56 protein-coding genes are annotated in these 56896 nt (G+C 69.0%); 22 read left to right on the top strand and 34 right to left on the bottom strand.

Translation table 11 applies throughout. The features are described from left to right. Positions 1 to 51: 51 nt before the first annotated feature. The 6 genes from JHC79_RS04420 to JHC79_RS04395 all read left to right on the top strand — a co-directional run bounded on the left by JHC79_RS04420 (position 52) and on the right by JHC79_RS04395 (position 6425). Positions 52 to 1788 (top strand): nitrite/sulfite reductase, encoded by a 1737-nt coding sequence (locus JHC79_RS04420; protein ID WP_296388734.1) that lies wholly within the window; start codon positions 52 to 54, stop codon positions 1786 to 1788. Then, positions 1785 to 2516 carry a phosphoadenylyl-sulfate reductase gene (locus JHC79_RS04415; protein WP_296388732.1) on the top strand — a complete coding sequence of 244 codons (732 nt, stop codon included), beginning with the start codon at positions 1785 to 1787 and terminating at the stop codon, positions 2514 to 2516. Before JHC79_RS04420 ends, JHC79_RS04415 begins: the two co-directional genes overlap by 4 nt. Next, positions 2513 to 3466, top strand: a complete 954-nt coding sequence (gene cysD / locus JHC79_RS04410; protein WP_296388730.1) for a sulfate adenylyltransferase subunit CysD — start codon at positions 2513 to 2515, stop codon at positions 3464 to 3466. Before JHC79_RS04415 ends, cysD begins: the two co-directional genes overlap by 4 nt. Positions 3467 to 3518: 52 nt before the next feature. Further along, positions 3519 to 4814 (top strand): GTP-binding protein, encoded by a 1296-nt coding sequence (locus JHC79_RS04405; protein WP_296388727.1) that lies wholly within the window; start codon positions 3519 to 3521, stop codon positions 4812 to 4814. Beyond that, entirely contained in the window at positions 4811 to 5545 is a 735-nt protein-coding gene (locus JHC79_RS04400) for a sirohydrochlorin chelatase (RefSeq protein WP_296388725.1), read from the top strand. Before JHC79_RS04405 ends, JHC79_RS04400 begins: the two co-directional genes overlap by 4 nt. 82 nt (positions 5546 to 5627) lie before the next feature. Then, complete coding sequence (locus JHC79_RS04395; protein ID WP_296388723.1) at positions 5628 to 6425, top strand: GDSL-type esterase/lipase family protein; 798 nt, start codon at positions 5628 to 5630, stop codon at positions 6423 to 6425. 21 nt (positions 6426 to 6446) lie between these two features. Here the strand turns inward: JHC79_RS04395 and JHC79_RS04390 are convergent, their stop codons facing one another. The 5 genes from JHC79_RS04390 to JHC79_RS04370 form a co-directional block, all read right to left on the bottom strand. After that, complete coding sequence (locus tag JHC79_RS04390; protein ID WP_296388721.1) at positions 6447 to 7442, bottom strand: sulfate/molybdate ABC transporter ATP-binding protein; 996 nt, start codon at positions 7440 to 7442, stop codon at positions 6447 to 6449. Beyond that, positions 7439 to 8347, bottom strand: a complete 909-nt coding sequence (gene cysW / locus JHC79_RS04385) for a sulfate ABC transporter permease subunit CysW (RefSeq protein WP_296388719.1) — start codon at positions 8345 to 8347, stop codon at positions 7439 to 7441. The genes JHC79_RS04390 and cysW overlap by 4 nt, the downstream gene beginning before the upstream one ends. Continuing rightward, entirely contained in the window at positions 8344 to 9201 is an 858-nt protein-coding gene (gene cysT, locus JHC79_RS04380; RefSeq protein ID WP_296388718.1) for a sulfate ABC transporter permease subunit CysT, read from the bottom strand. The genes cysW and cysT overlap by 4 nt, the downstream gene beginning before the upstream one ends. Continuing rightward, positions 9198 to 10265, bottom strand: a complete 1068-nt coding sequence (locus JHC79_RS04375; protein WP_296388789.1) for a sulfate ABC transporter substrate-binding protein — start codon at positions 10263 to 10265, stop codon at positions 9198 to 9200. The genes cysT and JHC79_RS04375 overlap by 4 nt, the downstream gene beginning before the upstream one ends. A 410-nt stretch (positions 10266 to 10675) precedes the next feature. Next, complete coding sequence (locus JHC79_RS04370) at positions 10676 to 10876, bottom strand: hypothetical protein (RefSeq protein WP_296388716.1); 201 nt, start codon at positions 10874 to 10876, stop codon at positions 10676 to 10678. 151 nt (positions 10877 to 11027) lie between these two features. On the opposite strand from JHC79_RS04370, the gene JHC79_RS04365 reads away from it, so the two are divergent. Next, positions 11028 to 13028, top strand: a complete 2001-nt coding sequence (locus JHC79_RS04365) for a glycoside hydrolase family 15 protein (protein WP_296388714.1) — start codon at positions 11028 to 11030, stop codon at positions 13026 to 13028. Positions 13029 to 13064: 36 nt separating this feature from the next. Here JHC79_RS04365 and JHC79_RS04360 read toward each other — a convergent pair whose 3' ends face one another. From JHC79_RS04360 to lepA, 3 genes are read right to left on the bottom strand one after another with little or no spacing between them, the layout of a single operon-like run. Continuing rightward, entirely contained in the window at positions 13065 to 13979 is a 915-nt protein-coding gene (locus JHC79_RS04360) for a cation diffusion facilitator family transporter (protein ID WP_296388713.1), read from the bottom strand. A 48-nt stretch (positions 13980 to 14027) separates the two neighbouring features. Then, the gene (locus JHC79_RS04355; RefSeq protein WP_296388712.1) at positions 14028 to 16064 is read right to left on the bottom strand and encodes a M3 family metallopeptidase; all 2037 of its coding nucleotides are present in this window, start codon (positions 16062 to 16064) and stop codon (positions 14028 to 14030) included. 24 nt (positions 16065 to 16088) lie between these two features. Next, positions 16089 to 17996 (bottom strand): translation elongation factor 4, encoded by a 1908-nt coding sequence (gene lepA / locus JHC79_RS04350; protein WP_296388711.1) that lies wholly within the window; start codon positions 17994 to 17996, stop codon positions 16089 to 16091. 141 nt (positions 17997 to 18137) lie between these two features. Between lepA and JHC79_RS04345 the strand changes: the two genes are divergently transcribed. From JHC79_RS04345 to JHC79_RS04330, 4 genes are all read left to right on the top strand, one after another. Beyond that, the gene (locus tag JHC79_RS04345) at positions 18138 to 18746 is read left to right on the top strand and encodes an alpha/beta fold hydrolase (protein ID WP_296388787.1); all 609 of its coding nucleotides are present in this window, start codon (positions 18138 to 18140) and stop codon (positions 18744 to 18746) included. Positions 18747 to 18756: 10 nt separating this feature from the next. Continuing rightward, a complete protein-coding gene (locus JHC79_RS04340; protein WP_296388710.1) occupies positions 18757 to 19326 on the top strand; it encodes a type II toxin-antitoxin system PemK/MazF family toxin in 570 nt (189 codons plus the stop codon). Positions 19327 to 19393: 67 nt separating this feature from the next. Continuing rightward, a complete protein-coding gene (locus JHC79_RS04335; protein WP_296388709.1) occupies positions 19394 to 19849 on the top strand; it encodes a MerR family transcriptional regulator in 456 nt (151 codons plus the stop codon). A gap of 1 nt (position 19850) precedes the next feature. Then, a complete protein-coding gene (locus tag JHC79_RS04330; RefSeq protein WP_296388708.1) occupies positions 19851 to 20843 on the top strand; it encodes an aldo/keto reductase in 993 nt (330 codons plus the stop codon). Positions 20844 to 20867: 24 nt separating this feature from the next. Here JHC79_RS04330 and JHC79_RS04325 read toward each other — a convergent pair whose 3' ends face one another. From JHC79_RS04325 to JHC79_RS04310, 4 genes are all read right to left on the bottom strand, one after another. Beyond that, a complete protein-coding gene (locus JHC79_RS04325) occupies positions 20868 to 21716 on the bottom strand; it encodes a transglutaminase family protein (RefSeq protein ID WP_296388706.1) in 849 nt (282 codons plus the stop codon). Next, the gene (locus JHC79_RS04320) at positions 21713 to 22699 is read right to left on the bottom strand and encodes an alpha-E domain-containing protein (protein WP_296388704.1); all 987 of its coding nucleotides are present in this window, start codon (positions 22697 to 22699) and stop codon (positions 21713 to 21715) included. Before JHC79_RS04320 ends, JHC79_RS04325 begins: the two co-directional genes overlap by 4 nt. Then, a complete protein-coding gene (locus JHC79_RS04315) occupies positions 22696 to 24576 on the bottom strand; it encodes a circularly permuted type 2 ATP-grasp protein (protein ID WP_296388702.1) in 1881 nt (626 codons plus the stop codon). The genes JHC79_RS04320 and JHC79_RS04315 overlap by 4 nt, the downstream gene beginning before the upstream one ends. 86 nt (positions 24577 to 24662) lie before the next feature. After that, entirely contained in the window at positions 24663 to 25799 is a 1137-nt protein-coding gene (locus JHC79_RS04310) for a sulfotransferase family protein (protein ID WP_296388701.1), read from the bottom strand. Between the two features lie 296 nt (positions 25800 to 26095). Between JHC79_RS04310 and rpsT the strand changes: the two genes are divergently transcribed. Further along, positions 26096 to 26356 carry a 30S ribosomal protein S20 gene (gene rpsT / locus JHC79_RS04305; RefSeq protein ID WP_296388699.1) on the top strand — a complete coding sequence of 87 codons (261 nt, stop codon included), beginning with the start codon at positions 26096 to 26098 and terminating at the stop codon, positions 26354 to 26356. Between the two features lie 111 nt (positions 26357 to 26467). Here the strand turns inward: rpsT and holA are convergent, their stop codons facing one another. From holA to JHC79_RS04235, 14 genes are all read right to left on the bottom strand, one after another. Then, positions 26468 to 27388, bottom strand: coding sequence for a DNA polymerase III subunit delta (gene holA, locus JHC79_RS04300; protein WP_296388785.1), 921 nt, complete (start codon positions 27386 to 27388; stop codon positions 26468 to 26470). After that, positions 27300 to 28949: a ComEC/Rec2 family competence protein gene (locus JHC79_RS04295; protein ID WP_296388697.1), complete on the bottom strand. Its 1650-nt coding sequence runs from the start codon at positions 28947 to 28949 to the stop codon at positions 27300 to 27302. The genes holA and JHC79_RS04295 overlap by 89 nt, the downstream gene beginning before the upstream one ends. Before the next feature lies 1 nt (position 28950). Beyond that, the gene (locus JHC79_RS04290) at positions 28951 to 29988 is read right to left on the bottom strand and encodes a helix-hairpin-helix domain-containing protein (RefSeq protein WP_296388695.1); all 1038 of its coding nucleotides are present in this window, start codon (positions 29986 to 29988) and stop codon (positions 28951 to 28953) included. Positions 29989 to 30091: 103 nt separating this feature from the next. Beyond that, positions 30092 to 30958 carry a DegV family protein gene (locus JHC79_RS04285; protein WP_296388693.1) on the bottom strand — a complete coding sequence of 289 codons (867 nt, stop codon included), beginning with the start codon at positions 30956 to 30958 and terminating at the stop codon, positions 30092 to 30094. Between the two features lie 4 nt (positions 30959 to 30962). Next, positions 30963 to 31772 (bottom strand): diglucosylglycerate octanoyltransferase, encoded by an 810-nt coding sequence (octT, locus tag JHC79_RS04280; protein WP_296388690.1) that lies wholly within the window; start codon positions 31770 to 31772, stop codon positions 30963 to 30965. Next, positions 31769 to 32473 carry a histidine phosphatase family protein gene (locus JHC79_RS04275; protein WP_296388783.1) on the bottom strand — a complete coding sequence of 235 codons (705 nt, stop codon included), beginning with the start codon at positions 32471 to 32473 and terminating at the stop codon, positions 31769 to 31771. Before JHC79_RS04275 ends, octT begins: the two co-directional genes overlap by 4 nt. Beyond that, entirely contained in the window at positions 32470 to 32829 is a 360-nt protein-coding gene (gene rsfS / locus JHC79_RS04270; RefSeq protein ID WP_188489979.1) for a ribosome silencing factor, read from the bottom strand. The genes JHC79_RS04275 and rsfS overlap by 4 nt, the downstream gene beginning before the upstream one ends. Beyond that, positions 32826 to 33584: a nicotinate-nucleotide adenylyltransferase gene (gene nadD / locus JHC79_RS04265; protein ID WP_296388687.1), complete on the bottom strand. Its 759-nt coding sequence runs from the start codon at positions 33582 to 33584 to the stop codon at positions 32826 to 32828. Before nadD ends, rsfS begins: the two co-directional genes overlap by 4 nt. A gap of 57 nt (positions 33585 to 33641) precedes the next feature. After that, the gene (locus tag JHC79_RS04260; protein ID WP_296388685.1) at positions 33642 to 35066 is read right to left on the bottom strand and encodes a VWA domain-containing protein; all 1425 of its coding nucleotides are present in this window, start codon (positions 35064 to 35066) and stop codon (positions 33642 to 33644) included. Further along, positions 35063 to 35992 carry a MoxR family ATPase gene (locus JHC79_RS04255; protein WP_296388683.1) on the bottom strand — a complete coding sequence of 310 codons (930 nt, stop codon included), beginning with the start codon at positions 35990 to 35992 and terminating at the stop codon, positions 35063 to 35065. The genes JHC79_RS04260 and JHC79_RS04255 overlap by 4 nt, the downstream gene beginning before the upstream one ends. Continuing rightward, positions 35989 to 37293 carry a glutamate-5-semialdehyde dehydrogenase gene (locus JHC79_RS04250; protein ID WP_296388680.1) on the bottom strand — a complete coding sequence of 435 codons (1305 nt, stop codon included), beginning with the start codon at positions 37291 to 37293 and terminating at the stop codon, positions 35989 to 35991. Before JHC79_RS04250 ends, JHC79_RS04255 begins: the two co-directional genes overlap by 4 nt. Positions 37294 to 37367: 74 nt before the next feature. After that, the gene (locus tag JHC79_RS04245) at positions 37368 to 38066 is read right to left on the bottom strand and encodes an HNH endonuclease family protein (protein WP_296388678.1); all 699 of its coding nucleotides are present in this window, start codon (positions 38064 to 38066) and stop codon (positions 37368 to 37370) included. A gap of 18 nt (positions 38067 to 38084) precedes the next feature. Next, on the bottom strand, positions 38085 to 40358 hold the full coding sequence (recG, locus tag JHC79_RS04240; protein WP_296388676.1) for an ATP-dependent DNA helicase RecG: 2274 nt from the start codon (positions 40356 to 40358) through the stop codon (positions 38085 to 38087). A gap of 13 nt (positions 40359 to 40371) precedes the next feature. After that, positions 40372 to 42066, bottom strand: coding sequence for a DAK2 domain-containing protein (locus tag JHC79_RS04235; RefSeq protein WP_296388674.1), 1695 nt, complete (start codon positions 42064 to 42066; stop codon positions 40372 to 40374). A gap of 99 nt (positions 42067 to 42165) precedes the next feature. Here JHC79_RS04235 and rpmB point away from each other — a divergent pair, with 99 nt between their 5' ends. Further along, a complete protein-coding gene (gene rpmB, locus JHC79_RS04230) occupies positions 42166 to 42357 on the top strand; it encodes a 50S ribosomal protein L28 (RefSeq protein ID WP_188489972.1) in 192 nt (63 codons plus the stop codon). Between the two features lie 27 nt (positions 42358 to 42384). Continuing rightward, the gene (locus JHC79_RS04225; protein WP_296388671.1) at positions 42385 to 43191 is read left to right on the top strand and encodes an enoyl-CoA hydratase-related protein; all 807 of its coding nucleotides are present in this window, start codon (positions 42385 to 42387) and stop codon (positions 43189 to 43191) included. A gap of 16 nt (positions 43192 to 43207) precedes the next feature. Here the strand turns inward: JHC79_RS04225 and JHC79_RS04220 are convergent, their stop codons facing one another. The 3 genes from JHC79_RS04220 to JHC79_RS04210 are packed head-to-tail and all read right to left on the bottom strand — an operon-like array spanning position 43208 to position 45465. After that, positions 43208 to 43894: a uracil-DNA glycosylase gene (locus JHC79_RS04220; RefSeq protein ID WP_296388669.1), complete on the bottom strand. Its 687-nt coding sequence runs from the start codon at positions 43892 to 43894 to the stop codon at positions 43208 to 43210. Beyond that, on the bottom strand, positions 43894 to 44415 hold the full coding sequence (locus JHC79_RS04215) for a gamma carbonic anhydrase family protein (protein ID WP_296388668.1): 522 nt from the start codon (positions 44413 to 44415) through the stop codon (positions 43894 to 43896). Before JHC79_RS04215 ends, JHC79_RS04220 begins: the two co-directional genes overlap by 1 nt. Positions 44416 to 44442: 27 nt before the next feature. Continuing rightward, complete coding sequence (locus JHC79_RS04210) at positions 44443 to 45465, bottom strand: thiamine-phosphate kinase (protein ID WP_296388666.1); 1023 nt, start codon at positions 45463 to 45465, stop codon at positions 44443 to 44445. Positions 45466 to 45576: 111 nt separating this feature from the next. Between JHC79_RS04210 and JHC79_RS04205 the strand changes: the two genes are divergently transcribed. Together JHC79_RS04205 and JHC79_RS04200 are read left to right on the top strand one after the other, a co-directional pair. Beyond that, positions 45577 to 45822: an Lrp/AsnC ligand binding domain-containing protein gene (locus tag JHC79_RS04205; protein WP_296388665.1), complete on the top strand. Its 246-nt coding sequence runs from the start codon at positions 45577 to 45579 to the stop codon at positions 45820 to 45822. A gap of 3 nt (positions 45823 to 45825) precedes the next feature. Then, on the top strand, positions 45826 to 46443 hold the full coding sequence (locus JHC79_RS04200; RefSeq protein WP_296388663.1) for a DUF3515 domain-containing protein: 618 nt from the start codon (positions 45826 to 45828) through the stop codon (positions 46441 to 46443). Positions 46444 to 46458: 15 nt separating this feature from the next. Here JHC79_RS04200 and JHC79_RS04195 read toward each other — a convergent pair whose 3' ends face one another. After that, positions 46459 to 47433 (bottom strand): NAD(P)H-dependent glycerol-3-phosphate dehydrogenase, encoded by a 975-nt coding sequence (locus JHC79_RS04195; protein ID WP_296388781.1) that lies wholly within the window; start codon positions 47431 to 47433, stop codon positions 46459 to 46461. 156 nt (positions 47434 to 47589) lie between these two features. On the opposite strand from JHC79_RS04195, the gene cofC reads away from it, so the two are divergent. The 3 genes from cofC (at position 47590) to JHC79_RS04180 (ending at position 51508) form a co-directional block, all read left to right on the top strand. Next, positions 47590 to 48333, top strand: a complete 744-nt coding sequence (gene cofC, locus JHC79_RS04190; protein WP_296388660.1) for a 2-phospho-L-lactate guanylyltransferase — start codon at positions 47590 to 47592, stop codon at positions 48331 to 48333. 79 nt (positions 48334 to 48412) lie between these two features. After that, the gene (locus JHC79_RS04185) at positions 48413 to 50575 is read left to right on the top strand and encodes an RNA degradosome polyphosphate kinase (RefSeq protein WP_296388779.1); all 2163 of its coding nucleotides are present in this window, start codon (positions 48413 to 48415) and stop codon (positions 50573 to 50575) included. Positions 50576 to 50590: 15 nt separating this feature from the next. Further along, complete coding sequence (locus tag JHC79_RS04180; RefSeq protein WP_296388658.1) at positions 50591 to 51508, top strand: NUDIX hydrolase; 918 nt, start codon at positions 50591 to 50593, stop codon at positions 51506 to 51508. A gap of 98 nt (positions 51509 to 51606) precedes the next feature. Here JHC79_RS04180 and JHC79_RS04175 read toward each other — a convergent pair whose 3' ends face one another. The 3 genes from JHC79_RS04175 to leuC form a co-directional block, all read right to left on the bottom strand. Then, a complete protein-coding gene (locus tag JHC79_RS04175; protein WP_296388657.1) occupies positions 51607 to 52266 on the bottom strand; it encodes an HU family DNA-binding protein in 660 nt (219 codons plus the stop codon). A gap of 168 nt (positions 52267 to 52434) precedes the next feature. Continuing rightward, positions 52435 to 53022 (bottom strand): 3-isopropylmalate dehydratase small subunit, encoded by a 588-nt coding sequence (leuD, locus tag JHC79_RS04170; RefSeq protein ID WP_296388655.1) that lies wholly within the window; start codon positions 53020 to 53022, stop codon positions 52435 to 52437. Between the two features lie 30 nt (positions 53023 to 53052). After that, positions 53053 to 54480 (bottom strand): 3-isopropylmalate dehydratase large subunit, encoded by a 1428-nt coding sequence (leuC, locus tag JHC79_RS04165; RefSeq protein WP_296388653.1) that lies wholly within the window; start codon positions 54478 to 54480, stop codon positions 53053 to 53055. A gap of 103 nt (positions 54481 to 54583) precedes the next feature. On the opposite strand from leuC, the gene JHC79_RS04160 reads away from it, so the two are divergent. Next, positions 54584 to 55291, top strand: coding sequence for an IclR family transcriptional regulator (locus tag JHC79_RS04160; RefSeq protein ID WP_296388651.1), 708 nt, complete (start codon positions 54584 to 54586; stop codon positions 55289 to 55291). A 38-nt stretch (positions 55292 to 55329) separates the two neighbouring features. Next, positions 55330 to 55827: a PPOX class F420-dependent oxidoreductase gene (locus JHC79_RS04155; RefSeq protein ID WP_296388649.1), complete on the top strand. Its 498-nt coding sequence runs from the start codon at positions 55330 to 55332 to the stop codon at positions 55825 to 55827. Positions 55828 to 55852: 25 nt separating this feature from the next. Here JHC79_RS04155 and JHC79_RS04150 read toward each other — a convergent pair whose 3' ends face one another. Next, positions 55853 to 56230, bottom strand: coding sequence for a hypothetical protein (locus tag JHC79_RS04150; RefSeq protein ID WP_296388647.1), 378 nt, complete (start codon positions 56228 to 56230; stop codon positions 55853 to 55855). A 68-nt stretch (positions 56231 to 56298) separates the two neighbouring features. On the opposite strand from JHC79_RS04150, the gene JHC79_RS04145 reads away from it, so the two are divergent. Then, positions 56299 to 56796, top strand: coding sequence for an NADAR family protein (locus tag JHC79_RS04145; protein ID WP_296388646.1), 498 nt, complete (start codon positions 56299 to 56301; stop codon positions 56794 to 56796). Positions 56797 to 56896 lie beyond the last annotated feature (100 nt).

The following is a 56896-nucleotide window of genomic DNA, read 5'->3' as shown; positions in this document are numbered from 1 at the left end:
CCGACCGGATCGCACCAAGCGAACCGGCACCAGCCCGTAGGAGCACCACCCATGACCTCGACGCCCGACACGGAGGCACTCGACACGGGGGCACCGCCCGCGGAGGCGACGACCCGCCCCGCTCGCCGCCCACGGCCCGCCAAGCGCCGCGCGGAGGGGCAGTGGAAGCTCGGTTACCGCGAGCCGCTGAACCCCAACGAGCAGGCGAAGAAGGACGACAACCCGCTCAACGTCCGCGCGCGGATCGAGAACATCTACTCCAAGCGCGGTTTCGACTCGATCGACAAGCAGGATCTGCGTGGCCGGATGCGGTGGTGGGGGCTCTACACCCAGCGCGCACAGGGCTACGACGGCACGTGGACCGGCGACGAGAACCTCGACCTGCTCGAGGACAGCCACTTCATGATGCGTGTCCGCTGCGACAAGGGCGCGTTGACCGCGCAGCAGCTGCGCACGATCGGCGAGATCTCCACCGAGTTCGCCCGCGACACCGCCGATCTGTCCGACCGCGAGAACGTGCAGTACCACTGGATCCGCATCGAGGACGTTCCCACCATCTGGGAGCGGCTCGAAGGGGTCGGACTCAAGACCACCGAGGCCTGCGGTGACTGCCCCCGCGTCGTGCTGGGCTCCCCGCTGGCCGGCGAGGCGATCGACGAGGTCCTCGACCCGACGCCCGCGATCGACGAGATCGTGCGCCGGTACGTCGGCGACCCGTCGCTGTCCAACCTGCCCCGCAAGTTCAAGACGGCGATCTCCGGACTCCAGGACGTCGCCCACGAGGTCAATGACATCGCGTTCATCGGCGTCGAACACCCCGAGCACGGCCCCGGACTGGACCTGTGGGTCGGCGGTGGCCTGTCGACGAACCCGATGCTGGCCCAACGCGTCGGCGCGTGGATCCCGCTCGACGAGGTCCCCGACGTCTGGGAGGCCGTCTGCACGCTGTTCCGCGATTACGGCTACCGGCGTCTGCGCGCCAAGGCGCGGCTGAAGTTCCTGCTCAAGGACTGGGGCATGGAGAAGTTCCGTCAGGTCCTCGAGGACGAGTACCTGGGCCGGAAGTTCATCGACGGTCCCGCGCCCACCCCGCTCACCGAACCGCGTGATCACGTGGGCGTGCAGCGGTTGAAGAACGGACTCAACTCGGTCGGCTTCGCCGCCATCGCCGGCCGCGTCTCCGGGACCGCTCTGACCGCGGTTGCCGCCGCGGCGGAGCGTGCCGGGTCCGATCGCATCCGGTTCACCCCGTACCAGAAGCTGGTCATCCTCGACGTCGCCGACGACAAGATCGACACCTTGATCGCCGAGCTGGCGCCGCACGGTCTCGACGGTCGCCCGTCGCGGTGGCGGCGCAACCTGATCGCCTGCTCGGGCATCGAGTTCTGCAAGCTCTCGTTCACCGAGACCCGCAAGCGCTCACAGCGTTTGGTGCCCGAGCTCGAGGAGCGTCTGGCCGACATCAACGCTCAGCTCGACGTGCCCATCACCATCAACATCAACGGCTGCCCCAACTCGTGCGCTCGCGCACAGATCGCCGACATCGGCTTCAAGGGACAGCTGATCGAGGACGAGAACGGCAACCACGTCGAGGGATTCCAGGTGCATCTCGGCGGAACCCTGGGTCAGGATGCCGCATTCGGTCGTAAGCTCCGTCAACACAAGGTCGGTACCGAGGAACTCGGCGACTACATCGATCGGGTCGTCCGTAATTTCGTCAAGCATCGGGACGAGGGCGAGCGATTCGCACAGTGGACGCTTCGCGCACAGGAGGAGGATCTTCGGTGAGTACGGCAGTGCGCGTGGAAGCGCAGCTACGGGAACTGGTCGACGCGGGCAACCGTGATCTCGGCCCGGACGCGACGCCACAGCAGCTGCTCGCGTGGACCGCGGAGAACTTCGGCACCGACTTCGTCGTCGCGTCGAACATGCAGGACGCGGCCCTCGTCGACCTCGCCGTCGACACGATCGACCCGGCGCTGATCGACAACGAGAAACTGAAGGTCCTGTTCCTCGACACCGGCTACCACTTCGCCGAGACCCTCGGGACACGCGACGCGGTCGAGCAGGTCTACGGCGTCGAGATCGTCAACGTGACGCCCGAGCAGACCGTCGGTGAACAGGATCAGCTGTTGGGGCGCAACCTGTTCGCGTCGAACCCCGCCGAGTGCTGCCGCCTGCGCAAGGTGGTCCCGCTGCAGCGCGAGCTGAGCCGCTTCTCGGCCTGGGTCACCGGCATCCGCCGCGTCGAGTCCCCCACCCGCGCGAACGCGCCGCTGATCTCGTTCGACGAGGGCTTCGGTCTGGTGAAGATCAACCCGATCGCCGCCTGGACCGACGAGCAGATGCAGGACTACATCGACCGTCGTGGCGTCCTGGTCAACCCCCTCGTCGACGAGGGATATCCGTCCATCGGGTGCGAACCCTGCACCGTGAAGCCGGCACCGGGTGCCGATCCGCGCAGTGGCCGTTGGGCCGGACGCTCCAAGACAGAATGCGGGTTGCACGCCTCATGACCATCGAACAGTCGAACGCCGTCGGGACCACGCCCCCCGCGGGGGTGAGCGACAAGTCGGAGTACAGCACTCTCGACGCCCTGGAGTCCGAGGCCATCCACATCTTCCGTGAGGTGGCAGGCGAGTTCGAGCGTCCGGTCATCCTGTTCTCCGGCGGCAAGGACTCCACGGTCCTGCTGCACGTGGCGATCAAGGCGTTCTGGCCCGCACCGATCCCGTTCTCGCTCCTGCACGTCGACACCGGGCACAACCTGCCCGAGGTGTTGGCGTTCCGCGACGAGGTGGTCGCGCGGCACAACCTGCGCCTGCACGTCGCGAGTGTCGAGGACTATCTCGCCGATGGTCGGCTGACGGAGCGACCCGACGGTGTCCGCAACCCGTTGCAGACCGTTCCCCTGCTCGACGCGATCACCGCGAACCGCTTCGACGCGGTCTTCGGCGGCGGACGTCGCGACGAGGAGCGCTCCCGCGCCAAGGAGCGGATCTTCTCGCTGCGCAACGCCTTCGGGCAGTGGGACCCCAAGCGTCAGCGTCCCGAGCTGTGGAACCTGTACAACGGTCGCCACGCCCCGGGCGAGCACGTCCGCGTGTTCCCGCTCTCGAACTGGACCGAGCTCGACGTGTGGCGGTACATCGCCCGCGAGCAGGTCCTGCTGCCCGCGATCTACTACGCGCATCAGCGTGACGTCTACGAGCGCGACGGCATGTGGATGACGCCCGGACCGTGGGGCGGGCCCCGCGACGGCGAGCAGGTGCAACGACTCTCGGTGCGGTACCGCACCGTCGGCGACGGTTCGACGACCGGCGCGGTCCTGTCCGACGCCGCCGACAACGACGCGGTCCTCGCCGAGGTCGCCGCGTCGCGTCTGACCGAGCGCGGCGCCACCCGCGGCGACGACCGGGTGTCGGAGGCGGCGATGGAGGACCGCAAGCGCGAGGGGTACTTCTGATGAGCGCCCGCACCCCGATGAACGCCACTGGTGAGATGAACGGACGCAACCGATGACCGCAGGACCCGACCTTCTCCGCATCGCCACCGCGGGCAGCGTCGACGACGGCAAGTCGACCCTGGTCGGACGACTGTTGTTCGACACCAAATCCGTTCTCGCCGACCAGATCGACGCGGTCACCCGCGCCTCGGTGGACAAGGGACTCGACACCCCTGATCTGTCGCTGCTCGTCGACGGCCTGCGCGCCGAGCGCGAGCAGGGGATCACCATCGACGTCGCCTACCGGTACTTCGCGACCCCGCGCCGGTCGTTCGTCCTCGCCGACACCCCCGGCCACGTCCAGTACACCCGCAACACGGTCTCCGGCGCGTCGACGGCGTCGCTGGTCATCCTGCTCGTCGACGCACGCACCGGCGTGGTCGCCCAGACCCGTCGGCACGCCGCGGTGATGGCCCTGCTGGGTGTGCCGCAACTGGTGTTGGCGGTCAACAAGATCGACCTCGTCGACGACGCCGAGACGGTGTTCGCCGACATCAGCGCCACCTTCGCCGACCTGACCCGGACGCTGGGCTGGTCCGACGAGCAGGTGCAGGCCATCCCCGTCTCGGCGCTGCGCGGTGACAACGTGGCGACCCGCTCGGAGCTCACCGGGTTCTACGACGGTCCCACGCTCATCGAGCACCTGGAGACGGCCCCCAACGTCGCTGATCGCGCGCCCGTCGGGTTCCGCTTCCCGGTGCAGTACGTGATCCGTCCGCGCACCGCCGAGTACCCGGACTACCGCGGCTACGCGGGGCAGGTCGCCGCCGGTCGTGTCGAGGTCGGTGACGACGTCGTGGTGCTCCCGTCCGGGATCCGCACGACGGTCGCGGGCATCGACACCGCCGACGGCTCGCTCGAGTCCGCACACACCGGCCGTAGCGTGACCGTGCTGCTCGCCGACGACATCGACATCTCGCGGGGCGACGTCATCGCCGCGGCCCACGATGCGCCGGAGCCGATCTCGAGCTTCACCGCGACCGTGTGCTGGCTCGGCGACAAGCCACTGCTGCCCGGCGCGCGACTCCTGCTCAAGCACGGCGCGTTCACCACGCCCGCCATCGTCGGTGGCGTCGACACGCTGTTCGACGAGCAGGAACTCTCTCTGCGAGACGCACCGGATCGGTTGGAGCTCAACCAGATCGGTCGGATCTCGGTCCAGACCGCGCAGCCGATCAGCGCGGACGACTACCTGGTCAGCCGCGAGTCCGGCAGCTTCCTGCTCATCGACCCTCAGGGCGGCAACACCCTCGGCGCCGGTCTCGTCGGCGACGCGCTCGCACCGCTGCACCTGTCCGAACTGGTGTGACCCCCACGCTGGTCCTCGCGGCGCACGGCAGCCGTGATCCCCGCTTCGCGGTCACCGCGGAGCGGGTGCGTGATGCCGTCGACACGGCGTTGCCCGGCGTTCCGGTTCAACTCGCCTACCTCGACCTCAACGAGCCCACCGTGGGCGACGCGTTGTCGGATGCGGTCGGCTCGCACGTCGTGGTGGTCCCGTTGCTGTTCTCCACCGCGTTCCACGCGACGGTCGACCTCCCGGCGATCATCGACGCGTTTCGCGCCGATCGCCCGGACACGGCGGTCACCCAGACGGCGACGCTCGGGGGCGACGGTCGACTGATCGATGCTCTGGCAGATCGTCTCGCGCACATCGGAACCCGCGACGACGACGGGGTGATCGTCTGCGCGGTCGGCAGTCGCGACCCGGCGTCCGACGGCGAGCTGGATGCCGTCGCGCGACGTCTCTCGCACAGGCTCGGCGGCACCGCTGTGCGCCCGCTGTTCGCGACGCGCCTGGGCACCGACGGGGTGCACCTGCGTTCCGCGATCGACGCGTTGACCGCCGACGGTGCGCGACGCATCGTGCTCAGCCCGTACTTCCTGTCCGCGGGCACGCTCACCGATCGGGTGGAGAGCGCGCTGGACGTGATGGCGCCCCACGCCGCGGTGGCCGGGCCGATCGGGCCGCATCCCGGACTCGTCGCGATCATCTGTGAGCGCTATCGCGTGGCTGCCGGGAGCGGCGTACGCGTCTGACATCGTTCCCCGATGTCCGCCGAACCACGCACCCGTCGCGCTCGGGTGTCGCCACCGACCATCACCGGCACACGGGAGAGTCATGAACAGGAATTCGGGCGTGGCACGGTACGTCGCACTCGGGAGCTCTTTCGCAGCCGGACCCGGAATCGAGCCGATCATCGATCGCCGCGCGGCCCGCTCCGGCAACAACTACGCGCATCTGGTGGCGGCCCATCTGGGGGCCACCGTGACGGATGCGACGGTCTCGGGTGCCACGACGACGACGATTCTGACCGAGTCGCAGCGAGCCGTCGGCCGTCGGTTCCCACCACAGATCGAGGCCGTCGACTCCGCGACGGACCTGGTGACGATCACGGCAGGCGGTAATGATCTGGGGTATCTCGGCGGACTGCTCCTGAGGTCCGCTGTCAATCGGCTCGACGAGCATCGGATCACATCGCTGCTGGCGGCGCCGCTGCATAAACGAACCGCGACACGTCCGATGTCAGATGACCAGATCACGACGACCGTGCGCGGCCTCACTCGCATCGTCGGCGAGACACGACGGCGCGCTCCGCGCGCACGAGTCGTCCTGGTCGACTACCTACCCATCCTCGACGCCGGCACGGCGATGAGCGCCACGGTCCCGCTGAGAGCCGAGGAGGTCGACCATGCGCGCGCAGTGGCCACGACGCTGTCTGAGATCTACCTGGCAGCCGCGCGCGAATCGGGCGCCGAGATCGTGCCGGCGTCGTCGTACGGCAGCGGACACGGGGCGGGATCGCCCGATCCCTGGGTCAACGGGTTCTCGGCCCGGAGGCTCTCCTCGTCGTTCCACCCGACTGCCGCGGGTATGCGCATCGTCGCCGATCGTGTCATCGACCTGCTGCTCGCCTGAGCGACACCGCCCAGGTCCGTCCTAACTCGCGATGGCCGGTACGCGCGTGGCGCGCACGTAGACCTCGTCGCCCTCGGACAGCGCCAGCGCCTCGGCGTCACCGCGGGTGATCTGGGCGTGGAACTCGTCGCCGGTGGCCACGTTCGACAACTCGACCCGGACCTCGAACCCGAGATGCACGACCCGGTGCACCCTGGCCTTGAGCACGCCGGTCTCGGCGCTGGCCTGATCGGCGCTCGACAGCGCCAGGTCGGGTGTGCGTCCGACGCGGATGTCGTGCGGACGGACCAACGATCCGTTGAGCTTGGCCACCGACCCCAGGAACGACATCACGAACTCGTTCTGCGGACGGTCGTACAGGTCGTCGGGACTGCCGACCTGCTCGATCCGCCCCTTGTTCAGGACCGCGATCCGGTCGGCGACGTCGAGGGCCTCCTGCTGGTCGTGGGTGACGAGCACCGTGGTCACGTGGACCTCGTCGTGCAGACGCCGCAACCACTTGCGGAGATCCTCGCGCACCTTGGCGTCGAGGGCACCGAACGGCTCGTCGAGCAGCAACACCTTCGGGTCGACCGCCAGCGCGCGGGCCAACGCCATGCGTTGGCGCTGCCCGCCGGACAGCTGCGCCGGGTAGCGCGTCTGGAACCCGGCCAGTCCGACGACGTCGAGCAGCTCGTCGACCTTCTTCGCGACCTCGGCCTTGGGGCGCTTGCGAATCTTGAGGCCGAACGCGACGTTCTCGCGCACGGTCATGTGCTTGAACGCGGCGTAGTGCTGGAAGACGAACCCGATGTCGCGGTTCTGCGGCGACACCCTGGTCACGTCGTCACCGTTGATGTAGACGGTGCCGGAGTCGAGTTGGTCCAGCCCGGCGATCGACCGCAGCAGCGTCGACTTGCCCGATCCCGACGGGCCGAGCAGGGCGGTCAGCGATCCGGACGGGATCTCCAGCGACACGTCGTCGAGGGCCGCGAAGTCGCCGTAGCGCTTGTTGGCACCGGAAACAGAAATCGTCATCGTGCGTACTCCTTGTCACCGGCTGTGGTGTCGATCGGAAGGGTCTCGTCGGTCGGGTCGGGGGTGTCGTTGCTCGTGCGACGTGCGCTGCGGGTGACCCGCCCCACCGCACCGCGTCGTTCGATGAGGGTCATCGCGAGCAGGACGAGCAGCGCGATGAACATCAGCAGGGTCGCCGCCGCGTAGGCGCCGAACTCGTTGTAGTCGTCGGTGTAGCGCGACGACACCAGCAGCGTCAGGGTCTGCGAGATACCGGGGAACCCGGACGAGACGATGATGACCGCGCCGTACTCGCCGAGGCTGCGCGCCACCGTGAGCACCACGCCGTAGGTCAGGCCCCACCGGATCGCCGGCAGGGTGATGCGTCGGAACGTCTGCCAGCCGCCGGCTCCGAGGGTGGCCGCGGCCTCCTCCTGTTCGGTCCCGATCTCCCGGAGCACCGGTTCGACCTCGCGGACGACGAACGGCAGGGTGACGAAGATGGTCGCGAGGACCATGCCCGGCAGCCCGAAGATCACGCGGAAGCCCAGGCTCTCGATGCCGCCGAACCAGCCGCCGTATCCCCACAGCAGGATCAGCGACACACCGACCACGACCGGGGAGACCGCGAACGGCAGGTCGATGATGGCCTGCACGATGCCGCGGCCGCGGAACCGGCCGCGGACCAGTGCGATCGCCGTCGCGACACCGAAGATGACGTTGAGCGGTACGACGATGATCACGATGAGCAGGCTCAGCTGCAGCGCCGAGATCGCCGCCGGGGTGGTGATCCAGTCCCAGAACTGCCCGAGTCCGTGTTCGAAGGAGCGCCAGAAGATCAGCGCCACCGGGACGACGAGCAGCACGAACAGGTAGAGCAGCGCGACGGTGCGCAGACCGTACTTCGACGCCGGTGACAGCTTCACGAGTCCGCTCCCTCACGCTTGGCCGACCGACGTCCGACGACGCGCAGCACCAGCAGGACGACGAAGGCGATGAGCAGCAGTACGACCGACACCGCGGAGGCGTCGATGGGCTTGTCGACCTCGAGCTGCTGCTGGATGTACTGCGACGCGACCTGGGTGTCGCCGGGGATGTTGCCGCCGATGAGCACGACCGAGCCGAACTCGCCGATGGCTCGGGTGAAGGCCAACCCGGCGCCGGTGAGGATCGCCGGTGCGAGCGACGGGACGATGATCCGCCACCAGATGGTCAGGTTGGACGCGCCGAGCGATGCCGCGGCCTCCTCGACCTCGCGGTCGACCTCGATCAGCACGGGCTGCACCTGACGCACCACGAACGGCAGCGTCACGAAGGCCAGCGCGATCACCAGGGCGGGCTTCGTCGCGTTGAGCTCTATGTCGATCGGGCTGTTGGGCCCGTAGAGAGACAGCAGGACGAGGCTCGCGACGATCGTCGGCAACGCGAACGGGAGGTCGATGAGCGCGTTGACGATCCGCTTGCCCGGGAATTCGTCCCGGACGAGGACCCACGCCACGAGCGTGCCCATCACCACGTTCACCAGGGCGACGACCACCGACACCAGCACCGTGGTCTGGATGGCACCGACCGCGTTGTCGGCGGTGACCGCATCGGCGAATCCGCTCCAGCCGTCCTCGAACGACTTCGCGGTGATCGCGGCCAGCGGCAGCAGGACGATGACGGTGAGCCAGAGTCCGGCCACCCCGATGCCCAGCGGCCCGCCACCGACGATCCGGCGGCCTCCCGCGAGCTTCGGGGGTGGTGCGGCGGATACGGGTTCGACCTGCACCGACGTCATGACTTGCCTCCTGCGTCGTAGATCTTGCTGATCGCGCCCTTGGTCCCGAAGAGCGCGGAGTCGACGGCCTTCCAGCCGGTCAGGTCCTTGCCCTTGTTCTTGGCCGCGGTGCCCTTGCCCAGCACCTTGCCCAGATCGGAGATCGTCCACAGCTTGTCGATGGTCCCGGGGAACAGCGACCTGGTCGCCTCGATGACGTCGGGCTTGACCGGGCGGAAGCCCTGCTGGGCCCAGATCCGCTGCCCCTCATCGGTGAAGAGATAGTCGACGAACGCGTTCGCGGCGGCCTTGTTGTCGCTGGTGTTGACCACCGCGACCGGGTTCTCGATCTTGAACGTCGTCGGGGGGATCACGTAGTCGACCCGCTGCGACCGCGGTGCGGTGTTGTTCTTGCGCGACAGCATGATCGCTTCGTTCTCGTAGCTGATCAGGACATCGCCCTGGCCCTGCTCGAAGGTGGTGGTCGCCTCGCGCCCCGACTTCGGGTTGACCCGGATGTGGTCGCGAAGCAGCTTGGTCACGTAGGCGAGACCCGCCTTGGGGTTCGCACCGCCGTTGCTCTCCGCGGCGTAGGGGGCGAGCAGGTTCCACTTCGCCGAGCCGGAGCTGCCGGGGTTGGGGGTGATCACCTCGACGCCCGGCTTGAGCAGGTCGTCCCAGTTGCGGATGTTCTTCGGGTTGCCCTCACGGACCACCAGCGCCACAACCGATCCGAACGGCGTGCTGTTGTACGGGGCGTGCTGGGACTTCCAGTCCTTGTCGACCACTCCCGCGGTGACGAGCCGGGTGATGTCGGGCTCGACGGAGAAGTTGACCACGTCGGCGGGCACACGGCGGGCGACCTTGCGGGACTGGTCCCCGGAGGCTCCGTAGGACTGGGAGAAGCCGATGTCCTTGCCCGCCTCGGTCTCCCGGAACGCCGGGATGATCTTGTCGAAGCCGGGCTTGGGGGTGGCGTAGGCGATCAGGTTCACGTGTTGCGAACCGCTGGAGATGTTCTCTCCGCCCGGGGTGTCGGTGGACCCGCCCGCGCACGCGGCGACGGTGGCCGCCACGACGAGCATCGACACCACCGCCCTCGACAGGCGGGCGACCGACGACGGGAATCGTCGGGCGGCCGGGGCCCGGCGTGGTGCCGGGACTCGATGGACGAACATGGGGCGACCCCTTGGTCTGGTACGTGGAGAAGGACGTTCGAGAGTTCGAGACATGGGGGCGCGCACGGCGGCGCCCCGCGTGGGTCAGCGACAGAAAATGTCTGCGACGCAGCGGTATTCCACCGCGATCAGGGACAACCGGTATCGCACCTGGTAGCCGTTGGGTTCGAACACAGGCCGAAGATTATCACCGGGACCACACGGCCTCCGGTGACCATGAATGCTCTTCTGAGCAGCGCTAACGGGTGACGAGCCAGGCGACGAGCACGAGTATGAGCAGAGCGATAAGAGCGATGGTGACGCGGGAGCGCGGCATGTCAGTGATCCTCGCTCGTGCGCTCGGTCGGCCGCACCCGGTCGACGAGGTTCGACACACCGTTGACCAGGGCGTTCAGGACAATCGCGGCCACTATCGCCGCCGGGATGACCACGGCCAGCGACACCAGCAACTGCGGCAGGAACGACAAACCGGTGAGCCATGCCTCCACACCGTCCCACCAGGTCCGCAATCCGTTCACGCGCCCAGCCTAGCCTGCGCGATTTTATTCACGGTGAATCTAAAGTCGACCGCGGCCGACGGGTGTCCGGTGTCGCCGGTCACCGACAGCTGTCGCCGGACGCGCCGTCTACGTGTGGCGCAGCATGGCACCGCTCACTCATGATGGACCGATGACAACCCCCTCAGCGGACGGCGTCGCCACGGCGTTCGCCGCCGGCGGAGCCCACGCCGGCTCGTTCGATCCCGACGTCAGCGCGTTCACCCCGGCCACGGCCACGCGCAACGCGTTTCCCCCGATCGACGACTACGCCTTCCTGTCCGACTGCGAGACCAACTGCCTGATCGCGCGCAACGGCGCGGTCGAGTGGATGTGTGTCCCCCGTCCGGACTCCCCCAGCATCTTCGGGGCCGTGCTGGACAGATCCGCAGGGCACTTCAAACTCGCCCCTTACGGGGTCAACGTGCCGGTCGACCGCCGCTACCTGCCGGGCAGTCTGATGGTGGAGACGACCTGGCAGACCGACACCGGCTGGATCGTCGTCCGCGACGCACTGGTCATGGGGCCCTGGCACGACATCGAGACCCGATCACGCACGCACCGCCGCACCCCGACCGACTGGGACGCCGAGCACATCCTGCTGCGCACCGTGAAGTGCGTGAGCGGCACCGTCGAGGTCGCCATGAGCTGCGAGCCCGCCTTCGACTACCACCGCGGTACCACCACCTGGGAGTACTCCGGGCCCGCCTATTCCGAGGCGATCGCGACCGCGACCGACACCACCCACCCCGTCCCCACGTTGAAGTTGACCACCAACCTCAAGCTGGGACTGGAGGGACGCGAGGCGCGTGCCCGATCACGACTGACCGAGGGCGACGACCGCTTCATCGCGTTGAGCTGGTCCTCGCAGCCCGCGCCGCAGAACTGGGAGGAGGCGGCGCAGAAGATGTGGTCGACGTCGGAGTCGTGGCGTCAGTGGATCAACGTCGGATCGTTCCCCGACCACCCGTGGCGGGGCCACCTGCAGCGCAGCGCGCTGACCCTCAAGGGTCTGACCTACTCCCCCACCGGCGCACTGTTGGCCGCGGCGACCACGTCGCTGCCCGAGACGCCGGGCGGAGAACGCAACTGGGACTACCGCTATGCGTGGGTGCGTGACTCGACCTTCGCGCTGTGGGGTCTCTACACCCTCGGCCTCGACCGGGAGGCCGACGACTTCTTCTCGTTCATCGCCGACGTGTCCGGGGTGACCAACGGTGAGCACCATCCTCTGCAGGTCATGTACGGCGTGGGTGGCGAACGCACCCTCGACGAGGAGGAACTGCACCACCTCTCGGGTTACGACGGCGCGCGACCGGTCCGCATCGGCAACGGCGCGTACAACCAGGCGCAGCACGACATCTGGGGCACCATGCTCGACTCGGTGTACCTGAACATGAAGTCCAACGACACGATCCCCGAGACCCTGTGGCCGGTGCTCAAGGCGCAGGTCGAGGAAGCGGTCAAGCACTGGAAGAAGCCCGACCGCGGGATCTGGGAGGTGCGCGGCGAACCGCAGCATTTCACCTCGTCGAAGGTCATGTGCTGGATCGCCCTGGACCGTGGTTCCAAACTCGCCACCATGCACGGCGAGAAGTCGTACGCCAAGACGTGGGCGGGCATCGCCGACGAGATCAAGGCCGACGTCCTCGAACACGGCGTCAACGGCAACGGCGTGTTCACCCAGCGATACGGCAACGACGCCCTCGACGCATCCCTTCTGCTGGTCCCGCTGCTGCGCTTCCTACCGTCCGACGACGAGCGGGTCCGCAACACCGTGCTCGCCATCGCCGACGACCTGACCGAGAACGGTCTGGTCCTGCGCTACCGGGTCGAGGAGACCGACGACGGCCTGTCCGGCGAGGAGGGCACGTTCACCATCTGCTCGTTCTGGTTGGTGTCCGCACTCGTCGAGATCGGTGAGCTGGCCCGCGCGAAGCAGTTGTGCGAGCGACTGCTCAACTACTCCAGCCCACTCAAGCTCTACGCCGAGGAGATCGACGCCAAGACCGGCCGCCACCTCGGCAACTTCCCGCAGGCGTTCACGCACCTGGCGCTGATCAACGCCGTCATGCACGTGATCCGCGCCGAGGAGGCCGGCGCACACAGCACGTTCGTGCCCGCGAACCACTGATCTCCCACCGCGGCCGTCGAGCCGCGGTGGGAGTGGTCAGTCCAGACGCCAGGACTCGTAGGCGGCCGGATCGCCGATGGGTTCGAGGTGGATGGTCACGTGCAGGTGGTCGAGCGACTGAACGAGATCGGTCTCGACCTCTTCGACGAGATCGTGGCCGCGCTGCACGCTCCACTCGCCGGGCACCAGCATGTGCAGCTGCAGGAAGCGCTCGTGGCCCGACTCGCGGGTGCGGATGTCGTGGAAGTCGATGTCGGAGCTGCGATACCGGTCGAGCACCGCGTCGACCCGACCGCGGTCCTCGTCGGGTAGAGCCGTGTCCATCAGCCCCGCACCGGATTCCCACACCAGCCGTCCGCCGACGACGAGAATGTTGACGGCGACCGCGATCGCGATCAGCGGGTCCAGCGGCAGCCACCCGGTGAGCGCCACCAGCAGCACACCGACCACGACGCCCGCGGTCGTCCACACGTCGGTCAGCAGGTGCTTGCCGTCGGCCTCCAGCGACAGCGACCGGTGCCGCCGCCCGATTCGCAACAGCAGCACACCGACCCCACCGTTGATGGCGGTGGCGACCAGTGAGATCACCAATCCCAGCCCGACGGAGTCGAGTTCGGACGGGTTGAACAGGCGTTCGGTCGCGGCCACGATGATGATCCCCGCGGCGATCACGATCATCACGCCCTCGAAGACCGCGGAGAAGTACTCGGCCTTGGTGTGGCCGAAGTTGTGGTCGTCGTCGGCCGGGCGTGCCGCGACCCGCAGCGCGATGAAGGCGCCCACCGCGGCGACGACGTTCACCATGGACTCGGCGGCGTCGGAGAGAAGACCCACCGACCCCGACACCCGCCAGGCGACGATCTTCAGCGAGATGACGACGACCGACGCGACGATGCTGATCAGCGCGTAGCGGGACAGGTCTACACGGGCGGGTGTGGTCACTCCGATCATCTTGCCCAACCGCGCGCGATCGGCGCACACCGACCGTGTCGGGGCGTCTCAGCCCGCCGCGGCCACGAGTCCCTTGCGCGCCAGCAACGGCTCGATCTCCGCGCTCCGCCCGATCAGTTCGGCGTGCGCGGCGATGGGATCGACACTGTCGCCGCGGGACAGGGTCGCGTCGGCGAAGCGTTGCCCGTTGGCGCGGGTCAGGCCGCCGTTGGCGAGGAACCACTGCTCGGTCTCGGCGTCGAGCACCTCCGACCAGATGTAGGAGTAGTAGCCGGCCGAGTACCCGCCGCCGAAGATGTGGTTGAAGTAGGCGCTGCGGTAGCGCGGCGGGATGAGATCGCTGGCGACCCCGGCGGAGGCGAGTGCACGGGCCTCGAAGGCCTCGACGTCGGTGATCTCGTCGTCGGCGGTGATGCGGTGCCACTCGAGGTCGAGAACCGCGGCGGCCAGGTATTCGATGGTGCTGTGCGCGGACTCGACCGAGGTGGCCTCACGGGCGGCCTCGGCGAGTTCGGGCGGGATGGCCGCACCGGTCTGGTGGTGTCGGGCGTAGCCGGACAGGACGGTCGGGTGCAGGGCCCACATCTCGTTGACCTGGGATGGGAACTCGACGAAATCACGGGGGACGTTGGTGCCCGACTGCGACGGGTAGCGGACCGCCGAGAGCAGCCCGTGCAACGCGTGACCGAACTCGTGGAACAGAGTGGTCAGCTGGTCGAAGGAGAGCAGGCACGGCGAACCCGGTTGCGGCTTGGTCAGATTCAGCACGTTGACGACGATCGGGTGGGTGACGAGCAGCTGCGACTGGTCGACGATGTTGTTCATCCAGGCACCGCCGCGCTTGCTGGGCCGCGCGAAGAAGTCGCCGAGGAACAACCCCACCGACACCCCGTCGGCGTCGAACACCTCCCACGTGCGCACATCGGGGTGATAGGTCGGCAGCTCCGGACGTTCGACCATCCGCAGTCCGTAGAGTGCCCGCGCCGCGGCGAACACCCCGTCGGTGAGGACGCGGTCGAGTTCGCAGTAGTCGTCGAAGGCCTCGAGCGACACCGCCGAGTTCTGCCGCTGCTCGACCGCGAGCCGGTGGGTGATGTCCGACGGCGCGATCGGATCGGACCCCGACCCGTGCAACCGTGTCAGCTCACGCCCACCCGCGCGCATCGCGGCGGCGACCAACTCGGACAGGAACGACTGCACCGCATCGGCGTCCGGGGCGGTCTGCTCGGCGATGACGAACTCGGCGTGGTTGCGGTAGCCGAGCAGTCGGGCGCTGCGGGCACGCAGCGCGGTGATCTCCAGGACCATGGCGCGGGTGTCGAATTCGTTGCCGCGCGAGCAGCGGCTCACGGACGCCTCGAAGACCCGCCTGCGGGTCTCCGGGTCGGTCAACGAGGCCAGCGCCGACTGACTGGTCGGCAGATCCAGGGACAGCAGCAGTTTGCCGTCGTGGCCCGCCTCGGTCGCCGCGTCCGCGGCGGCCGAGATCGCCGACGCCGACAGGCCGTCGAGGGCGGCCACGTCGTCGACGAGCACCGCGCTGGCATTGCTGTCGTCGAGCACGTACTGCGAGAAGGTCGTCGTCAATGTCGACAGCCGTCCGGAGATCTCCCGCATCTGACGCTGGCCGTCGTCGTCGAGCGCCGCACCGGCACGCACAGCGTCACGAAAACGCCTCTCCAACAACCGTAGTGATGGTTCGTCGAGACCGAGCGAGTCACGGGTCCGGTACAGCTGCTCGATGCGTGCGAACAGGGCGCCGTGCAACGCGATCGTGTTGCCGTGCTCGGTCAGTCGCGGTGCGAGTTCCTGAGCGATGGCGTTGCGGGCCGGATTGGTGTCCGGGCCCACGAGATTGAAGAACACGCCGGCCGCCTGCGCGAGAGCGCGGCCGGTCTGCTCCAACGCCTCGATGGTGTTGGCGAACGTCGGCGGCCGGGTGTCCGCCGCGATCGCCTCAACCTCACGCAGGTGTTCGGCCATCGCGATGTCGAACGCGGGCACGAAGTCGTCGTCGGAGATGGACGGGAAATCGGGCAGTCCGTGGATGTGGGGGCTCGGCGCGAGCACCGGGTTGGTCGGCATGCCCACGATGGTAGTGCGGCGGGCCTACTTGCCCTTGGACTTGTCGTTGCCCGCATCCGATGACAGCGCCGCCACGAAGGCCTCCTGCGGGACCTCGACCCGACCGATGGTCTTCATCCGCTTCTTGCCCTCCTTCTGCTTCTCGAGCAGTTTGCGCTTACGGCTGATGTCACCGCCGTAGCACTTGGCGAGCACGTCCTTACGGATCGCCCGGATGTTCTCGCGCGCAATGATCTTCGAGCCCACGGCGGCCTGGATCGGCACCTCGAACTGCTGGCGCGGGATGAGCTCTTTGAGTTTGAGCGTCATCTTGTTGCCGTAGGCGAAGGCGCCGTCCTTGTGCACGATCGCGCTGAACGCGTCGACGGCCTCGCCCTGCAGCAGGATGTCGACCTTCACCAGTGCCGATTCCTGTTCGCCCGCCTCCTCGTAATCCAGGCTGGCGTATCCACGCGTTCGGGACTTGAGTGCGTCGAAGAAGTCGAAGATGATCTCGGCCATGGGCATCGTGTAGCGCAGCTCGACGCGGGTCTCCGAGAGGTAGTCCATGCCACCGAGTTCGCCACGGCGGGACTGACACAGCTCCATGATCGTGCCGACGAACTCGCTCGGCGCGATCACCGTCGTCTTGACGATCGGTTCGAAGATGGCCTGGGCCTTGCCGTCGGGCCAGTCCGACGGGTTGGTGACCGTCATGTCGGCACCGTCCTCGCCGACGAGCCGGTAGACGACGTTCGGCGCGGTCGAGATCAGGTCGAGGTCGAACTCCCGCTCGAGTCGCTCACGTGTGATCTCCATGTGCAGCAAACCCAGGAAGCCACAACGGAATCCGAACCCGAGCGCCACCGAGGTCTCCGGCTCCCAGGTCAACGCGGCGTCGTTGAGCTGCAACTTCTCCAGCGCGTCGCGCAGATCCGGGTAGTCCGACCCGTCGACCGGGTAGAGCCCGGAGTAAACCATCGGGCGGGGCTCCCGGTATCCGGTCAATGCGTCGGTCGCCCCGTTTCGGGCGGTCGTGATCGTGTCGCCGACCTTCGACTGCCGGACGTCCTTCACACCGGTGATGAGATAACCGACCTCGCCGACCCCGAGGCCTTTCGACGCTTTCGGCTCGGGCGAGACGATGCCCACCTCGAGGCACTCGTGCGTGCTGCCGGTCGACATCATCTCGACCTTGACGCGCGGCTCGAGACGCCCGTCGACCACGCGGACGTAGGTGACCACGCCGCGGTAGGTGTCGTAGACCGAGTCGAAGATCATCGCCCGTGTCGGACCGTCGGCGTCGCCGACCGGGGCGGGGATCAGCTTCACGATCTCGTCGAGCAGCTCGGTGACGCCGGCACCGGTCTTGCCCGAGACACGCAGGATGTCGTCGGGGTCGCAGCCGATGATGTGTGCGATCTCGGCGGCGTAGCGATCGGGATCGGCCGCGGGCAGGTCGATCTTGTTCAGGACCGGGATGATCGTGAGGTCCTTGTCCATGGCCAGGTAGAGGTTGGCCAGCGTCTGCGCCTCGATGCCCTGGGCGGCGTCGACGAGCAGCACCGCACCCTCACAGGCCTCCAGCGCGCGCGACACCTCATAGGTGAAGTCGACGTGTCCGGGGGTGTCGATGAGGTGCATGACGTAGTCGGTCGTCACGCCGTCGGTCGTGACCTGCCACGGCAGGCGGACGTTCTGCGCCTTGATGGTGATGCCGCGCTCGCGCTCGATGTCCATCCGGTCGAGGTACTGCGCCCGCATCTGCCGCGCCTCGACGACACCGGTGAGCTGCAACATGCGATCGGCCAGCGTCGACTTGCCATGGTCGATGTGGGCGATGATGCAGAAGTTCCGGATCCGTTCGGGATCGGTGAAGGTGGTGTCGGCAAAGCTGGGAATCGAACTCACTCCTCTGACGGGACGTCGCGTACCCCCAGTTTCGCACGTCATGGACCCCGCCCGGCGTGCGCAGCACTCCTCGGCGCCGGGCCCACCGTTACCGTGGGCGCCGTGGCCAACCATGATGACGCCGGCGCCGGCGACGACCGGACGACCGGCGAGCCCCTGGCCGACGACGGTGTCGTCGGGGTCCTGCACCGCCCGGCCGGCGAACCGATCGCGACCGCCGTGCTCACCCACGGGGCCGGCGGCAACCACGACGGCCTGCTGCTTCGTCAGCTGGGAGCCGCGCTGAGTGCACGTGGGGTCCTGGTCGCCCGGATCGATCTCCCGTATCGGCAGAACCGCCCGAAGGGCCCGCCCAGTCCGTCCGGATCGGCGCGTGACCGGGACGGCATCGCCCGGGCGTGTGCGCTGCTGCGCGAGCTGGGGGCCGGCCCACTCATCGTCGGCGGGCACTCCTACGGCGGCAGGCAGGCGTCGATGGTCGTCGCCGACGACGCCTCGGTCGCCGACGGACTGTTGCTGACGTCGTATCCGCTGCACCCGCCCGGCAAGCCCGATCGCCTGCGCGTCGAGCACCTGCCCCGCATCACCCGGCCGGTCGTCGTGGTGCACGGGCCGTCGGACCCGTTCGCGACCACCGACGAACTCACCGCCGCCGTCGCCCTGATCCCGGCGCCGACGACTGTGGTGGAGATCACCGGCACCGGGCATGATCTGCGACCCGACCGCAAGCCGACGGCCGAACTGACCACCGCTGCGGTGCTGTCGCATCTCGTGGGCCGCCCGACCGATTAGATTCGTCCCCATGGCGAACTGGACATCCGTGGCCCTACGACTGGCCCGGCAACACGGGCCGCGCATCTACCGCGAACTCCAGCGATCGGGCGCCCTCGACAAGGGCAAGGCCGCGATCACCGCGCGGATGAACGGCGGCACCACGACGCCGAGCGCCGCTCCCGGCCCGCAGGGACGCCCCGTCACCGACACCGACCGTCCCACCGCCGATCGAGCGCGACGCATCGAGTACAGCCCAGCGCTCGACGGCGCCGCCGACCCCGGCGAGATCGTGTGGACGTGGGTCGCCTTCGAGGAGGACGCCTCCCAGGGCAAGGACCGCCCGGTGCTGGTGGTCGGGCGAGACGGGACCACGCTGCTGGGTCTGATGCTCTCGAGCCAGGGCCACCGCGCCGACGACCCCGACTGGCTCGAGGTGGGAACGGGTTCGTGGGATGGCGGTCACAAGGTCAGCTACGTACGTCTCGACCGCGTGCTCGACGTCCCTGAACAGGGCATCCGCCGCGAGGGCGCGATCCTCGACCGATCCCGCTTCGACGCGGTCGCCGACCGCCTGCGCAGCGGGTACGGCTGGAACTGACGACGCCTGGACCGACATTTCGGGCGACCCTTGCGTTGGAGTGCACTCCAGCTCCTACGCTTGGTCGGTGACCACAACCACCGATCCGCTGGTCTCCGGCGGCACCGACGACGAGCGCACCTACGGCATCGCCGAGGTGTCGACCATCACCGGTCTGACGCCCGACACGTTGCGCTGGTACGAGCGCGAGGGCATGGTGCCGCCGATCCCCCGCGGCGGCGACCGGCGTCGTCGCTACACCGACCGCTACATCGGCGTGATCACACTGCTCGTTCGGTTGCGCGAGACCGGGCTGCCTGTGGCCGACATGCGTCGCTTCGCCCAGTTGATCGAGGGCGGACCCGACACCCACCCGGAACGTCTGGCGATCCTGCTCGCCCACCGGGCGCGAATCGCCGAGCGGCGCAGGCTGATCGACGAGACCAGCGACGCACTCGAGAACAAGATCAGGCACTACTCCGCACTCATCGAATCCGGCGGCGAGTGCACCGCCGCCGACCGTTCCGCACAGAGAGACTCATGAGATGACACGGCAGACACACCTGGGTGACGGTCTCACCGTCAGCGCACTGGGATTCGGCGCCATGGCGGTCGCGCAGGTCTACGGATCGGTGTCGCACACCCAGGGGCTCGCTGCCCTGCACAGCGCGATCGACCAGGGCATGACGTTCATCGACACCGCCAACGTCTACGCCGACGGCGAGAACGAGCGACTGGTCGGCGAGGTCCTCCGCGACCGGCGCGACGAGGTCACCCTGGCAACGAAATTCGGCATCGTCGGACTCTCGATCTCGGGAGAATCGCGTCCGACCGCCCGTGGCGAGCACGACTACGTGCTCGCGTGCTGCGACGAGAGCCTGGAGCGGCTCGGCGTCGACACGATCGACCTGTACTACATGCACCGCCGCGATGTGTCGGTGCCGATCGAGGAGACCGTCGGCGCGATGGCCGAACTCGTCGCCGCGGGCAAGGTTCGCCATCTGGGCCTCTCCGAGGTGACCGCGGACGAGATCGCCACTGCGAGTGCCGTACACCCCATCGCCGCGGTGCAGAGCGAGTGGTCCCTGTGGTCGCGCGATGTGGAGCGCGGCGTGGTCCCCGCGGCCGTCGAACACGGCGTCGGCTTCGTGCCCTACTCCCCGCTGGGTCGCGGCTTCCTCACCGGAACGGTGGCGACCCTGTCCGACAACGACTTCCGCCACAAGATCCCACGCTTCGCAGGTGCGAACCTCGATGCCAACGCAGCCGTGGTCGACGTCGTGCGTGGCGTGGCCGACGAGCTCGATGCCACCCCGGCGCAGGTCAGCCTGGCCTGGTTGCTCTCCCGAGCCACCACCCTGGGTATCGCTTCCGTCCCGATCCCGGGCACGCGCAACCCCGCCCGCATCACCGAGAACCTCGGCGCGCTGTCGTTGTCGTTGACCGACGAACAGATCACGCGACTCGACGCGGCCGCCGACCTCGTGGCCGGCGCGCGGTCGGGCGACCCGAACTGGGTCTCGCAGGGCCGGGAGTGATCCCGGCCCCCGCGGGACGGACGTCTAGGCCAGACGCGTGATCTCCACGACCACATCGAGATCGGTGGCCCCGCCGCCGGTGTAGATGCCCTTCAGTGGAGGGACATCGGAGTAGTCGCGACCGATGCCGACCGACACGTGCTGCTCGTTGATCGGCACGTCGTTGGTGGGGTCGTATCCCCACCAGGTACCGGTCCAGGCCTCGATCCAGGCGTGGCTCTGACCCTCGACGACCTGGTCGATGGCGGCGTCGCGGCTCGGGTGCAGGTACCCCGAGACATACCGGGCCGGGATGCCGAGGCTGCGCAGCATCAACAACGTCAGATGCGCGTAGTCCTGGCACACGCCTTTGCGCTCGCTCCACGCGTCGACCGCGCTGGTGTGCACGCCGGTGGTGCCGGGGACGTACTGCATCTCCGAGTGCACCCAACTGCAGATCGCCACGACCGCGGAGCTCGGATCCAGCCCCTTCGACAGCTTGCGGGCCGTCGCCGCGAGTTGGCGGTTGCGGGGCACGTAGTCGGTCTTGCCCAGGACCTCGTCGAACCGATCGATCACGTACTCGGTCTTGAGGTCGTCCCAGTCGGTCTGCTCGGCCTCGGTCGGGCGGTTGCCCGCCTCGGTCTCCACCACCGACGATCCCGACACCTCGAGTTCCTCATGCGGCGCATGGAGGTCGAAGGCGGTGACCGCGGTGCCCCAGTAGTCGGTGTAGCGATAGGAACGCGTGGCGGGCACCGTCTCGACGCGGTTGACGATCACGTTCTGCCGGTTGTCGCTGCGCGGCGTCAGACGCGCCTCGTTGTACGACGAGGTCACCGGCGCGTTGTAGGCGAATCCGGTGGAATGCACGACCCGCAGGCGCCAGCTCACAGTTCACTCTCCTCGATGAAGTGGTCCTCGGCGGAACTCGCCCGGACGTCCGCCCATGCCACATACGGGGTGACGTGGAAATACTGCAGTGTGACAGCCTCGTTCAGATCCCGGCAGGTCTCCTGCAGGGCCAACAGTCGGTCCTGGAGATCGTCGAGCAGCAAACCGGGTTGCATGAACTCCAGAGAGCTGCGGGCACGACCCAGGAGGCGCTGCGCCTCGGCACGTGCACCGACACGGCTGTTGGGCCGGTTGTCGAGCTCCATCAGCGATTCCTCGGCCAGGGTGATCGCGTGGAACACCGACCGGGGAAAGAGCCTGTCCAACAACATGAACTCGACCACCCGGCTGGCGTCGAGCGCACCGCGGTAGGTGCGCAGGTAGGTGTCGTGGGCTCCCGCCGATCGCAGCACGGTGACCCAGGCGGGTGATCCCGACCGGTCACCGGCACGCGACAACAGCATCCGGATGGTCATGTCCACACGCTCGACGGACCGACCGAGCAACAGGAACCGGTATCCGTCGTCCCGACTGAGCGTCGCGTCGGCGAGCCCGGCGAACATGGCGGCGCGATTCTTGACGTAGGAGAGGAACTCGTAGGGCCCCAGCTTGCGGGCGGCCCGCTCGGCCTCGGCGAGCCCGTTGTAGGTGGTGTTCAGGCATTCCCACATCTCGCTGGACGTGACCTCCCGTGCGCCACGGGCGTTCTCACGACCGGCGGCGATGCAGTCCACGATCGATCCGTGGCCCTTCTTGTCGTAGGCCACGCGTTCGGTCAACGACCACACGTCGAGCTTGTCGACGTCAGCGGGCGGCTCCATGCCCAGCACCTGCAGCACCAGCCGGCAGGTGCGGTCCGGGTCGACGGTGGCGTCCTCGAGCAGCTGGTGCACCGCGACGTCGAGGATCCGGGCGGTGTCGTCGGCCCGCTCGACATAGCGGCCGATCCAGTACAGCGACTCGGCGTTACGCGCCAACATCATTCGGTGCCCCCCTGCGACTGGAACTGCGTGTCGGATCGACCCTGTTGCTGTTGCTGCTGCTGTTCTTTCTGCTGGTGGGCCGTGGCCTCGGGCCCCTGCTCGGTCTGCTGGGACGGCGGCAGGTCCTTGCCGCTGACCAGCTCCTCGCCGCCGAGCTCCCGCTCGGATTCCGACGCGCGGGAGGCCAGCACCCAGGTGTCCTTGGAACCACCGCCCTGGCTGGAGTTGACCACCAGCGACCCCTCCGGCAGCGCGACACGGGTGAGACCGCCGGGCAACACCCACACGGACTCACCGTCGTTGACCGCGAACGGACGCAGGTCGACGTGGCGCGGTTGGAGCTTGTCGCCGATCTTGGTCGGCACCGTCGACAGCTGGACGACCGGCTGCGCGATCCACCCGCGGGGGTCGTTGCGCACCTTGCGGGCCAGGGTGTCGAGCTCCTCGGAGGTGGCGTCGGGTCCGAAGACGATCCCGTAACCGCCGGAGCCCTCAACGGGTTTGACGACGAGCTCGTCGATCCGGTCGAGGACCTCTTCACGCTCGTCGTCGAGCCAGCACCGCAGCGTGTCGACGTTGCCCAGGCTCGGCTTCTCGCCGAGGTAGTACTGGATGATCTCCGGCACGTAGGTGTAGACGAGCTTGTCGTCGCCGACCCCGTTGCCCACGGCGCTGGAGATCACGACGTTGCCCGCGCGCGCGGCGTTGAGCAGTCCGGCCACGCCCAGCATCGAGTCGGGGCGGAACTGCATCGGGTCGAGGAAGTCGTCGTCGATGCGTCGGTAGATCACGTCGACGCGCTGCTCACCCTCGGTGGTGCGCATGTAGACGACGTTGTCACGGCAGAACAGGTCGCGGCCCTCGACGAGCTCGACGCCCATCTGCCGCGCGAGCAGCGAGTGCTCGAAGTACGCGGAGTTCGCGACACCGGGTGTCAGCACAACGACATTCGGGTCGGCCTCGTTGAACGCGGCGGAGGCACGCAGCGCCTTGAGCAGCTGGCTGGAGTAATCGGCGACCGCGCGGACCCGGTGACTGGAGAACAGATCCGGGAACACGCGCGCCATCGTCCGGCGGTTCTCCATGACGTAGGAGACGCCCGACGGCGACCGCAGGTTGTCCTCGAGGACGCGGAAATCGCCGTGCTCGTCGCGGATCAGGTCGATGCCCGCGACGTGGATGCGAACCCCGTTGGGCGGCTTGATCCCTACCGCCTGACGATGGAAGTGCTCACAGGAGGTGACCAGCCGCTTGGGGACGACCCCGTCGCGGAGGATCTCCTGCTCGCCGTAGATGTCGTCGAGGAACATCTCCAGCGCCTTCACCCGCTGGGTGATGCCGCGCTCGAGCTTCGTCCACTCACTCGCCGAGATGACCCGGGGCACAACGTCCAACGGGAAGGGGCGCTCCTGCCCGGACAGCGAGAAGGTGATTCCCTGATCGATGAACGCGCGGCCCAGCGCGTCCACGCGGGTGTTGAGATCGGCCCGGTCCGACGGTGCCAACGCCTTGTGGATCCCGCGGTAGGGCGCACGGACCTCGCTGTTGCCGTCGAACATCTCGTCGAAGGCCTCGGCGTAGGGGCCTTTGGCGTACCCCGAGAAGATGCCGGTGGCGCCGTTGGTCGACTTGGACGTCGACTTGGCCGGGGCGGCCTTCGCGGAGGTGTCCGACTTGGCCGCCGACCGTGCGTTCTTGGCCCCCACGGTCCGGCGTGCGGCGGGCGCAGCACTCGGCTTGCGGTCAGGGGCCGCGACCTTCCCGGCCTTCGCGGCCGGCGTCGCCTTCTTGGCGCCGCCAGACGACGACTTGGCAGGACGCGATCGATTGTCCGAGGACCGGGTGTCGGTGTTCTCGGAGGAGGTTCCGGGGCTCATAACCAACCATGTTGCCCCACATGGGCCGACTCGGCATGTGGTTGCCGACGATCATGTCGGTCAGATGCAGGTGAGCGCGGTGATCGTCAGGGCCGGCGGCGGGCGCGGCGAGCAGCACGAACGCGCAGCAGCGGTCGAGCGGCACCGCGGATGACGGCTTTGGCGCGTGTGGTGACGCGCGGCCGGTCGGTGGGCAACGGCATCGTCGCGAGCACCTCGGCGAGCGCGGACACCGCGACGTCGAGGGTCTCGTCGGTGGTCGGTTCGCCGGTCCGGCCGCCCGCCACCCGAGTCACCCGGAGGTCCTCGATGTCGCCGACGACGTCCCATCCGGATGCCTCGATGTCGGCGATCATCGAATCCGACTGCGCCGCGGCCCACTCCGTCTGGTCCGGCGACAACGACCGTCCCGCGCGGCCCGGCGAGCCGAACAGCACCGAGCCGATCAGGAACCGTTTGACCGCCGTCTCGTAGCGCGCCCACTCGACGCGCTCGGGCTGCAGGTGCTCGTTGAGACGACGCAGGAGTTCGACCTGGGCCGGTGACAGCGCGGCGTTGCTCGGCGGGACCGGACGGTCGAGCGCGTCGCCGTCCGCGTCGAGCAGACCGACGAATCGATCCCACAGTGATGTCGGATCCGATCCCCCGCCCGCCCGCGGCACGGTGACGAGATGAACGTTTCCCGGGGGCAGCCCGGCACCCCACGTGCGCAGGATCCGACCGTGATCCTGGAACTCCCAGAACGGTTCCTGCTCGTCGAGTGGACGGGTTCGCAGCGAGTCGACGAAACCGTCGAGGGTCGAACGATGCTGGTTCTTGACGTTCTCCTGCCATACCGACGGGATCTGGCGGGCCAGGTCACGCACCGTCACCACGACGTGCACGTCGGCGAAGTCGAGGTCGGCGATCACCGAGGCGGCCTGGTCCTCGGTCGCGGTCGAGAACAGTTCGTGCGAGATCACCGAGGTGCCCGGCCAGGTTCGCATCTGGTCGACGAGGGCACGCCACACCCCGCTGTGCGCGGGATCGACCCAGTCCAGGTATCGATCGGGCTGCAGATGCACCGCGGCGTGGAAGTGGTCCTGCATCGCCGTGCCGGGGTAGAGCAGGCCACTGGTCCGCATCGCGATGTCGCGATTGCGCCAGAGCCGATCCTGCAGGTAGGTCGTCCCCGTCTTCGGCAACCCGACGTGGACGAAGATCCGGGGCCTGGCGGCGACCATCAGGGGGCGATCGAGGTGACGACGTTCATATGCCGACGACTGTATCGGAGCATGTCCATATTTGCGTCCATGCTGATCGCAACCCGGCCCGCCCGGGCGGGCCCGCGACGATTTGGGTCGGTTCCCGCCGTGGGGTAACATCCATCGCTGGTGCTCGTGACGGTTTTTCGGTAGCCACCGACGATCTCGCGAGCAGGTGTGAACTCGACCATCGAGGGACCGCCGACAACACTTTTCCCACAGATCAATGCGGGGCCCTCGGGGTCGTGCACAACCGAGCAAAGAGGTACCCAGGCGTGGCAAACATCAAGTCGCAGATGAAGCGGAACAAGACCAACGAGATCGCGCGTCAGCGCAACCAGTCGGTCAAGTCCTCGCTCCGCACGGCCATCCGCAATTTCCGCGCGGCCGTCGCCGCGGGCGAGAAGGACAAGGCGTCGGAGCTGCTCGTCAGCACCGGCCGCAAGCTCGACAAGGCCGCCAGCAAGGGTGTCATCCACTCGAACCAGGCCGCCAACAAGAAGTCCGCGATGGCTGTCGCGGTCAACAAGCTCTGAACTGATCGCTCGGCCTGACGGCCGCGTGCAGATCTCACCCCGGTGGCGTTCCTCGTCACCGGGGTGATCTGTCTGTGCCCACCCGATCCCGTGCCCACCGGGACACGATGCTCACCGGTGGCGGGTGGGTTTGAGGTCGGCGACCAGGCCCACGGCGCGCTGCAGGCTGTAGTCGGCGTCGGCCGCCTGTCCCTTGACGTCACCGTTGAGCGTCGACACCACCATCAGCGCGCTCGCGATCGACTCCGCGTTCCACGCTCGCGCCTGCGACTGCACCCGCTTGAGACGTCCCGGGGACATCCCCACCTCCGAGGCCGCCGAGTACTGGTCCATCGTGCCCAGCCCCTTGACGCGCGCGATGGCGTGGACGGCCTCGCCCAGCGCGTCGGCGATGACCACGTGCGGGACGCCGTGGTGCTCGGCCCACGACAGGGTCTCCAGCGCCCCCGCCTTGTCACCGGTGATCGCGCGGTCGGCGACGTCGAATCCCTTCGTCTCCGGGCGACCGGAGTAATAGGTCGCGATCGCGGCGGCGTCGACCTTGCCGCCGGTGTCGGAGACCAGCTGGCTGCAGGCGGCGGCGAGCTCCCGCAGATCGGCGCCCACCGATTCGACGACCTGCGCGACGACCTCGGCCGACACCCGCACCTTGAGTCGGGCGAACTCGGCCTTGACGAAGCGGACCCGCTCCTCCGGCCACTTCAACGCGGCACACTCGTGGACCTGGGCGCCCGCACTCTTCAATGCCCCGACCATCGACTTGGTCCGTCCGCCGCCCGTGTGCGCCACCAGGAGGGTGATGCCCTCGGGCAGTGACCGGGCGGCGGAGGTGATCAACGCGGCCGGTTCCTTGCCCGCGTCGGCCGCGGACTCCACGATCACCATCCGCTCGTCGGCGAACAGCGACGGGCTCAGCATCTCGGCGAGCTCGTACTCACTGACGTCACCCGCCCGGACCCGGGTGATCGGCACGTCGGTACCGGTCTCGGCGTTCACCTCGGCGCGGATCGACGAGGTGGCGCGCTCGACCAGGAACTCGTCGTCGCCGAGCAGGAGATGGAGTCGGTCGGTCACGTCGGCCATCGTGCCAGACCCCACCGACGGCGGCGGCCCGGCTGTGGCCGGTCCGGCGCCACAGCCACACCCCCACTGCCGGGGCGGCGACGACCAGCGCGACCCAGCACGCCCCGCCGACACCGTCGGGTACCGACACCGACGCACCCGGGACCCCGGCGAGCACGTCGGCGGCGCGCACCATCCACCACAGCTCGGGTTCGCAGAAACGGACCAGCAGCTCGCCCAGCCGCGGTGACAGCCCCGCGATCGCGGCGGCGAACGTGCCGAGGACCGTGATCGGCGCGACCGCCGGTGCGACGGCGAGATTGGCCACCACCCCCACGAGGTTGACCGTGCCTGCGATCATGGCGATCAGGGGTGCGGTGACGATCTGCGCGGCGACCGCGATCGCCAGCAGATCGGCTGCGCCGCGGTGGATCCCGGCCGCGCACAGACGGTCTCGGAGGGTCGGTGCCAGCAGGATCAGGGCCGCGGTGGCGCAGACCGACAGGGCGAACCCGGGATCGACCGCGAGCGAGGGCCAGACGCCGAGCGCCACGATCACCGCGGCGCAGAGCGCCGGGATCGCCGCCGATCGCCGACCGGAGATCAGTGCGAGCAGCCCGACCGCACCCATCACCGCCGCCCGCACCACACTCGGCGAGGGACGCACCAGCACCACGAAACAGGCCAGCACGATCGCAGCCAGAACGGCTGAGGTCCGGCGTCCGACACCCACCGCCTGCAGCACGAGCAGCACTGCGCCACAGACGATCGCGAAGTTCGCACCGGACACCGCGGTGAGATGGGTCAGGCCGCAGCGCCGGAAATCGTCGACGACGTCGTCGCCGAGGCCGGACACATCACCGAGCACCAACCCCGGCAGCAACCCCGATTCGGCGGCGGGAAGCGCGCGTCGGGACAACTCGGCGAACCGGAGCCGGACCGTCGACGCCCACCGCTGATACGCGGGTGGCCGTGACACCGCCCGCGGCGGTCCGCTCGCACGCAACGCCGCGGCGGTCAGATCAGCGCGATACGGCCTGTCGACGCTGACCACCGCCGTGACATGTTGCCCAGGAACCAGTTCCGACCAACCATCGGCCGGCGCGGTCAGGGTGGCCGCGGCACGTGCGGACGGTGTCGACACGATCGATGCGGCCACGGGCACCCGGATCCTCGCCGGTCCCGGACCTCGGAGCACACGCGGATCGTCGCCGATCACCAACTCCGCCGTCGTCTTGTGCCCCACGAGATCGGCTGCGGCAATCGGGTGCTGCTGCATGTCGACGACGCGGGCGGTGACGGCGGCGGCGAAGCCCGCGGACACACCCGCGGTCGCGATGATCAGCAGCATCACCGTCCGATGGACGCGTACACGCTCGCTGCGATGCACCGTCACGGCCGCCGCCGTGAGGATCGCGAGGCACAAGCCCGTCGCGACACCGCCCGCCCACGCTCCGCCGACCGCGCCGGTGATCGTGACGGCCCAGCACCCGACGGCCGGGGCCAGCAGACGGAGATCGGCTCCGCCCACATCAGACCGTGACGCGATCACGCAGCTTCGCCAGTCGCCCGGGCCCGATACCGTCGACCTCGGCGAGCTGATCGATCGACGTGAAACCACCGTTGCGCGAACGCCAGTCGATGATCGCCTTCGCCGTGACCGGCCCGACCCCGGGCAGGGTGTCGAGCGCCGCCTCGTCGGCGGTGTTCAGGTTCACCGGCGCACCCTCTCCGGCCGACGCCGCGCCGGGGGCGCCCGTCGTCGCGGGCGCCGCACCCGCAGACGCCCCACCCGGGGACGTCGCGGCCCCGGGAGTGCCTGCACCGGTCGACGACGCGGACACGATCGCGCTGCGCATGCCCGCTCCCCCGTCCGGATCGGCGAAACCGACCAGGATCTGATCGCCGTCGCGAACCGGTTGCGCCATGTTCAGGCTCAGCAGGTCGGCACCCGGGCGACCGCCGCCCGCGCGGGCGATCGCGTCGGCGACCCGGGCGGTGCCGGCCAGTCGCACCAGACCCGGCGTGCGGACCAATCCCACGACGCTCACGACCAGTTCGTCGGCCGCGGCCGGCCGGGGCGCCACCGACCCCGACGGGGCCGACGGCGACGAGACGCTGCCCGTCGGACGACCCGTTTCCGCAGACGCCGATCCGGTCGGTGCCGCGACACCGGCCGAGGCCGGGAACGCCACCCGCGCGGCCGCGGGGGAATCGTCGGACGGTCCCCGGAACACGGTGTAGGCGGTCACGACGCAGGCGAGCACACCGACCGCGATGAGCGCTATCGCGGCGGGTGGTGCGACGACCGGCATCCGGCGCGCGGGCGGTCGTCGACCGGGGACTGCCCGATCCGACTGTCCCGCAACGACGCCGCCGTCGGACGCGTCGTCCAGCCACCGCGGCGAGGGTGTCGCACCCCACTGCGGCCCACCGTGAACGTCCGCGGATGGCGCGGTGATGTCATCGGCCGGCACACCGACATCGCCCTCCGGGGTCCAGGGCGCGGGCGCCGATCGCAGGCGCGACAGGGCATCGGGTCGACGGTCACGCCCAGAGCTGCTTGCCATGTCGTCACGGTAGGCAGCGTCGCGGACGAGACCACACGATCGGCGGGCGGTTCACCGCCGAACTGTGCAGCCAGTCGTACCTGTGGAGAAGACTCGCGACCGGTCAGGCGGCGTCGGGTTCGAAACCCTCGATCGGTCCGACCTCCGAGCACACCGCGATGCCGACTGCACCCGAGCCGACGTGACAACTCAGGACCGGCCCCATGTCGGAGGTGATCAGCGAGGTGATCGAGCGCAACCGTCCGCGCAGCCGGGTGGTGATGTCGGCCGCCGCCTCGGGCGCCTCGCAGTGCAGGACACCGACGGTCACCGGCCTGCCCTCGGTGGCCTCGACGGCGGCGTCGACCATCTTGCCGACCGCTTTGGAGAAGGTGCGCTGTTTCTCGGTGAGCACCAGCATGCCGTCGACCATCCGCAGGACCGGCTTGATCGACAACGCCGAACCGAAAAGCCGCGTCGCCGCACCGATCCGGCCGCTGTTGCGCAGGTTGTCGAGCTGGGCGACACACAGCAGCGACTCGGTGGTCGAGCCGGCGCGGATGGCGGCCTCGTACACCCGGTCACGGTCGGCGCCGGTCCGCGCGGCCTGCGCGGCCGCGATCGCACCGAACCCGACGGCGATGCCGACCGAACGCGAGTCGACCACCCGGATCTGACCGGGGTGGCGGTCGGCGGCGAGCCGGGCCGAACTCCACGTGCTGCTCAGTCGGCGGCTCATGAGCACGGCCACGACACCGTCGCCGCCACTGTCGGCGACGGCGCGACCGAACGCGGCCTCGAGGTCGGCGGGGACGGCCCCGGAGGTCGTGGTGGCTGGATCGTCGAACAGTTCCGGGCCGATCTCGTCGACGTCCTCGGCCAGATCCTGCTCCCCGTTGAGAACGTGCAGCGGGACCTGCCGGATGTCGTACATGTCTCTGATCGACGCGGGCAACCGCGCCGACGAATCGGTAACGACGACGACGGCCACGCGATCAGCGTAGGGGGTCGTCGCCGCGAACGGCACCGGTGGTCGAGACGCCGGCGCCGATCCCGAGGACCGAGCGCAGACCGGCGATCGTCACCTCGGCGACATCGCGGTGGCACCCGAAGCCCCAGTGGATGCCATCGGGGTTGTGATCAGCGGCGATGGACTGCTCGGCGGGTGCACCGCTGTCGAAGTCGGCGAAGTGCGCCGCGGTCGGCGGGTAGAAATCGACGGTCGGGACATCGTGCTCGGCGGCCCAGCGGCGGGCGGCCGCGGTCGCCGGGGCGCGCCCGGTGTGCACGTGCCCGTAGTAGGGACTGCGGTGCGTCGGTGACAGGCACAGGATCACCGGCAGATCGGGTCGCACCATCGCCAGCGCGCCGCGGATCTTCTCGAGGTAGTCCACCGTCACCGCCGGCGGCAACGCGACCGGCCACCCGAGCGGCGACAACCGCGGTTGCACCCACTGGTAGGCGGTGCGCACGGCCTGGCGCAGCGGCGCCGGTCGCAGGTAGCGGATCTGTTCACGCAGCGCGGTGGGCAACGGGGAGGGCAGCGTGTCCATGCCGCCGATGGCCAGCACCACGACGCGGGCGTGCGGGACCGCCGCCCAGATCCGCGGATCCTGGGTCAGGGCCCACCAGACGTCGCGCGTCGTCCACCCGATGCGCCCGAACAGTTCGGCCCGCTCGCCCACCGCCTCGGCGGCGATGTTGGGCCAGATGCGCTCGTCGTCGGCGGGCAGTCCGCCCTCGGGACCGTAGTAGGCGAGCGAATCCGACAGCACCAGGATCGAACCGGGCCGCGAGTCGGTCACTGCACCCCCGCGTCGGCGACCTCGGCCGAGGCGTTCCACACGTCCAGGCGCCACACCGGGGTGTCGCCGTGTCCGCTCAGCTGGACCCAGCTGGTGTTGGCCAGTCCCCCGAAGACCGGCCAGTTGCGCACGGGCAGATCCAACAGTCCCGCGGTGAGCGCGGCGATCGCACCACCGTGGGCGACGAGGACGACGGGGTTGTCGGCGTCGGGTCCCCGACCCCAGTCCGGCAGCCGCTCGACGAGTTCGGCGACCAGCGGGACGGTGCGGGCGGCGACGTCGACGCGACTCTCGCCGTTCGGCGGACGCCAGTGGGCGTCGTCGCGCCACTGTCCCCGCGCCCCCGGCATGGCCTCGTCGACCTCCAGGTGGGTCATCCCCTGCCAGTCGCCGAGGTGGGTCTCCCGCAGGCGGGTGTCGGTCGTGACCGTCAGACCGCACCGGTCGGCCAGGGCGATCGCGGTGTCGCGGGCGCGGGTCAGATCCGACGAGATGATCAGCCGCGGCGCACGCCGTGCGAGAACCGCGCCGGCCGTGGCGGCCTGCGCCACCCCGAGCGCCGACAACTCGGTGTCGAGTTGACCCTGCATCCGGCTCGCCGCGTTGTACTCGGTCTGGCCGTGGCGCAGGAGGATGAGACGCCGGACGACCGGGGTCATCCGCTCGACACTGCTGTCGTGGGTGTCGGGACCACCCATCAGGTCAGCTCGACATCGACGACCGGGCAGTCCTTCCAGAGTCGTTCCAGGGCATAGAAGTCACGCTCGTCGGAGTGCTGGATGTGCACGACGATGTCGGAGTAGTCCAGCAGTGTCCACCGTCCCTCGCGAGTTCCCTCGCGCCGCAGAGGTTTGCGTCCGACCTCGCGGAGCTTCTCCTCGACGGCGTCGACGATGGCGCCGACCTGACGTTCGTTGCCCGCCGAGGCGATGACGAACAGGTCGGTGATGACCAGTTGTTCGGAGACGTCGATCACGACGACGTCGTCGGCCAGCTTGTCGGAGGCCGCCTGTGCGGCCACCTTGGCCATGGCGAGTGCCTCGGATGTGGCTGTCACTGTGGTCCTTTCGATGAGAGATGGTCCTGCGCCCCGGAGAGGGGCTCGGGACGCGCGGACGGACCCGAGACCCCGGGAGATTCCGGTTGGGGTGTCCGATAGAGCCTGCGTTTGTTGATGTACTGCACCACGCCGTCCGGCACGAGGTACCAGACCGGACGGCCCTCGCCTGCGCGAGTACGGCAGTCCGTCGACGAGATCGCCAGTGCCGGAACCTCGATGAGGTGCAGGGCGTCGGGCGGCAGGGTCGCCAGGTGGGCGCCCAGGTGGCCGGCGTCGAGGTCGTACCCGGGTCGGCTCACGCCCACGAAGCGGGCGAGGCCGAACAGCTCCTCCCAGTTCTGCCAGGTCAGGATCGAACTCAGCGCGTCGGCGCCGGTGATGAAGTACTGATCGGCGTCGGGGTGCAGCCGGTGCAGGTCGCGCAGGGTGTCGACCGTGTAGGTGTCACCCTGCCGTTCGATGTCGACGCGGCTCACCGAGAAGCGGGGGTTGGCCGCGGTCGCGATGACCGTCATCAGGTAGCGGTCCTCGGCCGGGCTCACCGCGGGGGTGCGGGCGCCGTCGTCGACGAGTTTCTGCCAGGGACGCCCCGTCGGCACGAACACGACCTCGTCGAGATCGAACCGGTCGGCGACCTCGTTGGCCGCGACGAGGTGGCCGTTGTGGATGGGGTCGAAGGTGCCGCCCATCACGCCTATCCGCCTGCGCCGGGCGGGTCGGCCGCTCACGTCGGGCGATCCGGTGTCGGGCATGTCTGAGGAGTCTACGGGGCCACCTGCGGGTATCGACATCTGCTGCGGACGCCGACGCTAGACCGGCAGCAATTCGGCGACGACCCGCGCCAACTGCGCCGCGTTGCGGCACTCGTGCATCTCGATGATCGTCGCGTAGTCCGACGCCACCGAATCCCCCGAGTTCCAGATGCTCTGCGCCTCCGGGTTCAGCCAGTAGGCGTGGCGGGCGCGGGTCACCAGTTCGCGCAGCGCACCGAAGCTCGGATCGTGATAGTTGTTGCGGCCGTCGCCGAGCACCAGCAGCGCGCCGCGGTGGGTCAGCGAGTCGATGTAGGAGTCGACGAACCCCGCCAGGGCGTGGCCGTAATCGGAGTGGCCGTCGCGGGTGATCAGACGTGCCGAGCTCAGGATCTGCGCCACCGACGACCCGATGTCGATGTCGTCGGGTCGCCGGCTGAAGTACTCGGTCACCTCGTCGACGGTGTCGACGAACGCGAACACCCGCACGGCCGAGAAGTGTTGGCGCAGTGCGTAGACCAGCTGCAGCGTGAACTGCGAGAACCCGGACACCGACCCGGAGACGTCGCACAGGATCACCAGTTCGGGCCGACCCGGGCGGGGACGGGCGTAGGTGAGATCGATGGGGACGCCGCCGGTCGACATCGACGCCCGCAGGGTCTTGCGGATGTCGACGACGCCGCGTCGGGCCCGCCGCCGCCGCACCTCGAGCTTGGCCGCGAGCAGCCGAGCGAGCGGGTCGATCGTGCGTCGCATCTCGATCATCTCCGCGCGTCCGGCGGAGAGGAAGTTGATGTTCTCCGGCAGCGTCGGGACCGCGTACTCCCCCACTCGGTCACGACCGGCGCGATCGACCATGCGCCTGCGGGTCTCCTCGGAGATCATCGACCCGAACCTCGTGACGCGATCGGCGGCCGAGCGGCGATAGCGCGGCTCGGCACCGTCCTGATCGGTCGAACTCGCCGCCGCCATCGCCGCGGCGATCTTCGCGATCAATGTCTGCGGCCGGATCGTGGACATCGCCTGGTAGGTCGAGAACGCGTCGCCACGGGTGGAGCGGTATCCGCCGATCTGGTCGACGATCAGCGAGATCAGTTCGGCCAGCCGACCGTCGTTCTCCGCGTCCGGATCGGCCAGCATCTCCGCGACCATCTCGCGGACGGCGTCGATGTCGACGGCCCCGTCGGCATCGGTGGGCAACTCCTGGGTGGTCGTCCGCATACCGGAACCGACCGGGAACCACAGGTCGAACACGGCGTCGAACACCGCCCGGTGCCCGTGGTCGGTGACCAGTGTGCAGGCCAGTCCCTCGCGAAAGCTGTTCCGGTCGAGCAAGTTCAGCACCTCGGTCGCCGACGCGGCGTCGATCAGAGAGGCCGGACCGACCACGATCCCGCGATCCCGCAGGTCGTCGACGAAACCCGTGAGGTGGTCCACGAGATGGTCGGGCGCGACCGTCGACGAGCGCAGCGGGGAGGTCATCGGTCCAGCTTCAGCTCCGCGGCCGCCGTCGCCAGATCGGGTCGGTGCTTGAGGACGACGCCGAGGGTCCGCTTGATCAGGGCGTCGTCGAGGCCGCGTCCGGGTTTCTCGCCGATCCCCAACGCCAGCAGGGTGTTGCCCCAGTCGATGGTCTCGGCGACCGACGGCTTCTTGCGCAGGTCCAGGCTCCGCAACACGCCGATGATGCGCACCATCTCGCGAGCGAGTGAATCGGAGAGCCCCGGCACCCGCGACGAGAGGATGTCGTGTTCGCGGGCCGCGTCGGGGAAGTCGATGTAGAGGTACAGGCAGCGACGTTTGAGCGCCTCGGAGAGTTCGCGGGTCGCATTCGACGTCAGCAGCACGATGGGCCGGCGCACCGCGGTGACGGTACCCATCTCGGGGATGGTGACGGCGAAGTCGCTGAGCACCTCGAGCAGCAGCCCCTCGACGTCGACGTCGGCCTTGTCGACCTCGTCGATGAGCAGCACGGTCGGCTCGGTGCGCGAGATGGCCCGCAGCAGCGGACGTGGGAGCAGGAACTCCTCGGAGAAGATGTCGGCCTTGGTCTCGTCCCAGCCGCGCTGTCCGGTCGACTGGATGTGCAGGATCTGCTTGGCGTGGTTCCACTCGTAGAGCGCCCGCGCCTCGTCGATGCCCTCGTAGCACTGCAGCCGCACGAGTTCGGCGCCCGCGGTCTGCGAGATCGCCCGCGCCAGTTCGGTCTTGCCGACACCCGCGGGCCCCTCGACCAGGAGGGGTTTGCCGAGTCGGTCGGCGAGGAAGACCGCGGTGGCGGTGGCGACGTCGGCCAGATACCCGGTCTCGGCCAGTCGGTCCACCACGTTCGTGGTGTCGGTGAACACCGGTTCCACGCTGGGGCCGCCGAGTGCGATGCCGGTGTTGTCGATCGGTGTCGAGGTCATGCGCGCGTCTGCCCCCGGCCCCACACGATCCACTTCGTGGAGGTGAGCTCGGGCAGGCCCATCGGCCCCCGGGCGTGCAGCTTCTGGGTGGAGATGCCGATCTCGGCACCGAACCCGAACTGCTCGCCGTCGGTGAACGCGGTGGAGGCGTTGACCATCACCGCGGCGGCGTCCACGCGGTCGGTGAACTCCGTTGCGAGTGCGAGGTCCTCGGTGATCACGGCCTCGGTGTGCCCGGTACCCCACGTGTCGATGTGGTCGATGGCGGCGTCGATGCCGTCGACGATCTTGACCGCGATGTCCAGGCTGAGATACTCATCAGCCCAGTCGGATTCGGTCGCCGGCTCCATCCCCGGCTCATCGCCGTGGATCACCACGCCGTGGGCCTGGAGCGCCGAGACCAGTCGCGGCAGGGCGACGTCGGCGACGGCGGTGTCGATCAGGACGGTCTCCACGGTGTTGCAGACGCTCGGTCGGCGGGTCTTGGAGTTGACGACGACGTCGGTGGCGATGTCGAGATCGGCCGTGGCGGAGACGTAGATGTGGCAGTTGCCGGTGCCGGTCTCGATGGTCGGCACGGTCGCATCCCGGACCACCGATGCGATGAGTCCGGCGCCCCCGCGGGGGATCACGACGTCGACGAGGCCGCGCGCCCGGATCAGCGCGGTGACGCTCGACCGGTCGGCGCTGGGCAGCAACGTGACGAGGTCGGCGGGCAGGCCGTGGTCGACGAGGACGTCGCGGAGCACCGCGACGAGCGCGGCGTTGGACTCCGCGGCCGACGACGACCCGCGCAGCAGCACGGCGTTGCCGGACTTGCACGCGATGCCGAACGCGTCGACGGTCACGTTGGGGCGGGCCTCGTAGACCATGCCGACGACGCCGAGGGGGACGCGGACCTGACGCAGGTGCAGCCCGTTGGGCAGCGTCTTGCCGGACACGATGTCGCCGATCGGATCGGGCAGGGTCGCGACCTGGCGCAGCCCGTCGGCGATCTGGCCGACACGGTCGGCGGTCAGCCGCAGCCGGTCGAGCAGGCTCTCACCGATGCCCGCGGCCCGGGCGCGGTCGATGTCGCGGTCGTTGGCCGCGAGGATCGGGGCGGCCTGGGCGACCAGCGCGTCGGCGGCGGCGAGCAGTACGGCGTTCTTGGTTGCCGTGGTCTGTCGGGCCAGGATTCGCGATGCCCGGCGCGCGGCCTGCGCGGCGTCGGTGACCTGCACCTCGATCGATGTGCCGGGATCCGACGCGTCGGCGTCCACCCGATCCGCGACCGCTGTGTCTGCGGTGGTTGCGCTCATCGGACCAGACTAACGCCGCACCCGCGTGGACCCGCATCGCGCCGTCGCAGGGCAGCACGGGTGTGCCGTACAGATCAGCACCGCCGCAGCGACCGGCGCAGCACCGGTACCGACGGCGCGTCGACGGAGAGGTGATACGTGGCGACGACCCGCACGAACTGCACCGCGTACTGGCAGGCGAACGCCGCCCGACGCGGCATCCACACCGACGGCGGCTTGTCGCTCTTGTCCTGATTCGACGGGCCGTCCACGGCGACGAGGTTGGCGGGGTCGTTGGCGAACCGCAGCCGCACGGCCGGCTCCCACTGCGACGCACCCATGTCCCACGCGTAGGCCAGCGGCACGATGTGGTCGATCTGGATCGCTGACCCGCTGGAGCGGCCGCGCCGGAAGTCGATCCATTCGCCGCTGTAGGGACTGCGCAGCTCCCCGGTCTGCACCGCACGGGGACACGACGCGACCGCCACGTAGGTCTTGTCGCGCAGGTCGCGGTCGAGGACGTCGTTGCGGGTGTCGCACCCGTTGCCCGCGTCCTGGGCGTCGGACGAGTCGGCCCACGCCGAGCCGAACGCGGCACGGTCGTACCCCCCGGGACGCGCGCGCTGCGGCAGGACCGGCACCTGCGCCAGCGCCGCCACCGCGCCGGTCACGTCGACGTCGATCGGTGGTCGCGTGGTCGGGGTCCGCGCGAGTACCGCGACGAGGACGCAGATGACTGCGAACGCGATGAGCGCCGCCCATGTCCGGGCCGGCAGCGCTCGACGTGCCCTCACCGGATCACACCGGACGGGTCAGGACTTCTCCAGGTAGCGGATCCGACCCGGGCCGAGGACCGCGTCGACCAGATCGGCCATCGGACGGTGGTCGAGGAGGGTGAGGTCGCCGGCGACGACCTCGGCCGCCAACTCCCGGGCGTCGGCGATGACCTCAGCGTCGTCGAGCAGGGAGAGGAAACGCAGCGAGGAGTTGACGCCGGACTGCACCGCACCGAGGACGTCTCCTTCCCGTCGTTGGATCAGATCGATCCGTGCGAGTTCGAATCCGTCGTTGGACGCCTCGACCGCCCGCAACCGTTCCATCGCCGACGAGGTCGGTGACACCGCGGTGCGCAGGAAGCACCGACCCGGCAGCCCGCCACGGCCGACCCGACCGCGCAACTGGTGGAGTTGGCTCACGCCGAACCGTTCGGCGTCGACGATGACCATGGCGTTGGCGTTGGCGACGTCAACGCCGACCTCGATGACCGTCGTCGAGACGAGGATGTCGATCTCGCCGCGCGTGAACGCGTCCATGGTGGCGGTCTTGTCGTCGCCGGACATCCGGCCGTGCAACAGCTCCACCCGGTGCCGGCCGAGGGGCCCGCTGACGATCTGGTCGAACATCTCCACCACCGAGGTGGTCTGCGGTCCCTGTTGTTCGGCGGCGCGCTCCTCGGACTTGGCGCCGGCGGCGGTGCCGTCGTCACCGATGCGCGAACACACCACGTAGACCTGACGGCCGAGCCCGACCTCCTCATCGACGACCTGCCACAACCGGTTCTCCCACTTCTCCAGCTGGGTGGGCACGACGTTGGTGGTGATCGGTTGCCGGCCGGCGGGCAGCTCGCGCAGCGTGGAGGTCTCCAGGTCGCCGTAGACCGTCATCGCGATGGTCCGCGGGATGGGCGTCGCGGTCATCACCAGCATGTGCGGGATCAGATCGTCTCGACCACGGGAACGCAGCGTGTCCCGCTGTTCGACACCGAAACGGTGCTGCTCGTCGACGACGATAAGACCCAGGTTGAAGAAATCGACGTGATCCTCGAGCAGAGCGTGCGTGCCGATCACGATGCCTGCGGTGCCCGTGACCGCCTCGAGGAGCGCGGCTCGTTTGCCGGCGGTCTTCATCGAGCCGGTCAGCAGGGCGATGCGCGTCGCGGACTCCTCGGCCCCGAGTTCCCCGGCCTGCGCCAGGCCGCCCAGCATCCGCGACAGGCTTCGGTGGTGCTGTGCCGCGAGCACCTCGGTGGGCGCCAACAGGACGCACTGGTAGTCGTTGTCGATCATCCGCAGCATGGCGATGAGCGCCACCAGCGTCTTGCCCGAGCCCACCTCGCCCTGCAGCAACCTGCTCATCGGCTCGCCCGAGCCGAGCTGGGTGCAGATCTCGTCGATGACGGTGTGCTGGCCGTCGGTCAGTTCGAACGGGAGCCGTCCGAGCAGCGCGTCCTCGAGTCCGCCGTCGACGTGCACCGCGGCCGGGCCCCGATGTCCCAGATCGGCGAATCGACGCTGCGCCAGGCTCAGTTGCAGTGCAAGGGCCTCGTCGAACTTCAGACGCTCGCTCGCCGCCTCGATGTCCTCGGCCGTCTCGGGCAGGTGGATCGCCCGCAGTGACTCGTCGGAGCCGATGAGCCCGCGTGCGTCCCGGTCGGTGTCGGACAGCGGGTCGTCGATGCGCTCGACCACGTCGAGGGCCTTGCGGACCGCGCGCCAGATGTCCCACGTCTGTAGGGCTTTGGTTGCGGGATAGACCGGGAGGAACGGTCGGTGGAAGTCCGCGAGATCCGACGAGTCGGCTCCCCCGGCGTCCGGTTCACCGGCGCTCGAACCCGCGGTGTCCCCGCCCGCCATCGACAGCATCATCGACGAGCCGACGGTCTCGATGTCGGCGCCCTCGTCCGGCAGCACCATCCAGTTCGGGTGGGTCAGCTGCATCTGGTCCCGGTAGTACGACACCGTCCCGGCGACCATGAACCGCACGCCGGGTCGCAGGGCGCGTGCGATGGCGTACGGGTTGAAAAACGTGACACCGAACGAGACCGTCCCGTCGGTCGCCTTGACCGACAACAACTTCCCACGCCTGTTCCGCATCGGGCGCAGATCGGCCTTCTCCACCCGCGCGACCAGGGTCACCCACTCGCCGTTCTCCGGACGTCGCGTCGACGACAGCTGCCCCTGGCGTACGTACCGCATCGGGAAGTACCGGAGCAGCTCACCGACGGTGTGCACCCCGATCTCCTCGCCCAGGATCGTCGCGGTCTTCTCCCCGACCACCCCGGCGAGCGAATCCGCCTGTGTCGCCATCAGCCGGCCTCCGTCACTCGACACCCACCTGCAGCACCTCGTCGGCCTGTCCCGACTGGTACGCGACGAACTCCACCCCCGGATGGGCTGCGGACACATGACGTTCGAGTCGTTCGAGCACCCCGTCGGCGATGTCCGCGCCGGCGAGCACGGTGACGAGTTCACCACCGGTGCTGAGCATCAGGTCCACCAGCGCGGTCGCCGCCTCCGACTGCCCGGGCCCGATCACCAACACGTCCACCCCGATCATCCCCAACAGGTCGCCGGTGTCGCAGGCGCCGGCGAGGGTCAGCGCCGGTTCGCTCGCCGTGACCACCGATCCGCGGCGCGTCGACGCGGCCGCCTCGGCCATCGCGTAGGCGTCGGCGTCGGGGGCGGCGGCGATGTCGTGCACCGCCATCGCCGAGAGGCACTGCACCATCGACAGCGTCGGCAGGAAGACCACCGTCCGATGCCTCGACCGCGCATCGGCCGCGACGGTGACCAGATCCTGGGCGGGCAACGCGCCGTTGGCCATCACGACCACGTGTGCGGCGTCCACGGCCAGGATCGCCTGGGCGAGAGCGGCCGCGTCGAGTCCGTCGTCGGAGCGGACGACGCTCGCTCCCTCCTGCTCGAACAACTCCGCCGCACCGTCGCCGTCGACCACGGCGACGACCCCGCGGGCGCGGGCGGCGGGGCGATCGTCGGGATCGTGCGACGCGCGGTGGGCATCGAGCACGAAGCAGGTGATCCGGATCGCGCTGACGCGGCCGACCTCGATGCCGGCCTCGACGGCATCACCGGGTTCGCAGGTGTGCACGTGGACCGAGAACCGCTCGCCGGCGGTGTTCGAGCTGTCCCCGACGATGACGACAGCATCACCGAGTCCGTCGAGACGGGCCCGGAGCACCGGGATCTGTTCGGCGACAGCACCTTCGATGGTGTACATGACCTCGAAGTCCATCTCCGACGAGTTCGCGTCACAGGCCTCGCCCGCCGCGGGGTGCCCGATCGGGTCGCCGCCGCCGGCCAGCGCACCCTGATACCGCCGACGGCGCGCCGAGACGCCGGTGAGCACCTTGACCATCGAGTCGACGAGCACCAGGAATCCGCGGCCGCCCGCGTCGACGACACCCGCACGGGCGAGTTCGGGCAGCTGCTCGGTGGTGCGCTCGAGGTCGTCGGCGCATCCGTCGGCGACCGCACGCGCGAGGTCACCGGGCGATGCGTCGATCAGGTCGGCCGCGGTGGCCGCCGCCTGCCGCAGCAGGGTCAGCACCGTGCCGTCGCGGGGCTCGCTGACCGCCCGGGTCGCGGCGAGGGCGGCGAGGCCCAGGCCCGACGCCCACAGCCGGTTGAACGGCACCGCGCCGTCGACCGCGTTGATGTCGGCCGCGTCGGCGAGACCGACGAGGACCTGCGACAGGATGATCCCGGAGTTGCCGCGGGCCTGACCGGTCGCGCCGTCGGCCGCGGCGCGGATGACCTCGGTCAGGGTGGCGTCGGGGGCGGTGTCGGCGCAGGCGGTCGCCGCGGCGGTCATCGTGTGCAGCATGTTGCTGCCGGTGTCGGAGTCCGGGATCGGGAAGACGTTCAGGTCGTTGATCTCGCCGCGGACCGCGGTCAGGCCCCGCACACACTCCTGGCTCCAGTCGCGCAGCAGCCCGGGATCCATCGGCGCCTGCCGGGTACCGGGTCCGGGCGTATTTGGCCCGTCAGCGTTCATGCCGCTATCCTTGCAGGGTTGTCGTGAGCGGTGTCCGAGAGAGTCGGCGGCCGCAGCAGAGACAACCACCAAACTGTTTCCAACATGAGGAGTTCGACGATGGCTGCCGTCTGTGACGTTTGCGCCAAGGGACCCGGCTTCGGTAAGTCGGTCTCGCACTCGCACCGACGCACCAACCGCCGGTGGAATCCCAACATCCAGACCGTCCGCGCCCAGGTCGCCCCCGGCAACCGCAAGCGCATCAACGTCTGCACGTCCTGCCTGAAGGCGGGCAAGGTCGTCCGCGGCTGAGTGGTTCGCGTCACATAGTCTGCAGTGATGACCTCACTGGCAGACCTGAACACCGTCGACATCGTCGACGGTGTTCTTTCTATTCGCATCTCCACCGAGCGCGGTGGTAACTCGCTGGCGCCCGACGCACTGATCGAGGGCACCGAGATGCTGCGCGCGGTGGCTGCGGGCGAGCACTCGGTGGGCGCCGTGCTGTTGGTCGGGCCGGGTGCGAACTTCTGTGCCGGCGGCGACGTGCGGGCGTTCGCATCGGCACCTGACCGGCCCGCGTTCGTCGCGGACCTCGCCGAACGGTTCCACGCGTTCATCGCAGCCCTCGCCGAGGCCGACGTGCCCGTCGTGGCGGCTGTACGCGGCTGGGCGGCCGGCGCGGGCATGAGCATCGTCTGCCACGCCGACGTCGCCATCGGAGGGCCCGGCACATCCCTGCGCGCGGCGTACTCGGCCATCGGGTTCTCCCCCGACGGCGGTATGACGTGGGCACTGCCCCGGTTGGTCGGTGCGGCCCGGGCCCGCCACATCATCCTCACCAACAAGGTGGTCACCGCGGCCGAGGCGCTCGAGATCGGACTGGTGGCGCAGCTCGTCGACTCCGACGACGATGTCGTGGGCGCCGCCACCGCCGCGGCCACGGCGATCGCGGCCGGCCCACGACAGTCACTCCGTGCCACCCGAGAACTGCTGATGGCGAGTGACGGGGCGACGCTGACCGACCAGATGGCCGCCGAGGCGGCGTCGATCTCACGACTGGCCGGGCTTCCCGTCGGCATCGAGGGCGTCGACGCCTTCGTGGCCAAGCGCCCGGCCGACTTCAGCGCCGCCAACGACGCCTGATGCCTGTGGGCTCGCCTCAGGGCAGGGTCCAGTCGATCGGGTCGGCACCGAGTTCCTCCAGCGCCGCGTTCGCGCGGCTGAACGGCTTGGACCCGAAGAAGCCCCGGCTCGCCGACATCGGCGACGGGTGTGCCGAGGTGATGGTCGGGATCTCGGGCATCCACTGCTGCAGCGACCCGGCGTCCTTGCCCCACAGGATCGCGACCAGCGGGGCGTCTCGGGCCACCAACGCCTTGATCGCACACTCGGTGACGTCCTCCCAGCCCTTCCCGCGATGCGATGCGGGTGCGCCCGGGGCGACGGTGAGAACGCGGTTCAGCAGCAGCACGCCACCGTCGCTCCACGGGGACAGGTCACCGCTGGTCGGCCGGGGCAGCCCGAGGTCGTCGACGTACTCGGTGAAGATGTTGCCCAACGAACGCGGCACCGGCCGGACGTCGGGCGCGACGGAGAAGCTGAGCCCGACGGCGTGCCCGGGCGTCGGATAGGGGTCCTGTCCGACGATGAGGACCCGCACCCGGTCCATCGGGGTGGTGAAGGCCCGCAGCACGTTCTCCCCGGCGGGCAGGTATCGCCGACCGGCGGCGATCTCCTCCCTGAGGAAGGTCCCCATCGACGCGATCGTGTCGGCCACCGGTTCGAGCGCGGCCGCCCACCCCGGGTCGATGAGGTCGGTCAGCGGACGGGGTCCGTCGGCGGCCATCAGTCGACCCGCCGCAGGTGGTCGCGGTAGTACTGGGCGTTCTGGAAGTACATCTCGACGTTGAGGTCGACGTGTCCCTCGGCGACCTCGTGACCCGCACGTATCTTGGCGGGCACACCGAGGGCCATCGCGCGGGCGGGCACGGCGAAGTCGAACGGCACCACCGCACCTGCTCCGACGACCGCGCCGTCGCCGATCGTGGAACCGTTGAGCACCACCGATCCGGACGCGATGAGGCAGTTGTCCCCGACCGTCGCGCCCTCGACGTGCGCGTTGTGGCCGACGACGCAGTTCGCGCCGATCGTCGTGGGGTGGATGGGTGTGCAGTGGATGACGGTGCCGTCCTGGATGTTCGTCATCGCGCCGATGGTGATGGTCCCGTAATCACCGCGGAGCACCGCACCCGGCCACACCGAGACACCGGCGGCGAGGGTCACCGCCCCGATCACCGTCGCGTCGGGGTGCACATAGGCCCCCTCGCCGAGTTCGGGAACGCGATCGTCCAACGCATACACAGCCATTCCGACAATCTAGCGGCAGCGATCTCCTCAGAAGCTCTGCCACCCGGGGACGGCGGGCGCGGAACCGTCGACGCGCACGGGGCGCTCGTCGTCGCGGGCGAGAACCGAACCGATCACCGTCCAGCCGGCGGGCGGGGTGTCGGAGAACGCGGCGAGCAACTGGTGATCTTCGCCTCCCCCGATCGCCCACCCGGCCGGATCGACGCCCAGCTCCGCGCCGGCCTCGACGAGTCCGTCGGCCATCGGGATCGACGCCGCGACGACGTCCAGCGACACCCCCGACGCTCGGGCCATCGTCTCCAGTTCGGCGCCGAGCCCGTCGGACACATCGGTCATCGCGTGCGCGCCGTGTACGGCGGCAACCACCCCGGCGGCGAGATCGACGATCGGGACGCGATGCGCGGCAACGAGATCCGGGTACGACTGCGCCCGACCGGCCACCAACAGGGCGAGCCCGGCGGCCGAGGAACCCAGCGGTCCGCTCACGGCGAGACGGTCTCCGACCCGTGCACCCGAGACCGGCACCGCCGCGCGACCGTCGGTTGAGCCGAACACCGTGACGGTCACCACGATCTGATCCGCGGACACCACATCACCGCCCACGACCCGGGCGCCCACGGCGACCGCGGCCTCGTTGAGTCCGCGATTGACGGCGAGAACCCAGTCAACGTGGGTGGTCGGCGGACAGGCGATCGAGACCACCAGCGCCGACACCCGACCACCCATCGCGGCGATGTCGGCTGCACTCTGGATCGCCGCGCGTCGACCGATCGCCTCCGGCGCCGACCACTCGAGGCGAAAATGCCTGTCCTGCACCAGGGTGTCGGTGCTGACGATCAGATCCGACGACATCGCGATGACGGCCGCGTCGTCACCGGGACCGATCAGCAGACGGTCGGAATCGGCGGGCAGATCGGCCGCGGCCCGCGACGACATCGCGGTGAGCCGACCGATGAGCCCCTGCTCACCGAGGTCGGCGACGGTGGGACCCGAGCCCGGCGAGTCGGGTGGTCGCGACACGTCGCCGCCGGAATCGTTGGCGCCCACCACCGCGGTTCCTCCGGTCTCGTTGATTCGCGCACCGGACGGTTCGTCGGTGACAATGTGTGCCAGTCTATTCACCGGCGTGTCGGGTGGGACCTACTGAGGAAGGGGAAGGCCGTGGTTCAGGCATACATTCTGATCCAGACCGAGGTGGGTCGTGCCGCCCAGGCCGCCGCCGCCATCGCGGAGATCGCCGGCGTCGCATCGTCGGAAGAGGTCTCCGGCCCCTACGACGTCATCGTGCGCGTGAGCGTCGACGACGCCCACGACCTCACCGCGACCGTGGTCCCCAGCATCCAAGGGGTCGTGGGCATCACCCGGACCCTCACGTGTCCCGTGGTCACCGACGTCCGGGCCGTCTGACCCGTGGCATCCGGCACCCATGACGCAGACGACCCCGGCACGTCCGACACCGACGCCCCCGACACCGATGCCGCCGCGTCGGACGCCGACCGGTCCCCCGCCGCACCCGGGCGACGCAGCCCGGCCCTGATCGCGACCATCGTCGCGATCCCGGTGATGGTCGTCGTCCTGTTCATCGTCTTCGCCGCCGCCAAGAACACCAGCTCACCGGGCCCGTTGCCGCTGCAGTCCGCGGCTGCGCCGCAGTCGGGTGAGCAGGGCTGCGCCCGGTTGATCGCCGCACTGCCCCAGAAGTTCGAGAACTTCGGTGAGCGCACGGAGTCCGACGGACTCATCCAGTGGGCCAAGGGCGGCGATTCACCCGGCCCGGTCCAGCTGCGCTGCGGCGTGCCCCGCCCCGACGACCTCGCGCCGACCTCGGCCCTGCAGACCGTCGATCCGGTGCAGTGGTTCCAGCGGGCGCCGAAGGAGGGCGAGAAGGGCGCGCTCTGGTTCGCCGTCGATCACCGCCCGTACGTGGCGCTGTGGCTGCCGAACAACTCCGGCAACGGCGCCATCTCCGACGTCTCGAAGATCATCGAGCAGGTCCTGCCGCTCGCCCCGATCGATCTCGGTTCCTGAGACGACGCCCGCGCGTCACTCCGGCTTGGTGCTGCGGCTCAACAGCGCGATGATCGCGTCGCGCACCCCGAGCCCCTCGTGGCAGACGCGGTGCACCGCGTCGGTCAGTGGCATCTCCACGCCGTGGCCGGCCGCCAGCGCGCGCACCGACGAACACGACTTCACACCTTCGGCCACCTGACCGTTGGTGGCCTCCTGGGCCTCGGTCAGGCTGCGTCCCTCGCCCAGGCGGGACCCGAACGACCGGTTGCGCGAGAGCGGTGAGGAGCACGTGGCGACCAGGTCGCCGACACCGGCCAGACCGGCGAACGTCTCCGGCTTGGCGCCGAGCGCCTCCCCGAGCCGGATGGTCTCAGCCAGTCCGCGGGTGATGATCGAGGCCAGGGTGTTCTCGCCGAGTCCGGCGCCCGATGCCATCCCGCAGGCCAGCGCGATCACGTTCTTGACCGCCCCGCCGATCTCACAGCCCACCACGTCGGTGTTGGTGTACGGGCGAAAATACGATGTGCTGCAGGCGTTCTGGATGTCCACCGCGCGCGACTCGTCGGGGCACGCCACCACGGTCGCCGCGGGTTGGCGCTGCGCGATCTCGCGCGCGAGATTGGGGCCGGACAGTACCGCGATGCGGTCCGGATCGGCGCCGGTGACCTGCGCGATCACCTCGCTCATCCGCATCAGGGAGTCGCTCTCCACCCCCTTGGCCAACGACATCAGCGTCGCGTCCGGCGAGATGGACCACCCGGCGAGGTTGGCGCGCAACGACTGCGACGGCACGGCGCACACGACCAGGTCGGCACCGTCGAGCGCCTCGTCGGCCGAACTCACGGCGCGCAGGGAGTCAGGAAGGGTGATGCCCGGCAGATAGTCGGGGTTGACGTGGTCGTCGGCGATCGAGCGCGCCAGCTCGGGGCGCCGCGCCCACAGGACGGTGTCGGTACCCGCGTCGACCAGTACCGCGGCCATCGCCGTTCCCCAGGATCCCGAACCCATCACGGCAGCGCGCACGAACAAACCTCCTCGACCACGGCCGTCGACTCCGGCCCGCCACCACACTAGTGCCCCGCCCGCGCTGCACGACCGACTGCAGATCCGGTGGTGACACACCTCGGATGACGGCCTGGTCCCGCGCTGTCGCATAGTGGGGTGATGGAGCACGCGACACCTGAGGGGACCTCGGCCGCGCCGGGGGCTCGGCCGATCGCGGCGGTCCTGGCGGTCAAGGGGCTCGCCGATGCCAAGACCCGCCTGTCCCCGGTGGTGCCTGCCGCTGCGCGCAGGGCCCTGGTGCTGGCGATGATGAGCGACACGATCACCGCTGCACGTGCCTCCGGAATCGACGACATCGTCGTGGTCACCCCGGACCCCGAGGTCTCCGCGGCCGCCCGTCGGCACGGCGCACGGGTCGTCGCCGATGCGCCCGCGGGCGTCGCGGATCCGGCGATGAGTTCGCTGAGTTCGCTCAACCGGGCTCTGGCCCGGGGTATCGACGCCGCCATCGGGTCACTCGATGCACGGATCGTCGTGCTGCAGGCCGATCTTCCCGCCCTGCGGGCAGAGCATCTGCGCGCCGCGATCGCACGGGCGCACGGTCACCGCCAGGCCATCGTCACCGACCGCTCCGGGTCGGGCACCGCGATGCTCATCGTCGGCGACACCACCGACGTCATGCCCCGGTTCGGCGTCGGGTCCGCGCAGGCGCACCGCGATGCGGGCGCGGTGGATCTCGTCGCCGAGGGCGGCGAGTCGTGGCCGGATCTGCGCACCGACGTCGACACGGTCGACGATCTCGCCGCGGCGATGACCCTGGGCGTCGGTCGCGCCACAGCACAGGTGCTCGCCGAGGTCGGACTCGGCTCCCTTGCCTCCACGCCGACGCCGCATGCGTCATGATGGTGGCGTGGCTTCCCAGGACAGTTCACCCGTAGATGCATCCGCCGACGGCGACGTCGCGACACGACCGCCGGAGGTCATGACCCCGGCTCTGCCGGTGGCGCCGCCCGCCGCGACACTCGTCCCCGACGCGGGCGCCGACCTCCCCGAGGACCGCTACCTCAACCGTGAACTGAGTTGGCTCGACTTCAACTCCCGCGTTCTGGCCCTCGCCGAGGACACCTCGCTCCCCCTGCTCGACCGGGCCAAGTTCCTCGCGATCTTCTCCTCGAACCTCGACGAGTTCTTCATGGTCCGTGTGGCCGGACTGAAACGACGCGACGAGACCGGGTTGTCGGTGCGTTCGGCCGACGGGCTCTCGCCCCGCGAACAGCTGTCGATGATCGCCAAACGCACACAGCAGATCGCCGAGCGGCATGCCCGCGTGTTCATGGACTCCGTCCGACCCGCACTGGCGGACAACAACATCCACGTCGTGTCCTGGGATCAGCTCGCCGACGACGAGCAGGTTCGGATGTCGGAGTACTTCCACGAGGAGGTGTTCCCGGTCCTGACCCCGCTCGCGGTCGACCCGGCACACCCCTTCCCCTACATCAGCGGACTGAGCATCAACCTCGCCGTCACCGTGTCAGATGTCGCCGAGGGCGGCGAGCACTTCGCGCGTGTCAAGGTGCCCGACAACGTGAGTCGCTTCGTCGAGGTCGACAAGTTGATGTCCCGGTCCGGTCGCTCGCAGGGCGACGACGACGGCCCGGCGGCGACGATCCTGCTGCCGATGGAAACGCTCATCGCGGCCAACCTCGGACATCTGTTCCCGGGGATGGAGATCGTCGAGCACCACGTCTTCCGGATCACCCGCAACGCCGACTTCGAGGTCGAGGAGGACCGCGACGAGGACCTGTTGCAGGCTCTCGAGCGCGAACTCGCCCGACGCCGCTTCGGATCGCCGGTGCGACTCGAGGTCGCCGACGACATGAGCGAGCACATGCTCGAACTCCTGCTGCGCGAGCTCGACGTCAACCCCGCCGACGTCATCGAGGTCCCCGGGATCCTCGACCTGTCGTGTCTGTTCCAGGTGTTCGCGCTCGACCGTCCCGCACTCAAGGACCGCCCCTTCGTCCCGGCGACACATCCGGCCTTCGGCGAACGCGAGACCCCCAAGAGCGTCTTCGCGACGCTGCGCGAGGGCGACGTTCTGGTGCACCACCCCTACGATTCGTTCTCCACGAGCGTGCAACGGTTCATCGAGCAGGCCGCGTCGGATCCGCAGGTCCTCGCCATCAAACAGACGCTCTACCGCACCTCCGGCGACTCCCCGATCGTCAACGCGCTCATCGACGCCGCCGAGGCGGGCAAGCAGGTGGTCGCCCTCGTCGAGATCAAGGCCCGCTTCGACGAGCAGGCGAACATCAAGTGGGCACGGCAGCTCGAGCAGGCGGGGGTACACGTGGTCTACGGACTCGTCGGCCTCAAGACCCACTGCAAGACCTGCCTCGTCGTTCGCCGCGAGGGGTCGACGATCCGTCGCTACTGCCACATCGGTACCGGTAACTACAATCCCAAGACCGCGCGACTCTACGAGGACGTGGGCCTGCTCACCGCGGCCCCCGACATCGGCGCCGACCTGACCGACCTGTTCAACACGTTGACCGGGTACTCGCGCAAGCACGAGTACCGCAACCTGCTGGTGGCACCGCACGGTGTCCGGGCGGGCATCATCGCGCGCATCAACGCCGAGATCGAGCACCACCGCGCCGGTGACGAACGCGCCCGAATCCAGTTGAAGGCCAACGCCCTCGTCGACGAGCAGGTGATCGACGCCCTCTACCGCGCGTCACAGGCGGGCGTGCCGGTCGAGATCGTCGTGCGCGGCATCTGCGCGCTCCGGCCGAACGTCCCCGGGATCAGTGACAACATCACGGTCCGGTCGATCCTCGGCCAGTTCCTCGAGCACTCCCGGATCCTGCACTTCGGGGCCCTCGACGAGTACTGGATCGGCAGCGCCGACATGATGCACCGCAACCTCGACCGGCGTATCGAGGTGATGGCGCAGGTCCGCGATCAGCGACTGACCCGTGAGATGGGCGAGATCTTCGCCTCCGCACTCGATCCCACCACGCGCTGCTGGGTCCTCGAGGCCGACGGCGGCTGGACCGCGTCCCCCGCGGCCGGTGAAAAGGTGCGCGATCATCAACGCGAGATGATGCGCCGACACCGCAGCAGGGCCGACAACTCCGCATAGCGACGACCCAACGCGATGACGTCACAGAAGAAATCGGTGTACGCGGCCGGCGGCGTGGTCTGGCGACCGGTCGTCGGTGACCAGCCCACGATCGAGGTCGCGGTGATCCACCGACCCCGATACGACGATTGGACGCTGCCCAAGGGCAAGTGTGAGAACGACGAGACCTTCGTCGCGACGGCCGTCCGTGAGATCGCCGAGGAGACCGGCTATTCGGTCCGCCTCGGTCGTCATCTCCGGCGGGTCGACTACGACCTCGGCTCATCGAGCCGCAAGTACGTGCACTACTGGTCGGCACAGGTCACCGGCGGTGAGTTCGTGGTGAACGAGGAGGTCGACGAGATCGAGTGGTGCTCGGTCGCGGACGCGCGCGCCCGGCTCAGCTACCGAGCGGACCGGAAGGTGTTGGCCGAGTTCGCCCGTCTGCCCGCCGACCTCCACACCGTGCTCGTGGTCCGCCACGCCAAGGCCGGTCGGTCGGCACGGTACCGGGGCGACGATCGCCTCCGACCGCTCGAGCCGTTCGGATGGACCCAGGCCGAGCGTCTCGTCGAACAGTTCGTCGCCTTCGGCGGTCGGTACCTGCACGCCGCCGACCGGACCCGATGCCTGCAGACCCTCGAACCGCTCGCCGTGGCACTCACGGCGCCGATCCGGGTGGAGCCGGCGCTGTCGGAGGAGAGCTACCGGGAGGACCCGGAGTCCGCGCTGGCCCGCGTCCGGGAGATCGCGCGCGCCGACGATGTGCACGTGATCTGTAGCCAGGGCAAGGTGATTCCCGGTCTGCTGGCGTCGTGGATCGGAGCGGGTCCGGCGTCCATGCCGCGGACCCGCAACCGCAAGGCGAGCATGTGGGTGCTCAGCCTCGACGGCGACGATGTCGTCGCCGTGGACCACATCGACAGCCCACTGCGCCGGGCCGACTCCGACTGACCTCCACGCGCAGAGACCCCGGACACAGGCAACCCCCGACGGCGGGAAGTCCGTCGGGGGTTGTCAGCTGGTCGATAACGCCGATCGTCTGACGACGATCAGCGAGCGCGTGCCTTGCGGGCCGGAGCCTTCTTGGCTGCGGTCTTCTTGGCGGGAGCCGCCTTCTTGACTGCGGCAGTGGCCTTCTTGGCCGGAGCCGCCTTCTTCACCGCGGTGGTCGCCTTCTTGGCTGCGGTGGTGGCCTTCTTGGCCGGAGCCGCCTTCTTCACCGCGGTGGTCGCCTTCTTGGCTGCGGTGGTGGCCTTCTTGGCCGGTACGACCTTCTTCGCCGCGGTGGTGGCCTTCTTCGCCGGAGCCGCCTTCTTGGCCGGTGCCGCCTTCTTGGCCGCGGTCTTCGCCGGGGCCTTCTTGGCCGCGGTCTTGGTGGGGGCAGCAGTTCCGCTGCCGCGCTTGACCGCCGGTCCGGAGGCGCTCAGCTTCTGCTTGCCCGCGACGACGGCCTTGAACTGGGCGCCGGGACGGAACGCGGGAACCGACGTCGGGCGGACCTTCACGGTCTCACCGGTGCGCGGGTTGCGCGCGACCCGAGCGGCGCGCTTGCGCTTCTCGAAAACGCCGAAACCGGTGATGGTCACGCTCTCACCTTTGTTCACCGCGCGAACGATTGTGTCGACGACGTGCTCGACAGCGTCTGTCGCCGTGCGACGGTCGGTGTCCAACTTCTTCGTAAGCTCTTCGATGAGCTCTGCTTTATTCATGGGTTCAACCTCCGCAAGCTGGTGGCCCACGTTGAGCCAGCTACAGCACACGGTAAACGTGAAAATCGAAAAGTTCCACGTCCTACGTGGATAAAGTTTCGGTGTCGCGATGTACGTAGTCCTCCAAGGACATACGGTGTCGGCCCTCAGGAGATCCTCAGGCGGGGTTCACAGGGTTACCGGTTTCCATACGGGCCTTACCTTTTCGAACTCAGAAATGGCCTCTACCTGGCGTAATGTCAATCCGATGTCGTCGAGCCCCTCCATCAGACGCCACCTCGTGTAGTCGTCAATCCCGAAGCGCACCACCAGGTCATCGACCGACACGGTTCGATCCTCAAGGCTGACCGTGATTTCCGTCCCGGGCGTTTCTTCGAGCCTTTTCCAGATCAGTTCGACGTCGGACTGCTCCACCTGAGCCGCCACCAGACCCGCTTTTCCGGCGTTTCCGCGGAAGATGTCGGCGAAACGGGACGAGATGACGACCCGGAATCCGAAGTCCGAGAGAGCCCAGACGGCGTGCTCGCGCGAGGACCCGGTGCCGAAATCGGGGCCGGCCACGAGCACCGAACCCCGCGACCACGGCTCGTTGTTGAGGATGAAGTCCGGGTCGTTGCGCCAGGCGGCGAACAGACCGTCCTCAAATCCGGTGCGGGTGACCCGCTTCAGGTACACCGCCGGGATGATCTGGTCGGTGTCGACGTTGCTGCGGCGCAGGGGTACGCCGATTCCGGTGTGGGTGGTGAACGGTTTCATGATTCCTCGCGGGTCGTGTGGCGGAACTGGTCAGGCGTTCAGATCGGCGGGGGCCGAGAGCCGCCCGCGAATCGCGGTGGCGGCGGCCACCTCCGGCGAGACCAGGTGGGTCCGGCCGCCCTTGCCCTGACGGCCCTCGAAATTGCGGTTGGAAGTCGACGCGCAGCGCTCCCCCGGGGCCAGCTGGTCGGGGTTCATGCCCAGACACATCGAGCAACCCGCCTGCCGCCACTCCGCACCTGCGGCGGTGAAGATCTCGCCCAGGCCCTCGGTCTCGGCCTGCGCGCGGACCCGCATGGAGCCCGGGACGATGAGCATCCGCATACCTTCGGCGACGGTACGACCGCGCAGGATCTCGGCGACCGAGCGCAGGTCCTCGATCCGCCCGTTGGTGCACGAGCCGACGAAGACGGTGTCGATGGAGATGTCGCGCAGCGGGGTGCCGGGGATCAGATCCATGTACGCGAGGGCTTTTTCGGCCGACGTCGCCGCCGAGGAGTCCCCGAACTCGGCGGGGTCGGGGACGGTCGCGCTCAACGGGGCGCCCTGCCCTGGGTTGGTCCCCCAGGTGACGAAGGGGGACAACGTGGTGGCGTCGATGCGCACCTCCTCGTCGTACACCGCCCCGGGATCGGTGCGCAGGCTCTCCCAGTGCTCGACGGCGCGATCCCAGTCGTCACCGGTCGGCGCGTTGGGCCGGCCCTGCAGGTAGTCATAGGTCGTCTGGTCCGGCGCGATCATGCCCGCGCGGGCCCCCGCCTCGATCGACATGTTGCAGATGGTCATTCGCGCCTCCATCGACAGCTTCTCGATGGCCGGGCCGCGGTATTCCAGGACGTATCCCTGGCCTCCGCCGGTCCCGATCTCGGCGATGATCGCCAGGATCAGGTCCTTGCTCGTCACGCCGACGGGCAGTTCACCGTCGACGGTGATCGCCATGGTCTTGAACGGGCGCAACGACAGGGTCTGGGTCGCGAGGACGTGTTCGACCTCCGAGGTGCCGATTCCCATTGCCAGCGCACCGAATGCACCGTGCGTCGAGGTATGGCTGTCGCCGCACACGATCGTCATGCCCGGCTGGGTGAGCCCGAGCTGGGGACCGATGATGTGGACGATGCCCTGCTCGACGTCTCCCATGGGGTGCAGTCGGATCCCGAACTCGGCGCAGTTGCTGCGCAACGTGTCCACCTGGGTCCGCGACACCACGTCGGCGATCGGCTTGTCGATGTCGATGGTGGGGACGTTGTGGTCCTCGGTGGCGATGGTGAGATCGGGCCGACGGACCGGCCGCCCGGCCAACCGCAGCCCCTCGAACGCCTGCGGCGACGTCACCTCGTGGACGAGATGGAGGTCGATGTAGATGAGGTCCGGATTGTGCTGCCCACTGGCATCGGCCTCGCCGTACTGGACGACATGTTCGGCCCAGACCTTCTCGGCCAAAGTCTTCGCTGTACTCATTGCGTCATCACCACATTCGCGTGCATATCAATATTCGGGAGTCTAGTATCGACCTGTGAGACATATTAGCGCACCGACGACGACCGGTGGGACGGGTTCGCCCATGGTCGTCAGCGGGGTCGGTGTACTGGACAAGTCGGTCGCGGTGCTGCGGTCGATCGCCGAGAGCCCCTGCAATCTCAACGAACTGTGCGTCAAGACCGGCCTGCCCCGCGCGACGGCCCACCGGCTCGCGATGGGCCTCGAGACGCACCGCCTCCTGGTGCGCAACGCCGCCGGACAGTGGTGCCCCGGCCCGGCCCTGGCCGAACTCGCCGCGGAGGCGACCGACACCGTGCGCGAGGCCGCGATGATGGTGCTGCCGCGTCTGCGCGAGATCACCGGTGAATCGGTGCAGTTGTATCGACGTGAGGGCACCCAGCGCATCTGCGTCGCGGCGATGGAACCGCCCACCGGCCTGCGCGACACGGTGCCCGTGGGCGCCTACCTGCCGATGACCGCCGGGTCCGGGGCCAAGGTCCTGCTGGCGTGGGCCGATCCGGCGACGCAGCGGACCCTGCTGACCGACAGCGCGTTCGGCGAGAGGACGCTGCTGGAGATCCGCAGGCGCGGCTGGGCGCAGAGTGCCGGCGAGCGGGAGGCCGGCGTCGCGAGCGTCTCCGCGCCGGTCCGCGACGCCGCCGGCGACGTCGTCGCCGCGATCTCGGTCTCCGGGCCGATCGACCGCATGGGCCGCCGACCCGGATCCCGCTGGGCGGCCGACCTGCTCGCCGCGGCCGACGCGATCCACAAACGCCTGTTGCACGCCTGATCCACCTCGCATCACCACCACTGACAGGAGCCCCTCGCATGGGAAACAACCAACGGTCGCAGATCGTGATGAGCGACGAGGAGATCGAGTCGTTCCTCACCCGCAGCCGCACTGCGACATTGGCGACGCGCTCGGCGTCGGGCTCGGTGCACCTCGTGGCCATGTGGTACGCCCTGCTCGACGGCGAGATCTGGTTCGAGACCAAGGCCAAGTCCCAGAAGGCGGTCAACATCCGCCGCGACCCGACGGTGTCGGTGATGGTCGAGGCGGGCGACACCTACGACACCCTGCGTGGTGTCGCGGTCGAGGGCCGCGCCGAGATAGTCGACGACCCCGACACCCTGCTGCGGGTGGGGATCAGTGTGTGGGAGCGCTACAACGGCGAGTACTCCGAGGAGGTCAAGCCGTTCGTCGACGCGATGATGAACAAGCGGGTCGCGGTGCGCGTCGTCGCCGAACGCACCCGCAGCTGGGATCATCGTAAGCTCGGTCTCCCCGAGATGCCGTTGGCCGGCAACACCGCTCAGTACCTCTGAGGCCTTCCCCGGCCGAGTGTCTCGGTCAGCTCGCCGGTCCGGGGGCCGACGGGCGGCGCTCGGTCGACCGCCTGTCGACGGACTCGCCCACCCCGTCGATCGCGCCGCGGATCAGCGCTCCGTAGTCGCCGTCGGGCAGTGCCGACGCCCGTTCCCGTGCCGCGGCGAGATGCTCGGCCGCCGCGTCGAACGATCCGAGCCGCCGGAGGTTGTCGGCCAGGTTCAGGTGGAGCGACGGGTAGAAGCCGGCCACCTGCAGGCTCGCGTGGTGGTGCTGCGCCCAATCGTCGGTCAGCGCGTCCGCGGCGTCGAGTGCGCGCACGTCCCACATCAGCGCCCGGGCCGGGTCGTCGTACAGATCGGCCAGATGATGCGCGCGGATCGTAGGGAGTTGCACCGACACCGGCGATCGGTGCGACGATGAACACGCACGCACTCGCGTCGCCCGGCTGTGAGGACCCCTCCCCTGTCATGACCGATCCCCGGCCACTCGTCATCGGCTCCTTCACCGGCGCGTACGCCTACCTCGCGAGCGCCGCTCCCGTACCGACCCCGTTCCGGGGCACCGTCTTCTCGTCCAGCGAGCACGCTTTCGCAGCCGCACGAGCCGCACACCCCGATGACGTCGTCCACATTGCGTCCATCGAGTCCGCCGAGGACGCCACCGCGTTCGGTGAGTCCGTCGAGGCCGTCGAGGACTGGGGCGTCGACCGCTATCAGGCGATGGAGATCATCGTCGCCGCCAAGTTCGCCCACAACGCCGACCTCGGCGTGGCGCTCGCGGCCACCATGGGCAGCGTCCTGGTCAACGGGAACACCGCGCACGATCAGATCTGGGGAACATGTGTGTGCCCGGAGCACATCGATGTCGACGGCGACAACGCACTGGGCGTGATCCTCATGTCGGTGCGGATGCGTCTGGCCGCCGAACTCGCCGCACCCGACCCCTTGGAAACAGAAAGTCCGTAGCACTTCGTCTCGCTGAGCGAGACGAACTGCTACGGATTTCTTCTGGTAGCCCCGACGGGATTCGAACCCGCGCTACCGCCTTGAGAGGGCGGCGTCCTAG

The sequence above is a fragment of the Williamsia sp. genome (assembly GCF_016462415.1).
Lineage (GTDB): Bacteria > Actinomycetota > Actinomycetes > Mycobacteriales > Mycobacteriaceae > Williamsia_A.
The sequence above is the reverse complement of the archived record's forward strand: the minus strand, read 5'-3'. Positions and strand labels throughout refer to the sequence as shown.

What these genes read in the sequence shown, in the direction of transcription:
- JHC79_RS04420 (WP_296388734.1), top strand. Translation starts at nt 52, where the DNA reads ATGACCTCGACGCCCGACACGGAGGCACTCGACACGGGGGCACCGCCC.
- cysD (WP_296388730.1), top strand. Translation starts at nt 2,513, where the DNA reads ATGACCATCGAACAGTCGAACGCCGTCGGGACCACGCCCCCCGCGGGG.
- JHC79_RS04405 (WP_296388727.1), top strand. Translation starts at nt 3,519, where the DNA reads ATGACCGCAGGACCCGACCTTCTCCGCATCGCCACCGCGGGCAGCGTC.
- JHC79_RS04395 (WP_296388723.1), top strand. Translation starts at nt 5,628, where the DNA reads ATGAACAGGAATTCGGGCGTGGCACGGTACGTCGCACTCGGGAGCTCT.
- JHC79_RS04390 (WP_296388721.1), bottom strand. Translation starts at nt 7,442, where the DNA reads ATGACGATTTCTGTTTCCGGTGCCAACAAGCGCTACGGCGACTTCGCG.
- cysT (WP_296388718.1), bottom strand. Translation starts at nt 9,201, where the DNA reads ATGACGTCGGTGCAGGTCGAACCCGTATCCGCCGCACCACCCCCGAAG.
- JHC79_RS04375 (WP_296388789.1), bottom strand. Translation starts at nt 10,265, where the DNA reads ATGCTCGTCGTGGCGGCCACCGTCGCCGCGTGCGCGGGCGGGTCCACC.
- JHC79_RS04365 (WP_296388714.1), top strand. Translation starts at nt 11,028, where the DNA reads ATGACAACCCCCTCAGCGGACGGCGTCGCCACGGCGTTCGCCGCCGGC.
- JHC79_RS04360 (WP_296388713.1), bottom strand. Translation starts at nt 13,979, where the DNA reads ATGATCGGAGTGACCACACCCGCCCGTGTAGACCTGTCCCGCTACGCG.
- JHC79_RS04355 (WP_296388712.1), bottom strand. Translation starts at nt 16,064, where the DNA reads ATGCCGACCAACCCGGTGCTCGCGCCGAGCCCCCACATCCACGGACTG.
- lepA (WP_296388711.1), bottom strand. Translation starts at nt 17,996, where the DNA reads ATGACGTGCGAAACTGGGGGTACGCGACGTCCCGTCAGAGGAGTGAGT.
- JHC79_RS04340 (WP_296388710.1), top strand. Translation starts at nt 18,757, where the DNA reads ATGGCGAACTGGACATCCGTGGCCCTACGACTGGCCCGGCAACACGGG.
- JHC79_RS04330 (WP_296388708.1), top strand. Translation starts at nt 19,851, where the DNA reads ATGACACGGCAGACACACCTGGGTGACGGTCTCACCGTCAGCGCACTG.
- JHC79_RS04320 (WP_296388704.1), bottom strand. Translation starts at nt 22,699, where the DNA reads ATGATGTTGGCGCGTAACGCCGAGTCGCTGTACTGGATCGGCCGCTAT.
- JHC79_RS04315 (WP_296388702.1), bottom strand. Translation starts at nt 24,576, where the DNA reads ATGAGCCCCGGAACCTCCTCCGAGAACACCGACACCCGGTCCTCGGAC.
- JHC79_RS04310 (WP_296388701.1), bottom strand. Translation starts at nt 25,799, where the DNA reads ATGGTCGCCGCCAGGCCCCGGATCTTCGTCCACGTCGGGTTGCCGAAG.
- JHC79_RS04290 (WP_296388695.1), bottom strand. Translation starts at nt 29,988, where the DNA reads ATGGCAAGCAGCTCTGGGCGTGACCGTCGACCCGATGCCCTGTCGCGC.
- nadD (WP_296388687.1), bottom strand. Translation starts at nt 33,584, where the DNA reads ATGCCCGACACCGGATCGCCCGACGTGAGCGGCCGACCCGCCCGGCGC.
- JHC79_RS04260 (WP_296388685.1), bottom strand. Translation starts at nt 35,066, where the DNA reads ATGACCTCCCCGCTGCGCTCGTCGACGGTCGCGCCCGACCATCTCGTG.
- JHC79_RS04255 (WP_296388683.1), bottom strand. Translation starts at nt 35,992, where the DNA reads ATGACCTCGACACCGATCGACAACACCGGCATCGCACTCGGCGGCCCC.
- JHC79_RS04250 (WP_296388680.1), bottom strand. Translation starts at nt 37,293, where the DNA reads ATGAGCGCAACCACCGCAGACACAGCGGTCGCGGATCGGGTGGACGCC.
- recG (WP_296388676.1), bottom strand. Translation starts at nt 40,358, where the DNA reads ATGGCGACACAGGCGGATTCGCTCGCCGGGGTGGTCGGGGAGAAGACC.
- JHC79_RS04235 (WP_296388674.1), bottom strand. Translation starts at nt 42,066, where the DNA reads ATGAACGCTGACGGGCCAAATACGCCCGGACCCGGTACCCGGCAGGCG.
- rpmB (WP_188489972.1), top strand. Translation starts at nt 42,166, where the DNA reads ATGGCTGCCGTCTGTGACGTTTGCGCCAAGGGACCCGGCTTCGGTAAG.
- JHC79_RS04225 (WP_296388671.1), top strand. Translation starts at nt 42,385, where the DNA reads ATGACCTCACTGGCAGACCTGAACACCGTCGACATCGTCGACGGTGTT.
- JHC79_RS04220 (WP_296388669.1), bottom strand. Translation starts at nt 43,894, where the DNA reads ATGGCCGCCGACGGACCCCGTCCGCTGACCGACCTCATCGACCCGGGG.
- JHC79_RS04215 (WP_296388668.1), bottom strand. Translation starts at nt 44,415, where the DNA reads ATGGCTGTGTATGCGTTGGACGATCGCGTTCCCGAACTCGGCGAGGGG.
- JHC79_RS04195 (WP_296388781.1), bottom strand. Translation starts at nt 47,433, where the DNA reads ATGGGTTCGGGATCCTGGGGAACGGCGATGGCCGCGGTACTGGTCGAC.
- cofC (WP_296388660.1), top strand. Translation starts at nt 47,590, where the DNA reads ATGGAGCACGCGACACCTGAGGGGACCTCGGCCGCGCCGGGGGCTCGG.
- JHC79_RS04185 (WP_296388779.1), top strand. Translation starts at nt 48,413, where the DNA reads ATGACCCCGGCTCTGCCGGTGGCGCCGCCCGCCGCGACACTCGTCCCC.
- JHC79_RS04180 (WP_296388658.1), top strand. Translation starts at nt 50,591, where the DNA reads ATGACGTCACAGAAGAAATCGGTGTACGCGGCCGGCGGCGTGGTCTGG.
- JHC79_RS04175 (WP_296388657.1), bottom strand. Translation starts at nt 52,266, where the DNA reads ATGAATAAAGCAGAGCTCATCGAAGAGCTTACGAAGAAGTTGGACACC.
- leuD (WP_296388655.1), bottom strand. Translation starts at nt 53,022, where the DNA reads ATGAAACCGTTCACCACCCACACCGGAATCGGCGTACCCCTGCGCCGC.
- leuC (WP_296388653.1), bottom strand. Translation starts at nt 54,480, where the DNA reads ATGAGTACAGCGAAGACTTTGGCCGAGAAGGTCTGGGCCGAACATGTC.
- JHC79_RS04160 (WP_296388651.1), top strand. Translation starts at nt 54,584, where the DNA reads ATGGTCGTCAGCGGGGTCGGTGTACTGGACAAGTCGGTCGCGGTGCTG.
- JHC79_RS04155 (WP_296388649.1), top strand. Translation starts at nt 55,330, where the DNA reads ATGGGAAACAACCAACGGTCGCAGATCGTGATGAGCGACGAGGAGATC.
- JHC79_RS04145 (WP_296388646.1), top strand. Translation starts at nt 56,299, where the DNA reads ATGACCGATCCCCGGCCACTCGTCATCGGCTCCTTCACCGGCGCGTAC.